Origin of the sequence: Marinobacter sp., from assembly GCF_041690455.1 — a bacterium.
Taxonomy (GTDB): Bacteria; Pseudomonadota; Gammaproteobacteria; order Pseudomonadales; family Oleiphilaceae; genus Marinobacter.
This window is the reverse complement of sequence record NZ_JAWLHI010000020.1, coordinates 1-57,185: the sequence shown is the minus strand read 5'-3', so window position 1 is coordinate 57,185 and position 57,185 is coordinate 1. Positions and strand designations below refer to the sequence as shown.

General features: G+C 62.0%; 42 protein-coding genes and 1 riboswitch. Of the genes, 19 read left to right on the top strand and 23 right to left on the bottom strand.

The window, feature by feature from the left end; translation table 11 throughout:
• Window positions 1-22 precede the first annotated feature (22 nt).
• Genes ACESMW_RS06815 through ACESMW_RS06800 form a run of 4 tightly spaced genes read right to left on the bottom strand, consistent with a single transcriptional unit; the run spans window position 23 to window position 7,410 of the window.
• The gene (locus ACESMW_RS06815; RefSeq protein WP_372986300.1) at window positions 23-2,302 is read right to left on the bottom strand and encodes an FtsX-like permease family protein; all 2,280 of its coding nucleotides are present in this window, start codon (window positions 2,300-2,302) and stop codon (window positions 23-25) included.
• Window positions 2,299-2,994 carry an ABC transporter ATP-binding protein gene (locus ACESMW_RS06810; RefSeq protein ID WP_372986299.1) on the bottom strand — a complete coding sequence of 232 codons (696 nt, stop codon included), beginning with the start codon at window positions 2,992-2,994 and terminating at the stop codon, window positions 2,299-2,301. The genes ACESMW_RS06815 and ACESMW_RS06810 overlap by 4 nt, the downstream gene beginning before the upstream one ends.
• 16 nt (window positions 2,995-3,010) lie before the next feature.
• Window positions 3,011-6,175, bottom strand: a complete 3,165-nt coding sequence (locus tag ACESMW_RS06805; protein WP_372986298.1) for an efflux RND transporter permease subunit — start codon at window positions 6,173-6,175, stop codon at window positions 3,011-3,013.
• Window positions 6,172-7,410, bottom strand: a complete 1,239-nt coding sequence (locus ACESMW_RS06800) for an efflux RND transporter periplasmic adaptor subunit (RefSeq protein ID WP_372986297.1) — start codon at window positions 7,408-7,410, stop codon at window positions 6,172-6,174. The genes ACESMW_RS06805 and ACESMW_RS06800 overlap by 4 nt, the downstream gene beginning before the upstream one ends.
• 133 nt (window positions 7,411-7,543) lie before the next feature.
• Here ACESMW_RS06800 and ACESMW_RS06795 point away from each other — a divergent pair, with 133 nt between their 5' ends.
• The gene (locus ACESMW_RS06795) at window positions 7,544-7,987 is read left to right on the top strand and encodes a potassium channel family protein (RefSeq protein ID WP_372986296.1); all 444 of its coding nucleotides are present in this window, start codon (window positions 7,544-7,546) and stop codon (window positions 7,985-7,987) included.
• A gap of 5 nt (window positions 7,988-7,992) precedes the next feature.
• Here ACESMW_RS06795 and ACESMW_RS06790 read toward each other — a convergent pair whose 3' ends face one another.
• The 3 genes from ACESMW_RS06790 to ACESMW_RS06780 form a co-directional block, all read right to left on the bottom strand.
• The gene (locus ACESMW_RS06790; RefSeq protein WP_372986295.1) at window positions 7,993-11,223 is read right to left on the bottom strand and encodes an efflux RND transporter permease subunit; all 3,231 of its coding nucleotides are present in this window, start codon (window positions 11,221-11,223) and stop codon (window positions 7,993-7,995) included.
• Entirely contained in the window at window positions 11,220-12,293 is a 1,074-nt protein-coding gene (locus ACESMW_RS06785; protein ID WP_372986294.1) for an efflux RND transporter periplasmic adaptor subunit, read from the bottom strand. Before ACESMW_RS06785 ends, ACESMW_RS06790 begins: the two co-directional genes overlap by 4 nt.
• Window positions 12,294-12,492: 199 nt before the next feature.
• Complete coding sequence (locus ACESMW_RS06780; RefSeq protein ID WP_372986293.1) at window positions 12,493-14,505, bottom strand: TonB-dependent receptor domain-containing protein; 2,013 nt, start codon at window positions 14,503-14,505, stop codon at window positions 12,493-12,495.
• A gap of 256 nt (window positions 14,506-14,761) precedes the next feature.
• Here ACESMW_RS06780 and gdhA point away from each other — a divergent pair, with 256 nt between their 5' ends.
• The 5 genes from gdhA (at window position 14,762) to ACESMW_RS06755 (ending at window position 22,860) form a co-directional block, all read left to right on the top strand.
• Window positions 14,762-16,111: an NADP-specific glutamate dehydrogenase gene (gene gdhA / locus ACESMW_RS06775; protein ID WP_372986292.1), complete on the top strand. Its 1,350-nt coding sequence runs from the start codon at window positions 14,762-14,764 to the stop codon at window positions 16,109-16,111.
• A gap of 7 nt (window positions 16,112-16,118) precedes the next feature.
• Window positions 16,119-18,695, top strand: a complete 2,577-nt coding sequence (locus ACESMW_RS06770; protein WP_372986291.1) for a PEP/pyruvate-binding domain-containing protein — start codon at window positions 16,119-16,121, stop codon at window positions 18,693-18,695.
• A gap of 63 nt (window positions 18,696-18,758) precedes the next feature.
• Complete coding sequence (locus ACESMW_RS06765) at window positions 18,759-20,036, top strand: sensor histidine kinase (RefSeq protein ID WP_372986305.1); 1,278 nt, start codon at window positions 18,759-18,761, stop codon at window positions 20,034-20,036.
• The gene (locus ACESMW_RS06760) at window positions 20,033-20,566 is read left to right on the top strand and encodes a response regulator transcription factor (RefSeq protein WP_372986290.1); all 534 of its coding nucleotides are present in this window, start codon (window positions 20,033-20,035) and stop codon (window positions 20,564-20,566) included. Before ACESMW_RS06765 ends, ACESMW_RS06760 begins: the two co-directional genes overlap by 4 nt.
• A gap of 176 nt (window positions 20,567-20,742) precedes the next feature.
• Window positions 20,743-22,860, top strand: coding sequence for a putative bifunctional diguanylate cyclase/phosphodiesterase (locus ACESMW_RS06755; protein ID WP_372986289.1), 2,118 nt, complete (start codon window positions 20,743-20,745; stop codon window positions 22,858-22,860).
• A gap of 2 nt (window positions 22,861-22,862) precedes the next feature.
• Here ACESMW_RS06755 and ACESMW_RS06750 read toward each other — a convergent pair whose 3' ends face one another.
• The 7 genes from ACESMW_RS06750 to ACESMW_RS06720 all read right to left on the bottom strand — a co-directional run bounded on the left by ACESMW_RS06750 (window position 22,863) and on the right by ACESMW_RS06720 (window position 30,631).
• The gene (locus ACESMW_RS06750; RefSeq protein ID WP_372986304.1) at window positions 22,863-23,525 is read right to left on the bottom strand and encodes an energy-coupling factor ABC transporter permease; all 663 of its coding nucleotides are present in this window, start codon (window positions 23,523-23,525) and stop codon (window positions 22,863-22,865) included.
• An 88-nt stretch (window positions 23,526-23,613) separates the two neighbouring features.
• Window positions 23,614-25,350 carry a SulP family inorganic anion transporter gene (locus ACESMW_RS06745; protein ID WP_372986288.1) on the bottom strand — a complete coding sequence of 579 codons (1,737 nt, stop codon included), beginning with the start codon at window positions 25,348-25,350 and terminating at the stop codon, window positions 23,614-23,616.
• A gap of 7 nt (window positions 25,351-25,357) precedes the next feature.
• On the bottom strand, window positions 25,358-26,224 hold the full coding sequence (locus tag ACESMW_RS06740; RefSeq protein ID WP_372986287.1) for an MBL fold metallo-hydrolase: 867 nt from the start codon (window positions 26,222-26,224) through the stop codon (window positions 25,358-25,360).
• Between the two features lie 140 nt (window positions 26,225-26,364).
• Window positions 26,365-26,976: a tetratricopeptide repeat protein gene (locus ACESMW_RS06735; RefSeq protein WP_372986303.1), complete on the bottom strand. Its 612-nt coding sequence runs from the start codon at window positions 26,974-26,976 to the stop codon at window positions 26,365-26,367.
• A gap of 5 nt (window positions 26,977-26,981) precedes the next feature.
• Window positions 26,982-27,764: an SDR family oxidoreductase gene (locus ACESMW_RS06730; protein WP_372986286.1), complete on the bottom strand. Its 783-nt coding sequence runs from the start codon at window positions 27,762-27,764 to the stop codon at window positions 26,982-26,984.
• Window positions 27,751-29,937: an AMP-binding protein gene (locus tag ACESMW_RS06725; protein WP_372986285.1), complete on the bottom strand. Its 2,187-nt coding sequence runs from the start codon at window positions 29,935-29,937 to the stop codon at window positions 27,751-27,753. The genes ACESMW_RS06730 and ACESMW_RS06725 overlap by 14 nt, the downstream gene beginning before the upstream one ends.
• The gene (locus ACESMW_RS06720) at window positions 29,921-30,631 is read right to left on the bottom strand and encodes a thermostable hemolysin (RefSeq protein WP_372986284.1); all 711 of its coding nucleotides are present in this window, start codon (window positions 30,629-30,631) and stop codon (window positions 29,921-29,923) included. Before ACESMW_RS06720 ends, ACESMW_RS06725 begins: the two co-directional genes overlap by 17 nt.
• Window positions 30,632-30,850: 219 nt before the next feature.
• Here ACESMW_RS06720 and ACESMW_RS06715 point away from each other — a divergent pair, with 219 nt between their 5' ends.
• The 8 genes from ACESMW_RS06715 to ACESMW_RS06680 all read left to right on the top strand — a co-directional run bounded on the left by ACESMW_RS06715 (window position 30,851) and on the right by ACESMW_RS06680 (window position 39,182).
• A complete protein-coding gene (locus ACESMW_RS06715; RefSeq protein WP_372986283.1) occupies window positions 30,851-31,264 on the top strand; it encodes a GtrA family protein in 414 nt (137 codons plus the stop codon).
• Complete coding sequence (locus ACESMW_RS06710; protein ID WP_372986282.1) at window positions 31,236-32,243, top strand: glycosyltransferase family 2 protein; 1,008 nt, start codon at window positions 31,236-31,238, stop codon at window positions 32,241-32,243. The genes ACESMW_RS06715 and ACESMW_RS06710 overlap by 29 nt, the downstream gene beginning before the upstream one ends.
• The gene (locus tag ACESMW_RS06705) at window positions 32,227-33,774 is read left to right on the top strand and encodes an ArnT family glycosyltransferase (RefSeq protein WP_372986281.1); all 1,548 of its coding nucleotides are present in this window, start codon (window positions 32,227-32,229) and stop codon (window positions 33,772-33,774) included. Before ACESMW_RS06710 ends, ACESMW_RS06705 begins: the two co-directional genes overlap by 17 nt.
• Window positions 33,775-33,796: 22 nt before the next feature.
• On the top strand, window positions 33,797-34,480 hold the full coding sequence (locus ACESMW_RS06700; protein WP_372986280.1) for a response regulator transcription factor: 684 nt from the start codon (window positions 33,797-33,799) through the stop codon (window positions 34,478-34,480).
• Window positions 34,477-35,889 (top strand): ATP-binding protein, encoded by a 1,413-nt coding sequence (locus ACESMW_RS06695; protein WP_372986279.1) that lies wholly within the window; start codon window positions 34,477-34,479, stop codon window positions 35,887-35,889. The genes ACESMW_RS06700 and ACESMW_RS06695 overlap by 4 nt, the downstream gene beginning before the upstream one ends.
• Before the next feature lie 97 nt (window positions 35,890-35,986).
• Window positions 35,987-36,754, top strand: a complete 768-nt coding sequence (locus ACESMW_RS06690; protein ID WP_372986278.1) for a glycosyltransferase family 2 protein — start codon at window positions 35,987-35,989, stop codon at window positions 36,752-36,754.
• Window position 36,755: 1 nt separating this feature from the next.
• Window positions 36,756-37,424, top strand: coding sequence for a TVP38/TMEM64 family protein (locus tag ACESMW_RS06685; RefSeq protein WP_372986277.1), 669 nt, complete (start codon window positions 36,756-36,758; stop codon window positions 37,422-37,424).
• Window positions 37,425-37,433: 9 nt separating this feature from the next.
• Window positions 37,434-39,182, top strand: coding sequence for an ArnT family glycosyltransferase (locus tag ACESMW_RS06680; protein ID WP_372986276.1), 1,749 nt, complete (start codon window positions 37,434-37,436; stop codon window positions 39,180-39,182).
• A 31-nt stretch (window positions 39,183-39,213) separates the two neighbouring features.
• On the opposite strand, the gene ACESMW_RS06675 is transcribed toward ACESMW_RS06680, so the two are convergent.
• The 6 genes from ACESMW_RS06675 to ACESMW_RS06650 form a co-directional block, all read right to left on the bottom strand.
• On the bottom strand, window positions 39,214-39,900 hold the full coding sequence (locus ACESMW_RS06675; protein ID WP_372986275.1) for a DNA-3-methyladenine glycosylase I: 687 nt from the start codon (window positions 39,898-39,900) through the stop codon (window positions 39,214-39,216).
• A 116-nt stretch (window positions 39,901-40,016) separates the two neighbouring features.
• Window positions 40,017-40,577, bottom strand: coding sequence for a YSC84-related protein (locus ACESMW_RS06670; RefSeq protein WP_372986274.1), 561 nt, complete (start codon window positions 40,575-40,577; stop codon window positions 40,017-40,019).
• A 177-nt stretch (window positions 40,578-40,754) separates the two neighbouring features.
• Window positions 40,755-41,522, bottom strand: coding sequence for an ABC transporter ATP-binding protein (locus ACESMW_RS06665; RefSeq protein ID WP_372986273.1), 768 nt, complete (start codon window positions 41,520-41,522; stop codon window positions 40,755-40,757).
• Window positions 41,522-42,463 carry a FecCD family ABC transporter permease gene (locus tag ACESMW_RS06660; protein WP_372986302.1) on the bottom strand — a complete coding sequence of 314 codons (942 nt, stop codon included), beginning with the start codon at window positions 42,461-42,463 and terminating at the stop codon, window positions 41,522-41,524. Before ACESMW_RS06660 ends, ACESMW_RS06665 begins: the two co-directional genes overlap by 1 nt.
• A gap of 19 nt (window positions 42,464-42,482) precedes the next feature.
• Window positions 42,483-43,349 carry a cobalamin-binding protein gene (locus ACESMW_RS06655; protein WP_372986301.1) on the bottom strand — a complete coding sequence of 289 codons (867 nt, stop codon included), beginning with the start codon at window positions 43,347-43,349 and terminating at the stop codon, window positions 42,483-42,485.
• Window positions 43,350-43,405: 56 nt separating this feature from the next.
• Window positions 43,406-45,253 carry a TonB-dependent receptor plug domain-containing protein gene (locus ACESMW_RS06650; protein ID WP_372986272.1) on the bottom strand — a complete coding sequence of 616 codons (1,848 nt, stop codon included), beginning with the start codon at window positions 45,251-45,253 and terminating at the stop codon, window positions 43,406-43,408.
• 129 nt (window positions 45,254-45,382) lie between these two features.
• Window positions 45,383-45,606: riboswitch (cobalamin riboswitch) on the bottom strand.
• 205 nt (window positions 45,607-45,811) lie between these two features.
• Here ACESMW_RS06650 and ACESMW_RS06645 point away from each other — a divergent pair.
• The 4 genes from ACESMW_RS06645 (at window position 45,812) to ACESMW_RS06630 (ending at window position 54,037) form a co-directional block, all read left to right on the top strand.
• Window positions 45,812-48,283 carry a hypothetical protein gene (locus tag ACESMW_RS06645; RefSeq protein ID WP_372986271.1) on the top strand — a complete coding sequence of 824 codons (2,472 nt, stop codon included), beginning with the start codon at window positions 45,812-45,814 and terminating at the stop codon, window positions 48,281-48,283.
• Between the two features lie 16 nt (window positions 48,284-48,299).
• Window positions 48,300-51,305, top strand: a complete 3,006-nt coding sequence (locus tag ACESMW_RS06640) for a parallel beta-helix domain-containing protein (protein WP_372986270.1) — start codon at window positions 48,300-48,302, stop codon at window positions 51,303-51,305.
• A gap of 136 nt (window positions 51,306-51,441) precedes the next feature.
• Window positions 51,442-53,319 (top strand): putative nucleotidyltransferase substrate binding domain-containing protein, encoded by a 1,878-nt coding sequence (locus ACESMW_RS06635; protein ID WP_372986269.1) that lies wholly within the window; start codon window positions 51,442-51,444, stop codon window positions 53,317-53,319.
• Window positions 53,309-54,037, top strand: a complete 729-nt coding sequence (locus ACESMW_RS06630) for a 3'-5' exonuclease (protein ID WP_372986268.1) — start codon at window positions 53,309-53,311, stop codon at window positions 54,035-54,037. Before ACESMW_RS06635 ends, ACESMW_RS06630 begins: the two co-directional genes overlap by 11 nt.
• An 8-nt stretch (window positions 54,038-54,045) precedes the next feature.
• Here ACESMW_RS06630 and msrB read toward each other — a convergent pair whose 3' ends face one another.
• On the bottom strand, window positions 54,046-55,218 hold the full coding sequence (msrB, locus tag ACESMW_RS06625) for a peptide-methionine (R)-S-oxide reductase MsrB (RefSeq protein ID WP_372986267.1): 1,173 nt from the start codon (window positions 55,216-55,218) through the stop codon (window positions 54,046-54,048).
• 52 nt (window positions 55,219-55,270) lie between these two features.
• On the bottom strand, window positions 55,271-56,251 hold the full coding sequence (locus ACESMW_RS06620) for an NAD(P)H-dependent flavin oxidoreductase (RefSeq protein ID WP_372986266.1): 981 nt from the start codon (window positions 56,249-56,251) through the stop codon (window positions 55,271-55,273).
• A gap of 55 nt (window positions 56,252-56,306) precedes the next feature.
• Here ACESMW_RS06620 and ACESMW_RS06615 point away from each other — a divergent pair, with 55 nt between their 5' ends.
• Window positions 56,307-56,888, top strand: coding sequence for a QsdR family transcriptional regulator (locus tag ACESMW_RS06615; protein ID WP_343813726.1), 582 nt, complete (start codon window positions 56,307-56,309; stop codon window positions 56,886-56,888).
• A gap of 67 nt (window positions 56,889-56,955) precedes the next feature.
• On the opposite strand, the gene ACESMW_RS06610 is transcribed toward ACESMW_RS06615, so the two are convergent.
• A partial coding sequence (locus ACESMW_RS06610) for an aldehyde dehydrogenase family protein (protein WP_372986265.1) occupies window positions 56,956-57,185 on the bottom strand: 230 nt, incomplete at its 5' end.

Here is a 57,185-nt window from a genome sequence, read left to right as displayed (position 1 = left end):
AGCAGAACCCGCATCGTCCGCCTCATCGCTCACCTCCTGCGAGGCTGCTGGCCGATACCGGCAAGGCCGCCCCGGCCCGCAGTTGCCGCCCCATGAGCAGGGCGATACCAAGGCCGATCAACAGGCTGAGCCCGATCAGCTCCACCCAGAAGCCGGGGTAGACCGCCATCGGTAGCGACCAGCCGAAGGCCAGGGGGTTGATCCGATGCACCAGTACCCAGGTGAGCCAGATGCCGAGCGGCAGTGCAAGCAACGCCACGCTGCCGGTCAGCCCGACGGATAGGCGGGTCAGCTGCGCCGCCACCTCGCGCCGGGACAGCCCCCAGGTGGCCAGCAGCCGGAAGTACCAGGCACGGCCGGTGAAGAATACCCAGCCCATGATCAGCAACGCCAGGGCGGCCAGGGCCAGGGTGAGAACCGTCATGGCGCGAGTCATCAGGAAGGTCTGGTCGAACACGCCTGTCGCCAGGGAACGGATTTCTTCGTTGTCGCGAACGGTCATGTCGGAAACCTGCCAGACCGCTTCGAGACCGCGGATCAGTTCCGCCCGGGGCAGGGTTCCGGGGGTGATGGAGACACTTTCGAAGTCCGGCCGGAACTGCTCCGGAAGCAAGCTACCGCTGATCAGTATCTCGCCGGCGGGCCGGCCGTAGTCGGCGTAGATCCCGGCAATCGGCAGGTTCAGCTGTTGGCCGGCCATCTCTAGTGCGATGCGGTCGCCCACACCGAGTTCCAGCCGTCGCGCCAGCTGTTCGTTCACCAGCACAGCTTCGCCGCGTGCCAGGGTGGCCCACGGAGCGTCCTCAAAAGCGAGCAATTCCCAACCAGTCACCAGGGAGGAAACCGGTGACAACGCAAACAGGTCCACCGGCGTTGGGGCACCTCCAGGGGCTGACACACTGCCACGGCCACGGGTCACCTGGTGCCAGGCGCCACTGGCCTGCAGTTCAGGCTGTGATGCCAGCCACCGGGCGGCAACATCCCCTGACTGCCCTTCGGGCACCGGAACATACAACTCCGCCTCCAGGCGCTGCCCGAGCCAGCGATCAAACGTGTCTTCAAAGGTGGTGACCAGGGCCTGGATCGCCAGCACCATGGCGAGGGTGAACTGCAGAGCGACAACCGGCAACGCCAGCTGCCGGGCCATGACCGCCAGCTCCCGGTAACGCCACCGGCTGAGCGGGTCAGCGCTGGCATCGGCGGCGCGGGCAGCCAACCGGTTGATCAGGGCCGGGGTGAGCAGGCCGGCACCGGCAAAGACGATGGCGACGGCCACGAACACCCAAAGCAGGGACGGGCTCAGCAACGCCAACACCAGGCCGGCGACCAGAAGCCCGCCGGCCAGCTTGCCCTTACCCCGGCTGGCGACAACACGATGGCCGCCAGGCACCAGGAAATCGGCCAGACAGGCCACCAATACCACGGCCATCATGGTAAACGCCGGCGCCAGCCACTGGCCGGGGGCTGCGTACAGGGGTGCGTCGAACAGACCCTCAAGGGAGCGCCCGAAGCCCTGTCCTAGCAGGCCCGCCAACCAGCTGCCAAGCCGCAGGCCCGGAAGAATACAAAGCGCGGACAGGACCAGAAGTTCTACCACCAGCCAGCGATCAATATGTGCCGGAGGTATCCCAAAACGGTGTAACAGGGCGAAGCTGTCCCGGCGCTGAACGATGCCCAGGCGATAGACCGAGCGCAGCAGCAAGGTGGTGATCAGCAGCACAAGGATTCCCAAGGCATCCAGGTTGAGCAGAAAACTCTCACCCAGCTCTCCGGTATCCGGGCCCCTGCTGAAGTCTGCAAGGCGGTAACCGGCAGGAAACGCGTCGGCTGTCACATCCCCTGAGGCAATCAGCGCCAGAGAAGGCGCGGGCTCGGAAGCCGGTAACTCGCGGGCCATGCGTGCGGCTTCACTGATGTCGACAAAGGGTTCTCCCTCAAGCCGGTTCTGTGAATTACCGAAGGCACCGCCCGCCCCCCCGAAACAGGCCGCTGCAAGGGGATCAACGCCAATGACCAGCCCCACATCGCCCTGCCGGGGCACTTCCAGCCAGGGCATGACGCAGAGACCCGCCCGGCGAAGAGTCACGAAATCACTGACGGTCATCCCGGCACCGTCCACCCGCACCACCTGCTCCCGCCCGGCAATCACTTGTTCACTCTGGGACAGGCTGGTGCGCGCCTGCTCGGTAAGCTGTCGCACCCCGGACCAGAGTGTGGTCGCCACCAGGATCATCAGGGCCAAGGCTACCAGCTGCAGGGGGTGGCGGCGGTAATGGCTGAACAGGGCGGCAAAGAGGGTCATGGTGCTCGACCGGCCGGGACCCCGTGCGCCAGGTCGAGGGTAACCTGGCACTGTTCGGCCAGCTCCGGATCGTGGGTGGCCAGAACAAGTGCGACACCGGTTTCCGCTTGCAGCCGGAACAGTTCTGCCGTGACGTCCTCGGCGGTGCGGCGGTCAAGGCTACCGGTGGGCTCATCCGCCAGGATCAGATCCGGGTTCATGGCAAAGACCATGGCCAGGGCCGCGCGCTGGCGCTGGCCACCGGAAACCTGATCCGGATACCGGTCGGCCAGTTCCCCGATGCCCAGGCGCTCCAGCCAGGTCTGGCACTGCTCCAGGGGTTGCTCTGCCAGGCGGGCCCGGAGCCGGACGTTGTCCAGCAACGACAAGGCGGGCATCAGATTGGCTTCCTGGAACATGACGCCAATCTGGCGGCGCCGGAGACGGGCCCAGCGTTTTTCCTGCAGGCGTGCGGCTCCCGCCTCCCGGTAATCAAAGCGTTCGCCCAGCAGGGTAATCACACCGTTGTCGGGCCGCTCCAGGCCACAGAACAGGTTCAGCAGGGTACTCTTCCCGGAGCCCGAGCGACCCATCAGCGCCAGGGATTGCCCCGCGGCCAGGGAAACAGACAGCCCTGAAAACACCGCGATCCGTTCGGCACCGCTGGCAAAGGTCTTGCTCAGATCCCTGGCTTCCAGTACCGGTTGGTTCATGCTCACTCCTGCGCAGTCATGACTGGGCCCCGAGGGGTTCGGCATGATCACCGTGGCGCTGGGCCCGACACTCGCGGAACTGCTCCAGCCAGGACAGCAGCGCCGGAATGACCAGCAGCACCAGCAGTGTCGAAAGCCCCAGGCCAAAGGCAATGGAGGTGGCCATGGGAATCAGGAACTGGGCCTGGAGCGAGGTCTCGAACAACAGGGGCAGCAGCCCCCCGATGGTGGTCAGGGAGGTCAGCAACACTGCCCGCACCCGCTGCACCGCCGCCTCGTTCAGGGCCTCCTGGATCTCCAGGCCCTTCTGCCGCTGCTGGTTGTAGAAGGAAACCAGGATGATGGCGTTGTTGACCACAATCCCGGACAGGCCAAACAAGCCAAACAGGGATAGGATGGTCAGCTGCAACCCCATGATCCAGTGGCCCAGCAGCGCACCGACCAGGGCGAAGGGGATGATCGCCATGACGATCAGTGGCAGGCTCCAGGACGCAAACACCCAGGCCAGCACCACATACATCAGGGCCAGCCCGATCAGCAGGCCGGTTTTCATGTCCGACATGGTTTCCCGCTGGTCCGCCGCACGCCCCTCGAAGCTGTAGCGCACCCCATAGCGCTTGGCAATATCCGGAAGCGCCTCGGCCTGCAGGCTGTCCAGAATCTGGTCGGTGGTGGCCACCCGCGTGTTCAGAGCGGAGGTGACTTCCACCGCCAATTTGCCATCGGCGTGGCGCAGGGCCTCGAAACCCTGACGATGATCCAGGTTCATCACCTGGGACAATGGCACGAAACGGCCATCGGGAATCCGGATGGTCATCCGGGCCAGGGTCGACAACCGTTCCCGCTGGTCCCGCGGCAACTGGACCCGGACTTCCACTTCATCGCGCCCGTCCTGGTAGATCTGGGCGATGCGACCGTCGAACGCCGCCCGCAGCTGCCGGCCCAGGTCGGCGGTGGTCAGGCCCAGGGCCTCACCGTAGGGGCTCACCTGGTAGATCAGCTGCTCCCGGCCCCAGGGCATGTCGTCTTCCACGTCAAGCACGCCAGGCAGGGTGGCCAGAGCCTGGGCCAGTTCGTCCGCAGCCCGCTTGAGGCCTTCGGCATCGTTACCGGTCAGCCGGATATTCACATCACGTCCGGGCGGGCCCGCCTGACGCTCGGAAATAGTCAGGTTATCGATACCTGCGGGCAGGGACAGCCGGCTGCGCCAGGCCTCGATGAACGCCGGATTACGCACCGAGCGCCGATCCGACGGCACCAGTTCCACCAGCATGGAACCCAGCTCGTTACCATTGCGGGAGGTGCCCTCGGCGCCCTGGGTTGCCCCCCGGGTGGTCACCGCATGCAGAATCAGGTCACCGCCAAAGGCCTCTTCGGTCTTATTCAGGGCCTGCTGCATCTGCTCCAGGAACCGGTCGACGGTGTGCTCGTCGGTACCGGCCACGAAACTGGCATTGGCGTAGAACACTGACGGTTCCGGGGTCGGGAAGAAGTTGAACCCGAGCCGGCCACCGGCCAGCAGGCCCACGGTGATAATGGCCAGGGCCAGGGCGCTGGCGACGGTCACGCCCCGGTACTTGAGACTGAGACGGGAAAACCGCCGGAAGCGGCCCTCACGGAACGCATCGAAGCGTTGTTCGAAGCCCTTGCGCAGGCGCGCCACCGGATTCGGCTTGCGGGTATCCGCTTCTGCGGAGCCGGTTTTCGTTCGGCGTGGAACGAAGGCATGGCGCAAGTGTGCCGGCAAGACGATAAAACATTCCACCAGCGAGGCCACCAGCACGCAGATCATCACCATCGGAATATCTCCGAGGATATTGCCGATCACGCCGCCCACCACCAGTAGCGGCATGAAGGCGGCCACCGTAGTCAGGGACGAGGCCAGAACCGGCCACACCATGCGTTTGGCCGCGCCTTCAGAGGCATAGATCGACGGCTCGCCCATGCGGGCATGGGCATCGGCATCCTCCCCCACCACGATGGCATCGTCGACAATAACCCCCAGCGCCATGATCAGTGCAAACAGGGAGATCATGTTGATGGAGCCACCGGCCAGCCAGAGCACCGCCAACGCCGCCAGGAACGCCGTGGGAATGCCCACCGCCACCCAGAAGGCCACCCGCCCCGGCAGGAACAGGTACAGCAGGCAGATCACCAGCACCAGACCACCGAGGCCATTTTCCACCAGCAGCGAGATGCGATCGTCCAGCAGCTGCCAGGTTTCATCGTAGACCTCGATCTTCACCGATGGCGGCAGTACCGGGCGGGTATCCGCCAGCCAGCCTTCCAGCAAGCTCGCCGCCGCCAGGGAGTTACCGTTTTCCGCTCGCTGGAGCTGGAGCTCCACTGCCGGCATGCCCTGGTTCTCCAGCGTTGTCTGGTTATCCCTGGACTCCTGCCGGATGATGGCGATGTCGCCCAGCCTCAGCTGGATCCGGTCGCCGCTGAGCACCGGAATGGTCTCGAAGGCCTGGGGACTGCGCCGCTGTTCCACGGAACGCAGTTCGCGGGTCGCGTCCTGCTGCGCCAGCAAACCGGCAGGCAGGTCCCGGGAGATTGCGGCAACCCGGTCGGCAATCTGATCCAGGGACAGGTTCAGGGATTCCAGGCGCTCCACCGGCACGTCGATGCTGATCTGCTGTTCCGGGAGGCCGCGGATGTTGACCCGGTCGATGCCCCGCTCCAGCAGCTCGTCCTCGTAACGGTACACCAGCTGGCGCAGCTCGCTTCGATCCATATCGCCATACACCAGCAGGCGCGCCACGGGTTCGTAGCGTTCCACCCGGGTAACCTGAGGCTCCTCGGCATCGGCGGGGAAGTTATTGAATTCATCCACCTGCTGGCGCACGTCATCCAGCGCCTGGATAGGATTGGTGCCCTCGTGGAATTCCAGCGTGATCGACGACACACTCTGGGCCGAGGTTGAGGTCATTTTCTTCAGACCATCGACGCTGCGCAGCCGTTGCTCCAGGGGATCGGTAATGCCCCGTTCCACATCCTCCGCCGACGCACCGCTCCAGACCACCCGCACACTGACCACGTCCAGGGCAAAGGTAGGAAAAAACTGGATGTTCATGCGGGTCAGCGCCAGGGCGCCGCCGAGCAACATCACCAGCATGACCAGGTTGCCCGCCACCCGGTGGTGGACAAAAAAGCCGATCAGCCCCTTCCTGCGCTTCATTGCCCCGGCTCCCCGGCCGGCTCAGCCACAGTCACTTTCAGGCCGGTAATGGCATTGGGCAGGTGGGTGGTGATCAGCCGGCTTTCGGGCCTCAGTCCGTCTCCGGCAATCAGCAGCTGACGCTTGCCATTGCTGCTGCGGGCTTCGCCAATGCGCTGCACCTCCACCCGTTGCATCCGGTTATCTTCGTCCATCAGGTAGACACTGCCCGCGCCATAGAGGGCACTGAAAGGCACCGCCACCGTATCTGGCCTGGGCGGCCGCTGCAGGATTACCGGCAGCAAGCCACCAGGCCTCAACCCGCCGGGCTCGCCAATTAACTCAAGGATTGCTTCGGTGCCGGCGGGGTCCGCCAGGCCGGCAAACCGGACCAGCCGGAACCGGTGGCCGGTTTCGGCCATCGCCACCAACCGCTCCCCCTTCGCCAGGGCGTCGAGCAGCTCCGCCCGGAACACTTCCGGTACCCGCGCCCGCAACTCCAGGCCCTCCGTCGGGTAAACCGATAACAGCCGCTCATTGCGGGCCACCTGATCGCCGGCGGAGACCTGGATGCCGGTGACCACGCCATCGAAGGGCGCGACCACCCGGGCTCGCTCGGCATCCCGTTGCACCGAGTCCAGATTGGCCCGGGCCTGCTCGAGTTTGGCCTCCAGGCTTTGCAGCCTTGCCGGATGCTCATCAAGGGCCCGCTGGCGGGTGCGAACGGTCAGCTCGGCACGGGCCAGGCCATCAGTGGCCGCTTCCAGGTTCTCGCGGGAAGCCAGGTTGCGTGTCACCAGGGACTCGATGCGCTCAAACTGCCGGCGGGCGTTTTCCAGAATCGCCTGTTCGCTTTCCAGGGCCCTGCGATCATTGCGAAAACGCACCTGCTCGGAACGGATCTGGGCTTCGAGATCCGCCACCTGTGCCCGCGCCTGGGCCAGTACCGGAGCGATATCGGCATCGGACAGGGCCAGCAGTAAATCCCCCTCCCGGACGTCCTGACCTTCGGCTACGGGTCGCTCCGCGACACGGCCGGCCAGGGTCGCAGTGATGTCCACTTGCTTCGGAGCCACGACCTCGCCATACAAGGGCAGTATCGGTGTGTGGGTACCAGGCTGCACCCTCTGCACATCCACCTGCCAGCTGCGCTCGGACGCACTCACTTCGGCCGGCTCCGGCCGGGTTGCTTTCAGGAAAACAAAACCGGCAACGCCGATGGCGAGAATGATCAGCGGCAAAAGACGTTTAAGCATCAGTGATTAGCCTGTCAGGTTGATCGCGGGGCGACGCGCGAAGGTATTGAATCTACTATACAATCTGAAGATGCTTTCAGATCCCCCCAGAATAGTGGGTGCGTCAATTTTTCGCATGGTGGAGCGACTGGTCATGGAATCCCACGTCAACCTGGTCCTGGTGACATTAATAAACGTGGCAATCGTGTGCCTGGTTGTCGTGCTGCACAACTCCGTGCTGGTCCGTCTGAGCGGACTACTCTCCAAAATGCGCCAGAGCCAACATTTCCGCCTGATTGTCGCGGTGCTGGGCTGCCTGACTGCCCACGCCCTGGAGGTCTGGTTCTTCGCCGTGCCCTACTACCTCATGCATCACGCCGATGGCTGGGGCGAACTGGTGGGCAACTTTAACGGCAGCCTTCTGGACTGCGTCTATTTCTCCTTCACTACCTTCACCACCTTGGGCTACGGTGACATCGAAGCCCTCGGTCCGTTGCGCTACCTGACCGGAATCGAGGGCCTGACAGGGCTGGTACTGATCACCTGGAGTGCCTCGTTCCTGTTCGTGGAAATGCAGCGCTACTGGCCCGCCCGTTAAGCACATCAAAGCCATTTGCAGCGGGCCAGGTTGTAGTACAGCAGCGGCACCACGATGACGGTAAACAGGGTCGACATGGCCAGGCCGAACACCAGCGAAATCGCCAGACCATTGAAGATCGGGTCGTTCAGGATGAAGTAAGCGCCCACCATGGCGGAAATCGCGGTCAGGGCAATGGGCTTGATGCGCACCGCGCCCGCGAGGATCACCGCCTCACCCAGATCAACCCCCTCATCCAGTAACTGGCGGATGAATACCACCAGCAGGATGGAGTTGCGCACGATAATCCCGGCCAGCGCAATCATGCCGATCATGCTGGTGGCGGTGAACTCCCGTCCCAGCAGCGTATGACCCGGCATGATGCCGATCAGGGTAAGCGGGATCGGCGCCATCACCACCAGGGGCAGGACGTAGGACCGGAACTGGGCCACCAGCAACACGAAGATCATGAACACGCCCACGCTGTAGGCAGCCCCCATGTCCCGGAAGGTTTCATAGGTGATCTGCCATTCGCCGTCCCATTTCAGTGTGCCTTTCTCCGGCAACGGGGGCTGGTTGATGAAAAACTGCTCCGGGGCATCCGGATCCTGTTTGAGCCGGTCCACCATGGCAAACATGCCGTACAGGGGTGAATCGATCTCCCCGGCCATGTCCGCAGTCACGTAGGTCACCGGCAGCAGGTCCTTGTGGTAGATGGCCCCCATCCAGTCCGCTTCCCGGACATCGGCAAAGCTTGACAGTGGCACCAGCTGACCACTGCGGCTGCGAACCTTCACCGACATCAGCGCCGAAGGCTGGGCCTTGTCGCCCTCACCCAGGATGATCCGGATCGGTACCGGGTATTTGGCATGATCATCGTGCAGGAAGCTGACCCCACGGCCACCCAGTGCCGTCTGCAAGGCACCGACGACCTGGGCCTGGGAAACGCCGAGCCGGGCCGCGCGGGCGCGGTCAACCACCACCTCCCATTGCCGCGTCGGCGCTTCCAGGGTGGTGTCAATGTCCACCAGACCTTTGACTTCGGTCATGCCCTCGGCCACCCGGGTCGCAAGCGCAGCCCGGCGCTCGTTATCCACCGCGTAGATCTCAGCCACCACTGGCGACAGCACCGGCGGCCCCGGAGGTACCTCGACAATCTTGACCTCGGCATCGTAGCGGTCGCCGATTTCCGTCAGCGGACCGCGCAGGGACTGGGCAATGGCATGGGATTGCCGCTCCCGGTTCTCTTCCCCCACCAGGTTGACCTGAATATCCCCGTGGTACGGGTCACCGCGCAGGTAATACTGCCGGACCAGACCGTTGAAATTGATCGGTGACGCGGTGCCAGCGTAGGTCTGCCAGTTGGCCACCTCGTCCACGGTTTCCAGGTAATGGCCCATCTCCATCAGCACCCGCTGGGTCTTCTCCATTGGTGTGCGTTCCGGCATGTCCACCACAATCTGCAGTTCGGACTTGTTGTCGAACGGCAGCATTTTCAGGATCACCGCCTGGAACACCGGCAGGGACGCGGCCCCGACCGTCAGCAACACCACACCCAGGGCCAGGAACCGGCGCCGCCAGGAATGATCGCCGAGGAACGGTGACAACAGGGTGCGGAAAATTTTCAGGCTCACAGGGCTGACGCCTTCCGCAGAATTTGAAGCCTCTGCCGCCTCGGCGGCCGCCTGGCCCTTCTTGTGCCGCAGCAGCCGGAACGCAAGCCAAGGTGCGACCACAAAGGCCACGATCTGGGAGATGACCATCCCGGCGGAGGCATTGATCGGAATCGGGCTCATGTAGGGCCCCATCAGACCACTGACAAAGGCCATGGGGATCAACGCCGCCATGATGGTCAGGCTGGCCATGATGGTGGGGGTGCCGACCTCGTCCACGGCCACCGGGATGATGTCCTTCACCGCCCTGCGGGAATTCTGGATGCGCCGGTTGATGTTCTCGGTAATGACGATGCCGTCATCCACCAGGATGCCGATGGAGAAGATCAGGGCAAACAGGGACACCCGGTTGAGGGTGAAGCCCCAGGCCCAGGAGAATACCAGGGTCAGCAGCAGGGTGATCAGAACCGCGATCCCGACAATCAACGCCTGGCGCCAACCCATGGCGGCCAGGACCAGAATCATAACCGCCACGGTGGCGGAGATCAGGTCAGTAATCAGCTTGCGTGCTTTTCGGGAGGCGGTCTCGCCATAATCCCGGGTGACGAGCACCTCCACACCCACTGGCAGGGCGCGGTTGCGAAGCAGTTCCAGCCGTTCCTGGATCGCGGTGGTGATATCGATGGCGTTTTCACCGGGCTTTTTTGCCACCGCCAGGGTAACCGCCGGAAAAATCTCTCCCGGTTCGCCGACAGACCCGGTCTGCTCGCCGGGTCCGAACCCGGTCATGACGCTCTGGTCCACCACGGTGCCGCCCCGGCGGACCTCGGCGACATCCTCGAGGTACACGGCAGCCCCATTGTGCATGCCCACCACGAGACGGCGGACGTCCTCCACCGTCTCCAGCAGGGTGCCGACCTGCACCGGAATCGACAGATTATTCCGGGTAACCCGGGCTTCCTGGCTGCTGGTATTGGCTGACTGCAGGGCGTTCTGAACGTCCGCTACAGTGAGCTGGAATCCCGCCAGCAGAGCCGGGTCAAACAGTACATCCACCCGATCGGGCACGCCACCGACGGTGTAGACATCCCGGGTACCGGGCACCCGTTTGAGAGCCACTTCCAGCATGTGCGCCAGCCGGGTGAGTTCCTCGCCGGCGTGCCGCCCGGTGGGATCAAACAGGGTCAGGGTCATCACCGGCACATCGTCGATGCCCTTGGGTTTGACCACCGGCTGGGTGGCGCCCAGGTTGGCCGGCAGCCAGTCCTGGTTCGAGTACACCTGGTTGTACAGCCGCACCAGGGCTTCCTGCCGGGGCACCCCCACCTCGAACTGGACGGTGATCACTGCCTGGCCCTGGCGGGAGACCGAATAGACATGCTCAACGCCCTGGATCTCGCTCATCACCTGTTCGGCGGGCGTGGCAATGGCGCTCTCTACCTCCCGGGCACTGGCACCGGGAAGGCCCACCATGATGTCCGCCATGGTGACGTCGATCTGGGGTTCTTCCTCCTTGGGCGTGATGATCACCGCCAGCACACCCAACACGATCGCCAGCATCGCCAGCAAAGGCGTCAGTTTGTTGTCCTGAAAAACCCGGGCAATGGCGCCGGAAGGTCCGACGCCCGGCAGTTCCTCGCTCACTGGCCTGCCTCCCCGCCAGAGTCCGCGGGACGGGACAGGCTCAGCCGGTCACTGCCCACCAGGACCTGTGGATTGCGCACAATACGCTCGCCTTCGCTCAATCCCGCCAGCACCTCCAGGCGCTCCCCGTCCGGGGTACCGACCCGCACCTGACGCAGACGGGGCCGGTCCCGCTCATCCAGCACGAACACCGCCCTCAGTTCACTGTGGCGGACCAGGCTGCTGGCCGGAATCCACAGCGATTCACGCTCGCCAACGGGCACGCTGACCTTGACCAGCATTCCCGGAAACAGCGAGCCATTGGGCTCGGTCAGGCGCATCCTCAAGCGGAACGTATGGGTCGCCGGATCGGCGTAGGGATAGAACGTCATCTCGCCGGTTTCCAGCAACCGGCCGTCCGAGAGTGCCACCGTGGCCCGTCGCTCGGAACGGGCCAGGTCCGCGTATTTCTGGGGCAGATCGACCACCACCCGCAACTGTTCCAGGGAAAGCCCGCTGAGCAGCGGCTGGCCCGGATTGACCGCCTCCCCGATTTCCACATGCCGTTCGGTCAGGATGCCCCCGTAGGGAGCCACGATGCGGGTATAGCTCAATTGTTCCTCGGCCTCCGCAACCGAAGCCTGAGCGCGTTCCAGCCGGGCCCGAGCCCCGGCCAGGTTGTTCCGGGCCTGATCGAATTCCTGGCGGGATACCAGGCCGCGTTCATGGACGGCCTCAATACGTTCGAACCGCTGCCGGGCATCGGCCAGTGCCGCGGTCGCTTCCTCGAGTCCGGCCCGGGCCTGGCTCAGTCGCGCCCGCTGTTCACTGTCCTCCAGCTGAACAATCAGGTCTCCCGCCGCCACTGAATCGTCCACATCGAAAGGAAGTTTCAGGACGGTGCCACTGGTCTGGGCAGAGACGGTGCTTTGCTGGACCGCCTCGATGACGCCATCCAGGTGAACCGTCTCCTCGATGGGCGCACGCTCGACCTCGACAATGTCCAGTTCCTCCTGCTGGGCCAGTGTCAAAGCAGGCATCAGCAGAGCGATGGCGGCCAGCCAGGGGTGAAAACGCGAACGGGTAACCATGGGCACCTGATTCCTTTGGGTTATTTGCTCATAACTACATGGTAACAATCGTTGCACCACAATCGTAGACAAGCATAGTCCATGGCCATCGGAGCGCTTTGATATGACACAAAAAAAGCCCCGCATGGAGGAGTTGGATCCATGCAGGGCCGAATGTCACCCGCCGGCTATGAGAAGCGGGTAACCGCCATACTGTGATTTACCAGCGCGCGGTCAGTGCCGCCCGGAAGGTCCGACCCGGCTCATTGACCCGGTAGGCTTCGCCGGTAAACAGGTCTTCGCGACTGACGTGGGGTGCCCAGGTCTTGTCGAACACGTTGTCCACCGCCCAGCTCAGGGTCAGGTAGTCCATCAGCGGGTGGCTGCCGTTCAGATTGAAAACGCCGTACCCCGGGGAAGTGCTCGGGTCGAGGCCTGACTCCTCATCAATCCGGTCCTGCCGGCGTGCCAGCATCCATTCCGCCTGGACGCTATGACCCATGTGGTGCCAGCCCAGGGTCTGGATGTACTGCACAGGCGGAATCTGCGGCAACGGCTGGTCGGTGTCATTATTGGTTCCCCGGACACTGGCCAGTTTTCCGGTGGCACTCCAGGTGCCGTTGCTCCAGCCCAGCTCGCCCTCGACACCCAGCAGACGGGCGTCGATATTCCGGTAGCGGATAACGTCCGGTGCCGGCTCGTAACGCAGCACGAAATCGTCCACTTCATCGACCCAGATCGCCGGGCGCCAGTGCCAACCGTCACTCTGCCCGGCCAGGCTCAGCTCCAGCTTGTGGTGTTTCTCGGTTTCGAGATCCGGGTTGCCGACCCAGGCGCTGCCCTTGGTGACATAACGCTCGTTGACACCGGGGGAGCGGACGCTGTGGGAAGCGGTCAGTTCCAGGGTGTTAAGCGGCGACACCCGCCATTCGCCAGTCATGAAACCGCTGACGTTGTCATCCGTGGCTTTGGTATCGGTTACGCCATAAACATTCTCGTAGATGGATGCCGGTGACATGGGCATCGCATCCGGGTTCATGGTGAATGTCTCATCAGCCCGATTGGCATCCATTTCCACCCGGTCATAGCGGATGCCCGCACCCAGGCGCATGTTGACCCGGATACGGTGGAAGGCTTCGGCAAACACCCCGACACGATCACGCTCCACATCCGGCCACAGGAACGAGGCCTCGTTGGTCAGATCCATACCGTTGTACATGGTGGCATCCCAGGTGTTGCTCTCGACATCCACACCGACAGCAATGTCCTTCGTGTAGTCGATGGTCTGGTCCAGCACCAGGCGGGCGCCCTGGGTCCGGGTTTCCGAAAGGGTCTGCATTTTCATGGGCATCCCCATCATCACCGGCGGCTCACGCAGACTGAAATTGTCCATCACGTGATCCACGTCCGCCTGCCAGGCCATCAGGTTCCAGCCACCGCTGGCCACCGGCGCACCCAGCTCCAGGCGATACATATCGGTATCGGTCTTCGGCGCATCCATGCCGGAGGCGTATTTCACATCTCGCTCTTCCTGGCGGCTGACCATGCCTTTCACATAGAAACCGTTGTCTGCTGTCCAGGCTCCGTCAACGCGGCCCTCGGTGTTTTCGAAGGCGCTCCGGACCTCGTTGCCATCGCCGTCCTCGTAATCATCGGCTTCCTCGTAACCCGCGGAAAGCCGAAGGTAATTGTCGCGATCGCCCACGGCAGCACTGCCATTGACCAGTTTGCCCTCGCCATTATCTGACCCGCCAATCGTGAGGTGGCCGGTCGTGCGGTTGCCATCGGCAAAGGTCGGCGCCGCCGTCGTGGCCACCACCTGGCCACCGGCAATGGGGCCCCAGCGCAGGGTTTGGTTGCTGGTACGGACTTCCAGCACCTGGGGTAACGCAGAGCTGAGCCGGCTGGTGGGCGGGTCCATCCGGTTGGGGCAGGCACCTTCCACCCGCATGCCGTCCAGCAGCACATCGACGCGCTCCTGGCCCTGGCCACGGATTACCGGGTCCAGACCGCGCCCGCCGAGACGGGAAAGCGATACCGAGGGCTCCGAGTCCAGCCGGGACACCGGCTCCGACGCCAGGGCCGCTTCCGACAACCGGGCCGCCTCGGCCGACCGGCCTTCGGTGACCCGGATCAACAACTGGTCATCGTCCTGTACCTGGGAAAAAGCGGGGGCAGTGGCACATCCGGCCAGAATCAGGCCGATAATGCGTGCCAGGGGTTTCTCGGTCATGCCTGGAGGTTCCTTACCATCACGGGAGTGGGAAAATCGGGTTAATTGCCGGTAATGATAAAGACAAACCTGGTCGCGGGCTTGGGACACAATGCCGCACCCCTTAAGGGGTATTCCGGATGGTTTTTATTGCACAAATTCCGGGCGCAGCTTGCCAGAAACTGCACTCCTGTGGTGCAATCTACGCCAATTTTCTTACCGAACGGCCACATTCCCGCGCCGTTTTCAATGAGCAACTTCCCTAACAGGTATCACCATGACGGTAAAACTCGACGAGAAACTGGAACCGATCTTCCAGGACGTACTGCACCGCAATCCGGGCGAAAGCGAATTCCATCAGGCCGTTCACGAAGTCCTGGAAACACTGGGCCCCGTCCTGGTGAAGTACCCGGAGTTCGCGGACAAGAAAATCATCCAGCGCATCTGTGAACCCGAGCGCCAGATCATCTTCCGGGTACCCTGGCAGGACGATAAGGGCGAGATCCACATCAACCGCGCCTTCCGGGTTGAGTTCAACAGCGCCCTTGGCCCCTACAAGGGCGGCATGCGTTTCCACCCGTCAGTGTACCTGGGCATCATCAAGTTCCTGGGCTTCGAACAGATCTTCAAGAACGCCCTGACCGGCCTCCCCATCGGCGGAGGCAAAGGCGGCAGTGACTTCGACCCCAAGGGCAAGTCCGACGACGAAATCATGCGTTTCTGCCAGAGCCTGATGACCGAACTGTACCGTCACCTGGGTGAATACACCGACGTTCCCGCCGGCGACATCGGCGTGGGCGGCCGTGAGATCGGCTACCTTTTCGGCCAGTACAAGCGCATCACCAACCGGTATGAGTCCGGCGTCTTCACCGGCAAGGGTCTGGACTGGGGCGGCAGCCGTGCCCGTACCGAAGCCACCGGTTACGGCACCGTGTTCTTTACCCAGGAAATGCTCAAGGCCCGTGGCGACTCCCTGGACGGCAAGACCGTCGTGGTATCCGGCTCCGGCAACGTCGCCATCTATGCCATCGAGAAAGCCCACGAACTGGGCGCCAAGGTGATTGCCTGCTCCGACTCCCAGGGCATCATCGTGGATGAAAAGGGCATCGACCTGCAGACCGTCAAGCGCATCAAGGAAGTGGAGCGTCGCCGCATCAGCGCCTACACTGAATTCCAAAAGGATGCCAAATACGTGGAAGACGGCAACATCTGGAGCGTTCCGTGCGACGTGGCCCTGCCCTGCGCCACTCAGAACGAGCTGAACGGCAAAGACGCCAAGGCCCTGGTTGAAAACGGCTGTATCGCCGTGGCGGAAGGCGCCAACATGCCGACCACGCCGGAAGGCATTGCCATCTTCCAGGAAGCGAAGCTGGCCTATGGCCCGGGCAAGGCCGCCAACGCCGGAGGTGTTGCCACCTCCGCACTGGAGATGCAGCAGAACGCCAGCCGTGATTCCTGGACCTTCGACTACACCCAGAAACGCCTTGAGGAGATCATGATCGATATCCACAAGAACTGTTTCGAGACCGCCGCCGAGTTCGGCGCGGAAGGCAACTACGTGCTGGGCGCCAACATCAACGGCTTCCTCCGTGTTGCCAGGGCGATGAACGCCATGGGTGTTATCTGATCCGGCCATGACCAGCAACGAGCCTCTCCAGCCGACCGACCGTGTTTCAACCGGCCTGGCCGGACTGGATGAGGTTCTGGATGGCCTTCGAATCGGCGATAACGTGGTCTGGCGGGTTTCCGACCTCGACGACTATCGCCGGTTCGTCCTCCCCTTTATCGATGCCGCGGCCGATGCTGGCCGGCAGATCATCTATCTGCGCTTCGGGGAACACGCTCCGATCGTGTCCGAGCACCCGGGCGTCCGGGTCATTCATATCAACGCCCTGGGTGGATTCGAAAGCTTCACCAGCCGGATCTGGCGGCTGATCGAAGAGCATGGTCGCGGCGCCTTCTACGTTTGCGACTGCCTGAGCGAATTGCTCAATGCCTGGGCCACCGATGCCATGGTAGGCAACTTCTTCCGGGTCGTCTGTCCGTTCCTGTTCGAGCTGGACACGGTCGCCTGGTTCGCCCTGCATCCGCAACGCCACTCCCGCATGACCCTGGACCGGATCCGGGAAACCACCCAGGTGATGATCGACGTGCACCGGGATGGTGCAGAAGTACAGATTCATCCTATCAAGGCCTGGCGCCGGCAGTCCCCCACCATGTTCCTGCCGCACCGGGAGCAGGACGGTCGTTTCGAGCCCATTACAGACAGTAGCGACGCGACCCGCGTCCAGGCGAGTCTGGAGCTCGAGTACCTGCATCGCCAGCCGCTGCTGGATTACTGGGACAAATTGTTCCAGGAAGCCGGTCGGGCCCTGGCCAACAACGAGCAGCACTGCATGGCCGACCTTCAGGACCAGGTACTGAAGGTGCTCATCAGTCGCGATCCCAAGATACTGGAGCTGGCCAGGCGGTACCTGAGTCTCGAGGACCTGCTGACGATCCGAAGCCGCATGGTGGGTAGTGGCTACATCGGCGGCAAGGCCACGGGCATGCTGATTGCCCGCAACATTCTCCTGCGGGAGGGCCCTGATAGCTGGAAAACCTGTCTGGAGCCCCACGACTCAAGCTACCTGGGTACCGACGCCTACTACGCCTTCCTGGTCCACAACGGCCTGTGGCCGTCGGTCATGCGCCAGCGCTCGGAGGCCGGCTACCTGACCGAGGCGCCGAAATTGCAGCAGAGCATCCGCAAGGGCAACTTTCCGAATGAAATCCGCTCGGAGCTGGAACGCCTGCTGGATCATTACGGCCAGTATCCGATCCTGGTGCGCTCCAGCAGTCTGCAGGAGGACGGCTTCGGCAATGCCTTCGCCGGCAAATACGACAGCGTATTCCTGGTCAACCAGGGCGGCCCGGAGCAGCGACTGGCGGCCCTGGAAGACGCCATCCGGCAGGTCTATGCCTCGTCGATGAGTGAGGATGCCCTGGTGTATCGCCGGCAACGGGGTCTGCATCAGCGGGAGGAGCCCATGGCGCTGTTGATCCAGCGGGTAAACGGCCGTTTTCACGGCCGCTATTACCTGCCGGACGCCGCCGGGGTGGGCGTCTCCCGCAATACCTTTGCCTGGGACAGCAGCATGGACCCGGAGGCGGGCATGGTCCGGCTGGTCATGGGGCTCGGTACCCGGGCGGTCGACCGGATCGAGGGCGACCACGCCTGTGTCATGGCCCTCGACCAGCCAGGCCGCCACCCGTTCCGGAACCAGGATGAAAGCTACCGGTTCTCCCAGCATCTGGTGGACCTGCTGGATCTGCAGGAAGGCACCCTCAGCACCTGCCCCCTGAGCCAACTCGCGCAGGACGTGCCGGCCCTGCCCCTGCAATACCTGGCGGAGGTGGACCGTCCTGCCAGCGAACGGGCCGAGCAACTCGGGCTGGCCGGACCGGTCTGGCGACTGACGTTCACGCCGCTGGTGAAACGGACCCGGTTCATCGAACGCCTGTCCCGGCTACTGAAAACTCTCGAGGCCGGCTACCGGCACCCGGTGGATGTGGAGTTCACCCTGCACCTGGACCGCCAGGGGGAACCGTCCTTCAACCTGGTGCAGTGCCGCCCCCTGGCCACCATCGGTGAAACCGGGCCGGTCACCCTCCCCGAAGAGCCTGAGCCTGGACGGGTGCTGTTCCGGACCGAAGGCCATTTCATGGGTGGCAACATCAACCTGACCCTGGACCGGGTGATCCGCATCGACGCCTCGGTCTACTCCCGACTGACCACCGGTCAGCGCTACGAGGTCGCCAGGCTGGTCGGAGAGACGGTGCGCCGGGGCAAGGGTCGCACCCTGCTCATCGGTCCCGGCCGCTGGGGCACCAGCAGTCCCGAGCTGGGGGTGCCAGTGCGTTTTGCCGACATCGCCGGGGTATCGGTGCTGGTGGAAGTATCGGAGAAAGCCGGGGACATGGTGCCGGATCTGTCCTATGGCTCCCACTTCTTCCAGGACCTGGTGGAAACCGGCACCGCGTACGTGGCCCTGTTCCCGGACGACAGACAGTGTCTTTACCAGCCTGAATTGCTGGGGCCGGCCCCCCCGGAGGTCGAACGCGAAGCCCGACCGGAGGATGCCATACTGGTCACCACCACGGACGATCCACCTCTGCATCTCCGCGCCGATGTGATCAGCCATAGCCTGATCTGCTACTTCGAGGATTGATCCGCGGCAAGCCCATTGAAAACAAATCTGCCGGAAGCCATGACTGTTGGTAGAATCCGAACCATGGAATGGCTCACTCACTCTCAAACCGGTATTCGCCAGGCGGCCCGCTACCTGCTCGGCATGCGGCTGGCCATCGTAACGATCCAGCTGGTCGCCCTCGCTGTTGCGGAATCGATGATTACCCTGGCGCACGAGGCCGAGGCACTTTTACTGTGCCTCGGTTACGCTGTGCTCGCCACCCTGGGCTGGCTCTGGTTCACCCGCCGACCACCGGCCTCCTCCCTGGCCGTGAGTGCCGGGCTGCTGGCAGATATAGTCCTGATCGGCAGCTGGCTGTTCCTGACCGGCGGCTATACCAACCCTCTGGTTTCCCTGCTATTGCTGCCCATTGCCGTGGCCATCATCCTGGTTCCCCTGGGCCAGAGTATCGCCATCACCGCCAGCGGTATCGCCGCCTACACGGCACTGGTGCTCTGGCACACCCCGATCGGCCACAGCCAGCACAATGACAACCTTGCCCAACTCCACCTGTTCGGCATGTGGGCGACCTTTGCCCTGACTGCGGCCATCCTGTTACTGGTGGTTGGCGCCCTGGCCCGTCGGCTTCGCAGCCAGCAGCTGCAACTGGCTCAATTCCGGGAAAACCGGCTCAGGGACGAACAGATCATCGCCCTTGGTCTGTCCGCCGCCGCCGTGGGCCACCGACTGGGGACACCGCTGAACACCATGACCCTGCTGCTGGACGAGATCCGCTCGGAAACCAGTCGAAGGGTTGCAGCACCCGACTCCGGCGCGCTGAAGGAAGACCTGGACACCATGGAACAGCAGATCCAACTCTGCAGCCAGCATCTCCAGCAGCTCACCCGCGCGGCGGTGGAGGCCCGATCCGCCCAGCAGGAGACACTGACGGTCGAAGACTGGCTGTTGCGCCTGCGGGAATCCGCCACCCTGCTCTGGCCCTCCGGCCCGATCCACTGGCAACAACCGTTCCCGAAAGTGCCTGTGGCCATGGACGCTACCCTCGACCAGGCGGTACTGAATCTGCTGGCCAATGCCCTGACCGCCAGCCCGGCCTGGGTCGGCGTGGCGGCCCGTACCGGTGCTCCGGGCCGGATCGAAATAGTCGTGGAGGATCACGGGGAGGGCCTGGAAGCTGCCTTTGAGGGCGCACCGGGGGAGGAGATCGTGGATTCAAGAAACGGGCTCGGTGTCGGCCTGTTCCTGTCCAATGCCACCATCCAGCGCCTGGGGGGTACCCTCAGGGCCCGGGCCGAGGAAAACGGCACCACCATGGTCATTGATTTGCCGGAAGCGGACTCGAACGGAGACAGCGCATGAGCCAACCCAACCTCTGGCTGATTGTGGATGATGACGCGGCTTTTCTGCAGATACTGCAACGCTCCCTGGCCCGCCAGGATATCGAAGCAGTGCCCGCCACCACCGGGGCCGAGGCATTGGCACTGATCGAAGCCAGGGATTTCGGACGTTGCGTGCTGGACCTCAACCTGGCCGGTGAGAGCGGCCTGCAGTTACTGCCAGAATTGCTGGCCCGCAGGCCGGACCTGGAGATACTGGTTCTGACCGGCTATGGCAGCATCGCCACCGCAGTCGAGGCCATGCGCCGGGGCGCCATCAATTACCTGTGCAAACCGGTGACCGTGCACCAGCTCGTCACCGGCTTCGAACCCCTGGACGCGCCGCCGGAGCTGCGTCCGGAGCCGCCTTCGGTGGAAGAAATGGAATGGGAGCACATCCAGCGGGTGCTCAACGAGCACGACGGCAATATTTCCGCCACCGCCCGCGCCTTGAACATGCACCGGCGCACCCTCCAGCGCAAACTGCAGAAACATTCCCGCTGGCGCAGCTGAACCGCAGGCGGGAATCGATAAAAAACTGACTTCCGTCAATTTCTGCCTGGTACCATTCCGTGCCAATCGGCCTGACTTCGGGTAGCATCTCCGCCTTTACACTGCATATTGCAGTAAGTGTCACACAGGGAGGCGTGCTCGTAATCCATCAGCCAGACCAGCAGAAGCGAACCTGAATGCCGAAATCGACGGATGTTGCAGAGCCCCCGACGGGTATTGACGCCGAACGCCTGGCCCTGGTGGCCGCTACCACCCCCAACCTGGTCCTGTTCCTGGACGAAGCCGGCACCATCGAGTGGGTGAACCCCAGCTTCGAGCAGCATACCGGCCACCTGCTGGCCGACATCCGGGGCAAGCACCCCCGAGATGTGCTCTATGGGCCGGACACCGATCCCGACACCATTGCCCGGATCAACCGGCACCTGCACCGGGGTGATACCTTTGCCGAGGACATCCTGCACTACACCCGCTCCGGCACTCCTTACTGGGTCCATAGCTACTGCGTGCCCATCGGCCGGGAACAGGGAACCGCCCCCGGCTACATCGTGATCCAGAACAACATTTCCGACCGCAAGCACAGCGAGCGCGGCCTGCGGATCGCTGCCAGTGTCTTTGACCGCAGCCACGAAGCCATCATCATCTCCGACCATAACAACCGCATCCTCGACGTCAATCCGGCGTTCTCCCGGATCACCGGCTATAACCGGGATGAAGTGCTGGGCCTGAATCCCGGAATCCTCAGCTCGGGCCGGCATTCGGCGGAGTACTACCAGTCCATGTGGCAATCCATCGAAAAGACGGACCACTGGCGGGGCGAGATCTGGAACCGGCGCAGGAGTGGCGAGGAGTTCATCGAACTGCTGTCCATCAGCCGGGTCCACCTGGACGAGCCCGGGCAGTATTACCATGTGGCGGCCTTCTCGGACATTACCACCCTGAAGAATCACGCCCGGGAACTGGACCGAGCCGCCAACTACGACGATCTCACCGGTCTGCCCAACCGCCAGTTGCTCGAGGAGCGCCTGCGTTCGGCCCGCAGCCATGCCGAACGCCATGGCCGGCGGCTGTCGGTGTGCTGCCTGGACCTGGACGGGTTCAAGGTCATCAACGATCGTCTTGGCCAGAGCGCCGGCGACCAGGTGCTACGCACCCTCGCCGAGCGGCTGACCCACACCCTGCGCAGCGGCGATACCGTGGCCCGGGTCGGCGGCGATGAATTCGTCCTGCTGCTCCAGAGCGACGACACCAACGCGGTTTACCACCGCATTCTGTCCGTCATCGGCGAGCCGGTAGCAGTCGGGGGCGAGCAGGTAACCCTGACCGCCAGCCTTGGCATCACCCGTTACCCTGAAGACCAGGCCGAGGCCGAAGGCCTGATCCGCCACGCCGACCAGGCCATGTATTCGGCCAAGGAGAGAGGCCGTAACCAGTTCCATTTCTTCGATCCGGATCTGGATCAGCACCGGCAGAAGCGGCGACAGCAGTTGATGGAATTGACCCGTGCCCTGGAGAACCAGGAATTCGAGCTGTTCTTCCAGCCCCAGGTCCGGATGTCGGATTATTCCCTGGCCGGCTTCGAGGCCCTGATCCGCTGGAATCGGCCCGAATCGGGACTGATCAGTCCTGGCGAGTTCCTGCCCTATGTGGAGAACAGCCACCTGGAAGTGCCCCTGGGCCAGTGGGTCCTGAAGGAAGCCATCCACCAGCTGAACACCTGGCAACAGGCGGGTGAGGACCTGACCGTCAGCATCAACATCACCGCCCGACATCTGCTGGACCGGAGTTTTGCCGACTACCTGGAAAGCTACCTGCACAGCCACCCGGAACTGGATCCCGCCCGGGTCACCCTGGAAGTGCTGGAGTCCACCGCGCTGGAGGATACCCAGCAGGCCAATCACGTACTGACACGGTGCCGCAGCCTCGGCTTGAAGGTGGCCCTGGATGACTTCGGCACCGGGTTCTCCTCCCTGAGCTATCTGCGAACCCTGCCCATCGACCTGATCAAGATCGACCAGAGTTTCGTTCGCAACATGATGGACAGCCCCAGTGACAAGGCCATCGTCGAAAGCGTGATCTTCCTGGCCCAGCGCTTCGAGCACCCGGTCCTGGCCGAAGGAGTGGAAACCGGAGACCAGGCCCGCACCCTCGCCCGGATGGGCTGCAACCAGATCCAGGGTTACGGGATTGCTCCGCCCATACCCGCCGGAAAGGTTCTGGAATGGGCCGGCGGTTGGCGCACCCGGAAACAGCAAGGGCTGGACCAGGGCCGGCTCGCCCAGGGCGACGGTATCTGAGGCTAGGGCCGGTAGCGGCGCTGATCCAGGGTCGTGAGCCGGTCCGGATGGAAGACCATCAGGCCGGTCACGAAGGTGCCATTGACGAAGCCTTCCGGCAGCATGATCAGGGGCAGGTAGCGAATGTACCCGTGGATCAGTTCTTCGAAGGTATAGACGCCGCTGGACCACAGCATCAGACACATCACCACGCCGGCCGCAGCCACTGCCAGCCCGGCCCCGAAGAATCCGCAGAAGAAGATATAGGCGAAAAAATTCCGGAAGTTCCGGCGGCGCTCCCACACCATGATCCCGTGACTCACCAGTGCCGGTACCATGACGGTCACCAGCCCGTTGGCCGCGAACATCATGACCGGTTCCCGCCCCGTGATGACAGTAATCACCAGCGCCAGAAGACCACTGAACACCGCCAGCGCCCAGCCCAGCATCAGGGTGATAACGGTCATGCCGAAGATATGGATGGCAAGGCCGGGCGAAATCCCTGCACGCAATTGCCACAGGAATCCCAGCGCCACAGCCGCACCGAAAAACGAATGCTGGAGAGCGTTATCCTTGCGCAGTGCCTGCCAGTCGACAGAGCGGGCTGCCTGCGCCAGGATCACCAGAAACAGTACGGCCGTTAACAGCCACTGTCCCGTTGATAACAGGTTTTCCGTCATCCCCATGGCACGCGCATCCCGGGTCATGAATTCAGGCAAGAGTCAGGAACAATGATAGCGGGTAAGCCCGCTCCGTTACCAAGACCGGCTTGATTCAGGCGGTCTGCGCCACCGGTTGCCGGTGGTTAGTGAGCGTGGTCCAGGCATCGAAGGTGCTCAGGAATACCTGACCACCCAGGTGGGCGAGAAATTCCGTATCCCTGAGCCGGTCCATCACCGGTCCCTTGACCTCGGACAGGTGCAGGCGCACGCCGGCGTCGTTCAGGCGCTCGTTGATGGCCTCAAGGCTCTCCAGGGCCGACGCGTCGATCAGATTGACCGCCGGACAAACCAGCACCAGATCCCGGAGTTCCGGCTCCCGCGTCACCAGATCCATGACCGTCTCCTCCAGGAACCGGGCATTGGCGAAATACAGGCTTTCGTCCACCCGCAGGAAGGTCACTTTCGGGCACAACTGCACATTGTGGCGCAGCACATTGCGGAAATGCTCGGTACCCGGCACGCGACCCACAACCGCACTGTGGGGCCGGCTGGTGCGGTACAGGAACAGACCGATGGACAGCGCCACCCCGGCGATGATGCCCGCCTCCACACTGTGCACCAGGGTCAGCAGGATGGTGGCCAGCATGGCACCGAAATCGGTGCGCGAGTACCGCCAGGTGCGGGACAGCGCCGGCAGGTCTATCAGGGTGGTCACCGCCACAATGATGGTTGCCGCCAGGGTTGCCTGGGGCAGCCAGGCAATGGCCGGGGTCAGGAACAGGGTCGCCAGGGCAATGCCGACGGCGGTGTAGGCGCCGGCGGCCGGAGTTTCCGCGCCGGCATCAAAGTTGACCACGGACCGGGAAAAACCGCCGGTCACCGGCATGCCACCGGAGAAGCCGGCACTGAGATTTGCCGTGCCCAGGCCGATGAGTTCCTGGTCCGGGTCAATCCGCTGGCGACGCTTGGCGGCCAGGGTCTGACCCACCGATACCGATTCGACAAAACCCACAATGCTGATCAGAAGGGCACTGACCGCCAGCTGCGACCACAGACCGGTGTCCAGGGAGGGCATGGTGAATTCCGGCAGCCCGGAAGGCACCTCCCCAACCAGGCGCACCCCTTTCTGGTCAAGCTGGAAGTACCAGGCAACCAGGGTAGTCACCAGCACCGAGAGAATCGGTGCGGTCTTGGTGAGGATATCCGCCAGCCTCGGTTTTACCCCGAGGTTCATCAACAGGGGCTTGAGATGCTTGCGGGCCAGCAACAGGAATACCAGGGCGCCGACGCCGATGACCAGGGTGTAGAAGTTGGTGGTTGTGAGGGAACTCAGCAGGGACTCGGCGATCTCCACCAGATTATGCCCGGAAGCCTGGATGCCGAAAATATGCTTGAACTGGCTGGCCGCAATGACAATACCGGAGGCGGTGATGAAGCCGGAAATCACCGGATGGCTCAGAAAGTTGGCCAGGAATCCGAGCCGCAGTATCCCCATCAGGGTCAGCATCAGGCCCGACATCACCGCCAGCAGCACCGCACCCGCGACATAGGCAGCGGTACCCGCCTCGGCAATGGGCGCCAGGGCCGCGGCGGTCATCAGCGACGCCACCGCCACCGGGCCCACCGACAGGGTCCGGCTGGTGCCGAACACCGCGTAAATCACCAGCGGCAGGATACTGGCATAAAGTCCCACCTGGGCCGGAAGCCCCGCCAGCAGCGCATAGGCCAGGGACTGGGGGATAAGCATGACGGTAACGATGACCGCGGCCACCAGATCACTGGTGGCCTGGTCACGACCGTACTGGGGTGCCCATTGCAGAATGGGCAGGTACCGCTGGATCCGATTCATGCGGTGCTCAGAACAGGTTGACCGGAACTTTCAGGTAGACCTGCCCGTTGTCTTCGGCCGGCGGCATGTGACCGGCGCGCATGTTGACCTGTACCGACGGCAGGATCAGCCGGGGCATGTCCAGGGTGGCGTCCCGCTCGGTGCGCATCCTGACGAAATCATCTTCACTGACACCTTCGTGGACGTGGATATTGGCCTCGCGCTCCTCGGCCACCGTGGTCTGGAACAGGAATTCGTCGCGACCCGGCGCGCCGTAGTCATGACACATGAACAACCGGGTTTCCGGGGGCAGCGACAGTACTTTCTGGATGGACCGGTACAGCGTGCGGGCATCACCGCCGGGGAAATCACAGCGGGCAGTGCCGAAATCCGGCATGAACAGGGTGTCGCCAACGAAAGCAGCATCACCGATCACGTAGGTCAGGCAGGCCGGGGTATGACCGGGAGTGTGCAGCACCCGGCCTTCCAGATTGCCGATGCGGAAGGTGTCGCCTTCACGGAACAGTTGATCGAACTGGCTGCCGTCACGGGCAAATTCGGTACCGGCGTTGAATGCCTTACCGAAGATCTCCTGGACATCGACGATCTTCTCGCCAATGCCGGTCTTGCCACCAAGTTTTTCGTGCAGGTAAGGGGCGGCAGACAGGTGATCGGCATGCACGTGGGTCTCTAGGATCCACTCCACCGTCAGGTCGTTGTCCCGGACATAGCGGATGATCTCGTCCGCGGAGCGGACGTCTGTGCGGCCGGCGGGATAATCGAAATCCAGGACGGAGTCCATGATTGCGCACGCCTGGCTGTCGGGATCACGCACCACGTAGCTGAACGTATTGGTCGGTTCGTCGAAGAAATGCTGGACGACGGGATTGCTCATGACACTCACCTCGAACATCGATCCTTTAAGTTTAATTCTAAGGATATATTAAAAGGTAATATTGAGTGAAATGCCAATTTCTTCTATCAGTATCCTCCCTGATATCCGGCCGGGACTGAGCCCGGCCTGTTCCGTGGGGTTCAGATCTGTTCGAGTTTGCTCCGGATCTCCTTCCGGCGACCAGCATCGGCCACAGGCCGGTTAGGTCGCTCGGGTGCGTTCAGAGCTTTGTTCAGGTACTCCCGGGCCCGCTCCGGCTGATCCTGCTCGATCAGAAAATCACCATAAAAATAATTGGGGTCGATCCCGTTCGGGTTCAACTCCAGGGCCTTGAGCAGGTATTTCCTGGCCTTGTCATCATCCCCGAACCCGAGGGGCCAGCCCGGCACCTGGTAGTACAGGCTGCCCAGGGAGGTATAGGCCGAGCCCTCCAGGGCTGCCGGATCAATTTCCAGCGCCTTTTCCAGAGATTTCCGGGCGTCCTTGACCAGACCCAGGGCGCCGAGGCCACCCTTGGCACCGGCATAGGTGCTCAACACAATGCCCTGCCAGATCAGGGGTTCGGCACGGTCGGGATAGGTATCGACCAGAACCTGCGCCTGGCCGGCCAGGTCCTCAAAGGCCTTTTCCTTCTGGTCTTCCGGCAGCTGATACTGGATTTCCGCCCATCGACCCTGGATACCGGCCAGGTCGGAATCAAGATTTCCCGCCCAGACCGGCGCGGCAATAATCGACGCAAGCAAAAGGATCATCCATTTCATGACAGTACTCCCGAATTCAGAAAACGCCGGATCACCGGCAGTTGCTTCAACATGGCCTTGTCGACGATCCGGGGCAGGATGCCATTGATCACCACAAACAGTTTTTCCGGCCAGCCCAGGAACCGCCGGCGATCGTCGTTTTCCATCGCCTTGAGGATTTCGGCCGCAACTGCCTCGGGGGCATCCATGGTATTGCCGAGCGCCCGGTTCAGTTCGTTGACCTGTTCCGGATTCATGTCGGTTGCCGTGGCCCGGGGGGCGACATACACCACCTGCACCGGCGTATCCGCCAATTCCCGGCGCAACGCCTCGGTGAAGCCACGCAGCCCGAACTTGCTGGCACAGTAGGCGGTATAGCCCGGAAAACCGATGCTGCCGAAGGTCGAGCCGACAAACACCAGGGCCCCGTAGCCACCCTTCTCGAACCGGGGGGCAAAATGCCGTGCCACCAGCATGGCCGAGCGCAGGTTCACGGTCAGCTGGGCATCCAGTTCACTGACGGCCATGGCTCCGAGAGCGGCAAAGCGGTTCTGGCCCGCGCAGTGAATAACCCCATCGATATCCGGATAGGCGTCGCTCAGGCGCTCCAGCTGTTGATCCAGATCCGGGGCGGCAAGATCCAGGTGCACCGCGGACACCCCTTCCCGGTGACCCAGCCTGTCCGGCTGCCGAGACGCCACGATGACCCGGGCACCGGTCCGGACCAGCGGGTCCACCAGCGCCTTGCCGATACCTCCGGTTCCTCCCAGCAGGAGGAACACCCGATCATGCAGCCTCATGGCGCGACTCCTTGCGACCGGAAGGCAGCGGAATGCTGTGCAGCATGTCACCATAGAGTCGATACACCATGCGGGCAGCTTCGATGATGGCCTGTTGGTCATCCGGATCGGTGATCTCGTTCATCAGGTTGCGGAAGAACTCGAAGTGCTCCTGATCCAGCGCACCGTGGGAATACAGGTAGCTGAATGCCGCATCGGGCAGACCCAGCTGTTTCTGGATGGCTTCACCCAGCGGCGTGGCCAGCTCGATGGAGGTACCTTCCAGCACCTGGACCATGCCGAAGAACGCCGCCGGGTTGCCGCGCTGAATCCGGTCGTACAGGTAGGCGACCATCAGTTCGATGGAGGTGTCGGGGGTGCCATTGCGAATCGCTTCCTTGTCCTCGCCACAGGCTTCCAGGTCATCGAGGATCCACTCGTGGTGGCCGTATTCCTCCTCGATGTATTCCACCAGGGCCTTGCGGACAAATTCCAGGCGCTCCGGCAGGCGGCCACCGCAGGCCATCATCAGCGGCACCGTGTGCTTGACGTGGTGGTAGGCCTGGGTCAGGAACCAGGTATAGCCGGTCAGATCGAAGCGGCCCTCGCGGATAGCGTCGATAACCGGCGCGCCCGTCACATGGGCACGTGCTTCAGCGGTTTCGGATTGCAGGCGATCGAAAAATGCCATGACAGTGTCTCCTGGCGTGTTTGATGAGGTTGAATGGGTCGTAGAAAGGTTCATAAAAATGGGAAAGGCACCGGCCAGCAGCGCGGGCAGGTCCGACTGGATCTTCTTGCGCACGGGCCGACCGTTGGCAGTGACGTGCCCCTCGGCATGGGTCAGGGGCTGACGGCGAATGTATACCGCCGCCAGCCGGGCATAGTCAGGAAGGCCGGCGTTGAGCCCGGCCAGTGCCGAGCGCAGCTGCTCCGGTGAGCGGCCATCGCGGATCACGATCAGGGCGCTTGGGTGAGGGTCCCCGTCTCCGAACACCACCGCCTGCTGGGCGCCCAGGGCCTGGATCAGTTCGCTCTCGAGCCACTCGGGGCTGATGTTGCGACCAAAGCTGGTGATGAGCAGGTTCTTGGCACGACCATTCACGGTGAGAAAACCCTCCGGATTCAGGGTGCCCAGGTCCCCGGTGTCCAGCCACCCATCCCCCTCCGGCTCGTCGCCCAGGTACCCCAGGTGGGTGTTGCCCCGGACCAGGATGTGGCGGACAGGATCCAGCCGGACCTCGACGTGAGACAAGGGTTTGCCAACGGTACCTTCGCATTCGTCGCCGGGAACATTCAGCGCGACCACGGAGCTGCACTCGGACAGACCGTAGCCCTCGTAGAGAGGCAACCCGGCAGCCCGGCCACGGGCCAGCAATTCCGGTGACACCCGGCCACCGCCCACCGCGAGGAAGCGGAAAGACCGGCTCTCGAGCTGCCCCTGTTCGGCGGCCGCCACCAGCGCCATAGCCAGTTCCGGCACCAGGATCAGTGACTGGGGAGCATTTCGGTTGATACCCGCCACCAGGCGTTCCAGATCCAGGCCACTGCTGCCGGTCATCCCCAGGGCCTGCAACGGTGCGACATTCACCGTGGCTCCCATCAGCAACGGCAGGTACACCCCGGCAATGTTCTCAAGCAGGGTCGCCAGTGGCAGGATGCACAAATGCTGCTGCAACGGCACATCCGCCAGCCGTTCTTTCAACGCGAGGGTTGTCGCCGCCATCTGCGCCCCGGACAGGCAGACACCCTTGGGGGTGCCGGTGCTGCCGGAGGTAAAGGTGATCTTGGCGGTCGCTTCCGGCATCCACGCCCCGTCGCCGGTTACCGGCAAATGCCGGAGCCAGACGCCATGGCCGATATGTTCACCAAAAGCCTCCTGTTCGCCGGAGAGAAGGCAGTCCAGACCGGCCTGTTCGATCAGATGCGCAGCCTGGGCTTTCGAGAAGAAAACCGGCACCGGCACGCACACCACGTCGGCCAGCAGGCAGGCCAGGTCAGCCAGGATCCAGGCCGGAGAGTTATCGCCGCACAGACCGACACGCCTGACGCCCAACTGGCTCAACTGGCCAGCCAGCGCCTGTGCAGACTGCATCATCTGGGCATGACTGAAGGCTGCCTCTGGTCCCTGCAGGGCAACGCGCGATGGATCGACAGCCGCCTGTCGCCGGAGCAATTCAGGCAGTACAGCCATAGGAGCCTCCCAACGTTGAGTCGCCATCGGCAACATGCCGGTCTACCGTCCGAATAAGCCGCAGCAACCCGGCATCCCGAAGCGCTGATACGCCATCTGCAACTTTGATCGCCATCACCACCGGATGATGGTCGTAGTACCGGCCCCAACCGGCTCCCCGATCGGGCAGCCGGGCCGGATCCGCATCTGCCAGCACTTCGGTGGCAATGCCCAACCGGTGAAAGCTGTTGCGCAACTGATCAGTGCCGGTGCAAACCACCCAGTCGTATCCGGCGCTATCAAGCCAGACCGACAGGGAAGCAAACAGGAAACGGCTGACTCCTGCCTCAACACCGGCCAGATGGGCGATCTCGGCGATCTTGTGACGGGCGACACCCGGAACCGGCATCACCGATTCAACCGGAACCGACAGGTAATCCTCGAGAAAAAGGCGCTCCAGAGCCGCATTGCGTACTCCAACTGCAGCCAGCAGGGTACCCTGCGCCGTGGATAGGGCCAGCAGGGCCGGAATGCGCAGGGCAGGTTCGGCGCCGTAGGCGTGCAGAAACCGCCGGCGGATAAATCCGGCCACGGTATCAGCCATAGCAGTTTCCGGAAGGATTTCACTCAACCAGCGACCGGCACAACGGATGACCGGAACCACCTCCCCCGAATCCGGGGGACAACAGGTGGACATCATCAGCGGGTCTGTCATAGGCGCTCTCCAACAATATGGCCCCGGGGCCTTTCAATCACGACTGCCAGGGTAGAAAGGGAGCCTTAAATCAGCCTTAAGGCTCCGCGGCAGAAACCTTAAGACCGCCTTAAGGTTTCCCGGGCATGCCGGTTAAGGCTCGCTTAAGAATGGCCGCGTAGAGTGCCGTGCCATTCGCCGGACACCTCCGGACAAACTCGGGTGCTGAAGTGAGGCTGTATGAAACTCCCGGATTTGAGGACAAACCAACTGGGCGCGCTGCCCCGTTTCATGATGGCCGGCGGAATGGCTACCCTGCTCCATTGGCTGATCATGATGGTGCTGGTTCGCGCTGGCGTTAACGCTGTCGCTGCGACCGCCATAGGTGCCAGCGCGGGGCTGATCGCGAACTATATCGGCCAACACCGGTTTACCTTCTGTTCCCCTCTGCCGCACCGGGTGACCTTTCCCCGCTATCTCGCCGGAGCCGGTATCGGGTGGACCCTGAACCTTCTCAGTTTTGCCTTGCTGCGGATGGCCGGTGCCAACGTAGCGTTTGCCCAGATTACGGCTACCGGTGTGGTGGCACTTGCCAACTATCTCTTCGCCGAGAGATTTGTATTCCATGAAGAACCGACAAGGGACGCCCAGTAACCAGATGCTCAGTATCGTCATACCTGTTCACAACGAGTCCGATGTCATCCCGACCCTGCTCAGTCGTCTGGACCGGGTCACTCGACAACTCGACGTTCCTGTGGAACTGCTGTTCGTGGACGACGGCAGCCATGACAATTCCGTCGCTCTGCTGTTGCGGGCCCGGCAACGCCAGCCGGACATCCGGGTGGTCCAGCTGTCACGCAATTTTGGCAAGGAAGCCGCTGTGACTGCGGGGCTGGAGCATGCCCGCGGAGATGCCGTGGTACTGATGGACGCCGATCTCCAGGACCCGCCCGAACTGATCCCCCGGATGGTCGCCGAATGGCGAAGGGGCGCGGATGTCGTACTGATGAAGCGCCGTTCGCGGGCGGGGGAGAGCTGGCTGAAACGCACCACAGCCAGCCTGTTCTATCGGCTGATCAACCGCATCAGCGACGCTTCAATACCGGTCGACACCGGCGATTTCCGGCTGATGAGCCGACGCACTGTCGATGCCCTGAACCGGTTACCCGAACGCAACCGCTACCTGAAAGGGATGTTTGCCTGGGTCGGCATGCCCACTGTCACCCTGGAGTTCGACCGCGACCCCCGGGCAGCAGGCAAGACCAAGTGGAACTACCTGAAACTGATGCACCTGGCGATGGAGGGCATCACCTCGTTTTCCACCCGGCCGCTGCGCCTTGCCCTGCTTCTCGGTCTGCTGGCCGCCGGGGCCGGCGGCCTTTTCGGAACCTGGGAAGTACTCAGGGCACTGATTTTCGGCATATCCACGCCGGGTTACGCGTCAATGATTGCCATGATCACGTTCCTGTCGGGGGTTCAGCTGCTCTGTGTAGGGCTGCTGGGTGAGTATGTCGGGCGCATCTACATGGAAACCAAACAACGCCCGGTTTTCATTGTCGCCGAAGACAGTGAGGACGACGCCCAATCGATTCTGCCTCAACTGCGAGTTGCCGGTAATGACCAAACACATTAACACCCTGCTCTGGCTGCTGGTCTCCGTTCTGGCCATTCGCCTTGGTCTGGCCGCAATCCTGCCGCTGGCCGACACCACAGAACCCCGTTACGCCGAGATTGCCCGCATCATGGCCGAAACCGGCGACTGGATTACACCCTGGTTCGATTACGGAGTTCCCTTCTGGGGCAAGCCACCCCTGTCGTTCTGGACCCAGGCATTATCTTTCAAGGTATTCGGTGTCTCCGAATTCACCGGGCGTTTGCCGTCCTGGCTGGCTAACTGCGTCATTGTCTTCCTGATCTACACAATGCGCCGGTACCTGCATCCGGAGCGGACCAGTGACGCTGCCCGGGCGTCCGGTCTCTGGGCGGCGCTTATTTATGCCACCACAGCCCTGGGTTTTCTGACCGCAGGCACAGTGATGACTGACTCCTTCCTTGCACTCGGTTCCACGCTGGTGCTGACCAGCCTGGTGATCCGGCTTCAGGGCGGCCCCATGATCTGGGGCTGGACGTTCTTCATTGGTCTCGCCATCGGCCTGTTGGCCAAGGGCCCCCTGATTCTGGTTCTGACCGGCCTGCCGGTGTTCCTGTGGGTTGTCATTGCCCGTCGCTGGCAGCGCCTCTGGGAATGTCTGCCCTGGCTTCGGGGCTCGGCGCTGACACTGGCCATTGCTGTTCCATGGTATGTGCTGGCAGAACTGAAGACGCCCGGATTTTTCGACTACTTTATCGTGGGCGAACACATCAAACGCTTCCTGGTAAGCAGCTGGCAGGGAGATCTTTATGGCAACGCCCACGAGTTCCCCCGCGGTACAATCTGGTTGCACCTGGTTTTGGCCAGCTCCCCCTGGGGCCTGATTGCTATCGCGGCATTCGCGATCAAGTGCTGGCGTAGCCAGGAAACAAAAGACCAATGGCATTCCGGTGAACGGGGTATCGGCGGACTGATACTGGCATCGGCCCTGAGCCCCGCCATTTTTTTCACCCTGTCCGGCAACATTCTCTGGACCTATGTCCTGCCAGGCTTGCCGTTCCTTGCAGTGTTGGCAGCAAGCCTGGTGCCACAGCGGATTGGCAGCCCGGTGGGACGTCCCGTCCTGGCTGCCATTCTCCTGATTCCGTTACTCGGGACACTGGCCGGGGGCTGGCTCTCACTCAATCCGGAAACGCTTAAAACTGAGCGTGACCTGGTAGCGCGGGTTAACGAGCTTCCTGGAATGACCCCGGATGACCTGCTCTATCTCGACAAGGCCCCGTTCTCCGCCCGCTTCTATACCCAGGGCAGGGTCCGGGCCGTAGAGGCGGACACGATCAGCCGTCAACTGGCTCAGGGAACCCTGTCCCAGCCCGCGCTGCTGGCAGTGGAAAAAGGCAACAAGACAATGCTGCATAAGCTGCAAGGTGTGTTTGATCAGGTGGACCAGAACCGTCGTTACCAGGTGTTCCTGCTTGAATCATCCACCGGGAGTCCAGAGCACATTGAAAGTCGGGAAAGCAAAAAAGCGGGTATCGATTACACTGCAACGAAAGGCCATCCGCTGACCTGAAAACCAACCGGATTTCTGCTACATGCGAATACTGCTGATTGAAGACGACCACCTGCTGGCCAATACCATGCTGGACATGCTTCGCGATGGCCAGAACACCGTTGACTGGCTGGATGATGGCCAACAGGCCCTCAATGCGCTACTGAACGAGGACTTTGACCTGGCCATCCTCGACCTGACCCTGCCGCGAGTCGATGGCCTGGATATCGTGCGCAACATCCGTAACCGGGGCATCGAGACACCCGTGATCATTCTCACGGCGCGAACAGACCTGGATGAGAAATTGCAGGGACTGAACTCCGGCGCGGACGATTACCTCACCAAACCGTTCGCCATGGCAGAGCTCAAAGCCCGGATCCGCGCGGTCACCCGCCGCGGCAGCGGCGTCAGAACTGCCGGTCTCAAGGTTGGCCGGCTGACGCTGGATACCGATTCCGGCCAACTCGAGGTCGGTAATGACACCGTTACCCTGCCCCGGAGCGAATTCCAGATTCTGCATTACCTGATGCGCCATCCCGATCAGGTCGCAACACGGCGGCGACTGGAGGAGCAACTCTACGGCTGGGAGCATGGTGCCGAGAGTAATGCGCTGGAGGTGCACGTTCACCACCTCCGTCGCCGGGTCGGGAAGAAAACAATCCGTACCGTACGGGGCGTAGGGTACCTTCTGGACAGTGAAGCCGCTGCGCATGAGGCTACCGAATGAGCCTGACGCGTAAACTCACGATCCTCGTCACCAGCACCGTCTTTTTCATCACCCTGATCGCAGCCGGCTGGGGCTTCTACGTCAGTGATCATCAACTGGAGGAGTTGTTTGACGCGGAACTGGCCCAGAGCACCCGCATCGTGCAGGGTCTGGTAGAGCACCTGTCGACGACACAGTCAGTTGATCAGCTGTCCCACACGCTCTCCAAAACCCTGGAGCTTCCCGAGAGCGCCTACCGAGGTGATGAGGAAGAGGACGAAATACTTCCTGGTGGTGCGGGGCACAAGTACGAACGGAAAATCGCTTTCGAAGTCTGGTCACCCGAAAAGGAGCCCATCCTCGATACCCTGCGCGCCAACGATTCCCAAGGTCTTGAGCCAGGGTTCGCATGGCAGGAGATGACAGGTTATCAGTGGCGCACATTCACCCTGCAAGATCCGGCCACCGGTTTCTGGATTCGCACCGCCCAAAGGGAGGATGTCAGGGACGAGCTGAGTCAGGAGATCGCACTGGGTAATGTACTGCCATTTCTGGTGGTACTGCCGTTACTGGCCATGGCGGTGATTGTTTCCATCCAGGTCGGCTTCCAGCCCCTGAGAAAGCTGGAGAAGCCAGTTCGTAATATGGCGCCGGAGAACATTCACCCGCTGGATGATCGGCAGGCACCAAAGGAAGTGGCCGGGCTGGTACAGGCGGTAAACGGCTTGCTGCGACGGCTCAACCAGGCCCTGGAACGAGAACGCCGGTTTTCGGCCGATGCCGCCCATGAACTGCGCACGCCACTCACGGCTCTCAGACTGAACCTGGAGAAAGCCTGTGAGGACAACCCGGAGCAGTATCGGGACCTGATCCGGTCGGTGGATCGCATGGTTCACCTGGTGGAGCAGATGCTGCTGCTGAACCGCGTTGATTCCGGGGCTGATTTTTCACCCGAGTACCATAACCTGTCTGCCATCCTGGAGCAGAGCATTGCCGATGTGGCACCCCTGGCCCTGAAAAAGGATATCGAGCCGGTGCTGCAGGACGACGCCAGCCAGGCCCTGGTCTGTTGCCACAGCGCCCTCATCAATACCCTGATGCGATCCCTGTTGGCCAACGCCATCCAGTACAGTCCAGAGCACACTGTCGTGGAAACCCGACTTGCCCCCTCCGGCGACGGCTACCACATCACCGTGTGCGATCAGGGTCCGGGTATTCCACCGGAAGAACGGGAACGGGCCCTGAGTCGCTTTGTCCGCCTGGACCAACGACTCGGGGGAGGGGCCGGACTGGGGCTGGCCATCGCCCGGCGAATTGCCGAACTCCACGGTGGACAACTCACCCTGAACGGGCGGCCGGACGGACAATCGGGACTGTGCGTCAGCATCTGGCTCCCCGCCCGCCCCACCCTTCGCAACAGGGCGTCTTAAGGTTGGTTTAAGCTTCCTGGCAGATAATCCCGCTCTGAAATAACAGGGTTGGATAGACGGCCCTGTTGCTGCTCTGTCTGCCGAGGGAAAACTCTGTATGGGTCAGGAAAGAACACTGTCACTGGTCATTCCCGCCAAGGATGAACAAGACAATATAGCCGCACTGATCACTGAAATTTTCCGGGTCATGCGCGACTACCCGGATTTTGAAGTGGTGCTGGTGGATGATGGCAGCAGCGATCAGACTCTGAATATCGCGCTGAAGAACGCACGGTCGGTTGGCGGTCGACTCGTTATGGTTCGTCACGATCAAAGCGTTGGTCAGAGCGGCGCACTGGCCACCGGCATCCGCCGGGCCAGGGGCACGCTCATCGCCACCATGGACGGCGATGGTCAGAACGATCCCGCCGATATTCCAGCGTTGCTTCAGAAGGTGAATACCATACAGAACCCCGACTTCTGCATCGCAGGCTACCGGAAAAACCGCAAGGATACCGCCTGGAAACGCTTCCAGTCGCGACTGGCCAACCGCGTTCGCGATGCCCTGCTGCATGATGGCGTGCCGGACACCGGGTGCGGTCTCAAACTGTTCCCGCGGGAGACCTTCCTCCGGCTGCCCTGGTTTGACCACGGCCACCGATTCATACCAGCACTGGTGAGAGGAATCGGTGGAGAGATCGCGGTCGTAGAGGTCCATCATCGCCCCCGCACGGCCGGCACCTCGAAATACAATGCCTGGAATCGGGCCTGGGCAGGCATTCTCGATCTGCTGGGAGTGATGTGGCTTCTGCACCGAACCAGGGTGCCCGCCATTTCGCAGGTTGCTGATGCTGATACGGTCGCTTCCACCGCGGAGAGCCTCTGATATGCCCAACCAGGCGCGATGGCTGTTTTTTGCCGCGCTTGCACTGGTCAGTTATCTGGCGATCCATTACGGCTGGCTGGACTTCCTGGCCAACGAGAACCAGGTCGCCAGTTATCTCCACAGCCATGGAATAACCGGCTTCCTGGTCGTCACCCTGGCTGGTGCAGCATTTACCGGAATCGGGGCGCCCCGCCAGCTGCTGGCATTTGTGCTCGGCTTTGCCATGGGCGGCATCAACGGCACCATTCTATCGTCCCTGGCAACCGCGATTGGTGCGGCTGGCTGTTTCTTCACTGCCCGATGGCTGCTGCGCGAATCCCTGACACGCCGTTTTGGACATCGCATGCGTCAGTTTGACCACCTATTCCGCGACCAGACCCTCATGAAAGTACTGATGGTCCGGTTGTTGCCGGTGGGGAGCAACCTGGTAACCAACCTTGTTGCCGGTTGTTCCGGTATCCGCTTTGCGCCCTTTCTGGTTGGCAGCACCCTTGGCTACATCCCGCAAATGCTCGTGTTCGCCCTGGCCGGTGCCGGCATTGGCAGTGCCGACCAATACCAGCTGTTACTGAGTGTCGTGCTGTTCATCCTTGCCTCGTTGATTGGCGCACTCCTCTACCATAACCACAGGGCACGCACCCTCGCCAATTCCGTTTCCGATCAGTCCTGAGAGCGCACCATGCCCGCATCACCGTTTGTCCGCCACCTTCCGGCATACCTGTTCGACCTGTCCCGAAACCGGCTTCTGCTTTTGCTGCTGGGCTTCGCGGCAGTCATGATTTTCACCGGCATCGGTCTCCGCTCGCCCTGGCCCGCCGACGAACCCCGCTTCGCCGAGGTTGCCCGGGAGATGGTGGCTTCGGGCCAGTGGCTCATCCCCATGCGCGGTGGCGAGTTCTACCCGGACAAGCCACCGGTTTTCATGTGGAGCATTGCCCTGTTCTACTGGCTCACCGGCAACCTGAAAGTCGCCTTTCTCTTGCCCAACGCGCTATGCAGCCTGCTCACCCTGGGGCTGGTCTTTGATATCGGCACCCGCCTCTGGAACCAACGTACCGGCGCGGTCGCTGTCATGCTGGTGTTACTTGCGCCCCAGTTCCTGCTCCAGGCCCAGAAGGCGCAAATCGATGCCATGGTCGCCTGCTGGATAATGGTGGCCTGCTATGGCCTGCTCCGGCACTTTTTCACCGGTCCGTCCTGGGGCTGGTATTTTACTGCCTGGGCCTTCATGGGCCTGGGGATTATCACCAAGGGCGTCGGATTCCTGCCAGCACTGATGCTTATCCCTGTCGCGGCCATGAAATTCCGTGACCGGAACCTGTTTGCCGACACGCTGACCTGGCGCAGCGCGCTCGGGCCAGCCGCCATGCTCGCGGTTGTTGCCGCCTGGCTGGTTCCGATGGTGTTGTACGTCAATGCGCTGGGCACCGACGAAGCGCTGGCTTACCGCAACAACATCCTGTTCAAGCAGACCGGAGAGCGCTACGCCGATTCCTGGGGGCATCTCCAGCCCTGGTATTACTACCTCACCAGCGCGATTCCGTCGCTGTGGTTTCCACTGCCCTTATTGTTGCTGGCGCTGTGGCGGCCCCTGACCGACAGCTTCCGCCACCGTCCTGCAATTCCGGTGCTACTGGTCTGGATTGCGCTGGTGATTGTGTTCTTCAGCCTGAGCCCGGGCAAACGGAGCGTGTATCTGCTACCGGCCCTGCCCATGCTCGCACTGAGTCTGGCGCCTCTGCTGAGCACGCAACGGCCCGCTGGCTGGTTCCCACCGTTACTGACCGGTGTACACTTGATTCTGGCGCTGGCCATGATCACGGTTGGTGCGCTGGCCTGGAACGACCACCCACGGCTGGTGGAAAAGGTCAGCGACTACAGCCGCGACCCGGCGCGTCTGCACGAAGCCGGCACGCTGGTATTTACCATCGGGCTGGTCTGGCTGGTCAGCCTGTTCGGATTCTGGCGCTCCCGGGCGTTGGGGCGCCTTTTCGTGGCGATGATGGTCACCTGGCTGCTGCTGAGTACCTGGGGCTACCGGATCCTTGAGCCCCTGCGCACTCCACGCAATATCCTGGCTGCTGCCGAACAGCAACTTCCCGCTGACGCCCAACTCGGCATGATCGACTTCCGGGAACAGTTCATCCTGTTCTCCAAACTGGATTTCGTGCATTTCAGCTTCTTCAGCGGGCTGCGCGAAGAAGAGCGCAATGCCTGGAAATGGATGAGCGAGGGCGACAACCGTTACATACTGACCGCCGACAACCTGGACCTGGAGTGCTTTACGCTGGAAGGCAGCAGAGAGTTGGGCGTTGCCCACCGTGAACGCTGGCTGCTGCTCGGACCGGATCAGATGGCGCCGGATTGCAGCTCGCCAGCGAAGGTCCGCCAGTTCACAACGGAAAGTCCCGGACTCTGGATGGACTGACAGAAAACGGCAAGGTACCTTTCAGGCAAGCTCAGTTGTCTACTGTGAAGGACACGATTCGGGACAGGTGACTCACCGGCAGACCGGTCTCCCGGTGCCACTGATTGAACGCCTCTTGTACCTGGGTCAAGCCTTTCTTGCTGCCTGGTGAGGCATCCAGGATGCCAGCCCGAGTCAGTGCCGTGACCACGTCCCGGGACAGTATGAAACCGTCCCAGCCAACCCGTCGGAGAAAGTACTGGGCAGTATTACCACCCAGACGGGCACCGTTGCGCTTGAGCCACATGAGCAGACCGACCTGATCGTCATGGGGCCACTGGGCCAGGAAGTTGCCGAAGCTGCCGTGATCCCGCGCGGCGTCCATGATCATCCGGGCGTTTTCCGGCACGGTCCGGATTTTCTGCATGTTGCGCACGATGCGCTCATCGGCCGCCAGTTCCTCCAGCACTTCGGGCGGCACCTGCTGCCAGTAGGCCGGCACAAAGCCGTGAAACGCCGCTTCAAAGTCCGGCCATTTGTTCTCGATGACCCGCCAGACAAAGCCGGCCTTGAACACGCACCGGGTCACTTCGGACAGGTAACGATCGTCTCCGGTTGCCTCTAGCACTCCAGGCTCCGGCAGTTTTGGCAACAATGCTTGCAGGGCCTGTTCACCACACTTGCGCATCAGTGCCTGGTCATGGAACTCCGAGAATGATGGAATCTTTACAGTACTCATGGTTAGGACGACAATCGTTACATCCTTGCCGCAGACAATCCGGACCTGGAAAGCAGTTCATCACCGCCCCCGGGGCCTGGCTTGACGGAACAAACCACTACCTGGGGGCGAATGATTCATCGCTGGATGCGGGAAATCTTCGTACCCTCAATGCTGACTCCAGCCATTAACCCCTGCTGACTGAAGATAAAAGCATAGGCATCGTCCTTGAGGGACGACGTAGACAGGTTCTTTGCCACGCCTTCATCAACGAGAACAACGGTGGGTCCGACACCAACTTCCCAGCCCTTGGATGTTTCAAGGTAGCTGACAGCCTCATCGGTCATCAGAAACATGACATAGGCGTAGGATTGGGCACCTGCCTGAAATCCGAAGGTCCCGGCCACCGAGTTGTAGTAGTCAACCACCTCCGAGTCTTTCATCAGAACCCCCTCACCATAGCTGCCGCCGAAGACCAGGCCAGCTTTGACAATATTGGGGAAAACAAGGATTGCCTTGGCTTCCCCGGAAAGCGTCTTGGCGAGAGCGTTTGTGCTATTAAGCTTCTCCAGTGCCTGCTGGGCGTCCCGGTGTAAATCTTCAGCCGTTGCCGCGACTGCATGATTTCCAGCGGCCATGAAGACGATGACGATCATCGCCAGTATAAATCCAGAAAGATTGCGTAAATTACCATTCATGATATGTCCCCTTCCCTGTCCCTGGCATGGGTATCCTTACCATGCACCTTACTCTATGAATATAGGCCCAACGGACAGAATCACAACGTTCCCGGTGCCTTTTTTGTGAAGATTGGACCAGCAATGGTAGCCAAGGGAATCCGCGACACTCAGGAGGCCTCTTCGAAGGCCGAAAAATCATCTGGCAGGCACAAAAATCGGCGTGCCATCAACCTCGACGGTTACCAGCTTCTGGCCATAGAGTTGTTCCAGCGCCGCTGGAACCAGCATGTTTTCGGAAGGCCCCCAACACGCTTCGCCATCGGGATACAGCAGCAACAAGTGATCGCACCAGCGGGCGGCCAGATTGACATCGTGCAGGCACATGAACACCGCCCGGCCCGCTTCGGCCTGCCCGGAAAGCAGGCGCATCACCGCCACCTGATGATGCAGATCCAGGTGGTTACTCGGTTCGTCCAGCAGCCAGATGTCCGGTGCCTGGGTCATCAGGGTCGCGATGGCCACGCGCTGGCGTTCACCGCCGGACAGGGTGCTGACCAGCCGGTCCCGGAGGTGTCCGACATCCAGCGCCTGCAGCGCCCGCTCGGCAATCGCGATATCCTCGCCGGTTTCCATCTGCCAGGACGACAACCAGGGATGGCGGCCGATCAGGGCGGTTTCCAGCACGGTCGCCGGGAAGCCATCCTGCCGGTCCTGGAACACCAGGCCCAACTGCTGCGACACCGACTTTCGTTTCAAGGAAGCCAGAGCCCGGCCATCCAGCAAGACCTCACCACTGTGGGGCGACCGCAGTCCCGCCAGTGTATGCAGCAACGTCGTCTTGCCCACGCCGTTGGGACCCAGCACGCCCCAGACCTGGCCGGGCCGGACCTCCAGATTCAGGGGAGATCCCGGGGCGCGCCCCGGGATATCAATGATGAGGTTGTCCGTGGTCAGCGTGGTCATTACCGACTCCGGTACAGCAGGTACAGGAAGGTGGGGACGCCGATCAGGGCGGTGATCACCCCCACCGGTAACTGCTCCGGGGCAATCACCACCCGGGCCAGGGTATCCGCCAGCACCAACAACGTGCCGCCCGCCAGGGCACAGGCCGGCAATATCATCCGCTGGTCATTACCCAGCGCCAGCCGGAGCATGTGCGGCACCACCAGTCCGACAAAGCCGACCGCTCCAGCCATGGTCACGGCGGTGGCGGTGAGCAGGCTGGCAACCAGATAGATGAGCCACTCCAGCGACCGGACCGATACCCCCAGGGCCGCAGCCTGCAATGATCCACGGGCCAGAACGTTAAGGCTTCGGCCCAAGGGAAACACCAACAGGCAGACCAGAATCAGCACCGCCAGGCCGGGCCAGGGTTGGCCGGCATGGGACAGATCCCCCATCAGCCAGTACAACATACCCGGCAACCGGCTGGCCGGTGACATGGCCAGAATCAGGGTAATCATCGCTCCCCAGCCGGCGGCCACCACCACGCCGGTGAGCAGTAGCCGTGATGGCGTCCAGCTGCCGCTGCCGTGGGCCAGGCCAAACACCAGCAGGGTTGCCAGCATGGCGCCGGCAAACGCCGAGCCGGAAATGAGGAATCCGGCCGCTCCGGCCAGCATGGCCAGCAACGCGCCCACGGCGGCGCCACCGGAGAGCCCGAGTACGTAGGGATCGGCCAGGGGGTTACGGAGCAACACCTGCATCAGGGCACCGGCCACCGCCAACAGGCCGCCGGTGGCAAAGGCGCTGAGGGTCCGTGGCAGCCTGAGATCCAGAATCAGCGTCCGGTGCAGCTCACTGCCGCCACCGGCCAGCACGGACAGGGTATCCCCCGGGCCAAGATCGGCACTGCCGACGCTCACCGACACCAATATGGCAGCCAGCCCCACCAGCGCCAGCATGACCAGCGGCCGGAAAATATCAGAGACGGGCACGGGCCTGCTCCAGGATGTCACACAACTCCCGGGCGCCTTCCAGCATGCGGAAGGTGGGACGTTGCAGAAGCGATGGGGATACAAGGGAGAGATTACCGCGGGCTACGGCAGTCACGGATGGATAGTTCTGCCAGCGTGCCAGCCAGTCGTGATCGGAGTCACCGCGCCCGGCGGTGACAATTACCTCCGGGTCGGCGGCCAGCACCGTTTCCACGGAAATCCGGGGCACCAGCCTGGGCAGATCGGCAAACACATTGGTGCCGCCGCACAGCGTAATGGCCTTGCTGATCAGCTCGTCGCCGTTGATCGTCATGAGCGGCTGGCCCCAGACCTGGTAGAACACCCGCACCGGGGCCGAATCCCGATACTTCGCCCGCAACGCGGAAATTCCTGTCCGGAAATCCGCCGCTGCGCGTTCGGCAACAGGCATGTGGCCGGTCAGCCGGCCCAGAATTTCCACGGCCCGGGCGATGTCCTCGAATTTCCTGGGAGCGAGCCAGAACACAGGTACACCCAGATCGGCGAGCCGGTCCAGCTGGGCGCGGGAATTGCCGTCAGTCCAGGCCACCACCAGATCCGGCTCCAGGCCGACGATGGTTTCGAGATCGAGGCGATTGCTATCGCCCACCTGCGGCAACTCCGCCGCCGGCGGGGGGTAATCGCTCCAGGCACTGACGGCGACCACAGAGTCGCCGGCGCCGGCGGAGAACAGCAGTTCCGTGGCGCCCGGCGAGAGGGAAGCGACCCGGTCGGCCGGCTCAGGCAGGCAAACGTTACGATCGAGGGCATCGGTTGCACACAGATCGGCTGCGGAAACCGACGCGGTCAGCGCCAGTCCCAGAACAGCTACCACTGTAATCAATAACCGGATTGCTCTCATGACCAGGTCACGCTGCCTCCCTCAGGCCGTTATTGGCGGAAATCATAGCGTACCGAGGCCATGTAGGTCCGGCCAGCCGCCAGGTACTCGAAGGGCTCGAAGGTTGTACTGTCGTAGCCAAGGCTGGTGGCATACTGACGGTCAAACACGTTAGCCACCTTCAGGCCTGCGGACCACCCCGGCAGGAATTCCCAGGCCGCCCGGACATCCATGGTGCCGTAACCGGCCAGCAAGGTCGTGTTGCCCGCATCGTTGTAGCGATCGCTTTCGGCGATGACGCTGGCCCCCACCGACCACGCATCAAACAGCCGGTCGACGTCGAGCCGCACATTTTTCTCGGCCCGTCGGGGCAGCCGCTTGCCGGTTTCCCGGTTCTCGGCATCGGCGTAAGTGATTGCCGCGTTGATATCCCAGTCCGTAGTCTGGATTCCGGAAGACAGTTCGATACCACGGATTCTGGCGGTTTCCACGTTCTCCATGGTGCCGTCGTAGGTAACCGGATCGGACACATAGGTGATCAGGTCCTCCACGTCATTCTGGTAAACCGCCACATCCCAGAACCAGGAGTCATACCGCCCGGAAAAACCGACTTCCACCATCTCACCTTTCTCCGGATCCAGGTCCGGGTTACCGAAGTAACTTCCAAAGTCCGAAGGCACTTCCAGGTACAGATCATTGAACGTCGGCGCCCTGAACGATGTGGCGTAGCTCAGGCGCAGGCGATGGGAACGATCGAACTGGTGGCCCAGGGCGATACCGCCGGTTTCTTCCTTGCCGTAGGCTTCGTTGTCATCCAGCCGCAGGCTGAACATCAGATCGGTGGCATCGAAATTGAGGCGGGCCTGGCCGAAAACGGCGGCATTGGTGCGGCTGTCCTCGGCAAACTGGCTAGTACCGTCCACCTCGTCGACCATGAACTCCGAACCGAGCACCAGTTCGTGAACCCCTGCCGTCAGGGTGTTTTCCCAGCGGGCTGAACGGGACACGGTGTCGAAGACACTCGGGTAAGTGCCAAAGGTTTCCTGCTCGTCACGGGCTTCCGAAAACTGGATGCGCGTGCGCCAGTAATCGCTGGCCACCGCTTCCAGATAGAGCCCGGCGGCCCGGATCATGAAGTCGGTGTCGCCATCCTCGAATTCGGTATTGCCCTGAGACTGGAACATGGTGACACCCACACCGCCGCCCTGCTCGAAATCATGGCTGACTTTCGTCAGTCCGGCGGCATTGCGGAAGCCCCGGTCCTCGCCACCTTCCCGCAGTTCAGTGCCGTCGGTATCCGAGTACAGACCGCCGGCCAGAATGGAGGAATTACCCTCCCGGCCGGCGACACCAACCGACGTTCCCAGGGTATCGTGGGACCCGCCGGATACCTCGGCCCAGCCCTGTCGGCCCGCCCCGGGCTTCAGGGTAAAGGCCTGGATGACACCACCAACGGCGTCAGCGCCATAAAGGGAACTCTTGGCACCACGCACCACCTCGACCTTACCCATCAACTCCGGTGGCAGGAACTGCCAGGGGGGAATCCCGGCGGTTGCAGAACGCAGACGGATACCGTCGAGCAACAGGACGGTCCCGGAGCTTCCGGCGCCACGCAGAAAGACACTGGTGGTCTTGCCATAGCTGCCATCGGACACCACGTTCACCCCCGGCTGTGCCTGGAGCAGGTCGCGAAACTCGGCAGGTTGCTGTCGCTCGATATCGTCCTGCTCGATCACGGTCACTGACGACAGGCTCTCACCAACGGTATCCGGGCCCAGGGTGGCAGTCACCACAATCGGATCCAGGGCCTCATCTTCCGAGGACTGGGCAGCAACCGCCAGTGGCAATGCAGCGATGGACACACCGGCCATTACGGCAGGAAAAGGAAACTTCAACATAGGGCTTTCTCCGCAAACCGCGCGCACCCGCACGGGAATCAGGTTTCGGTTGCGGAAAAGACAGGGGGCAGTCGGAGACGGATTGGGACTGGAGCTACCGGAATTCGCCCACCCAAGCCGCCCTCCGCAACTCCGGGTGTTTTTCCAGGCCGGTCTCCGGGCTTGCAGGTGGAACCCTGGCGGTTCCCGGACAATCACCTTCCCATGCCAAAAGCACAGTGGCGCATTTGATTGCCGTTTTCCTGCTTACCGTTGCGGGGGCAGCATCGGAATTGCCCTGGCGGACCAGGCTCACCGATTTCCCGTTTCACCCGTCGCGCTTTGCGACGGGCACCTGAAAAAAGTGCGGCAAGGCTAGCAACCCTCCGCAAAGTGGTCAACGAAATCCGTCAATTATCCGACAGCTCAAAAAATGGCCTGATGTGATGTCTGTCACACCTTTCCCAACATGCTACAACCTCTCACGTTTGGTTCGAGGCACCGGGTGCCGATAACCACTACGAACAATAACAACGAGTTGCCGGCCCGCCCGGCACCAGAATGGAATGAGAGGTCCACATGCATAACAAAAAATGGCCCGCCGCAATGGCATGGACGCTCGCCGGCGCCCTGTTGATCAGCGGTTGTGGCGGCTCCGACGACGGCCCCACCGCCAACTCCGGCCCGGAATCCGGGACAGCTCCGGAAAATTCTGCCGTTGCCCCCGATACGGACACCTTCGCGAAGACCGCCACGATCGACCGGTACAGCGTCGCCAATGGCTGCTACACCCTGGAGGCCGAAGGACGCTACCTGCGTGCCGATCCACAATCCAGCCAGTATTCGGTCACCCCGGATTCGGCTCTGGCCACCAGTTTCCGGCTTCGGCCCACGCGCCTGGGCACCTACCTGTTGATGTCCGACTTCCAGCGCACTACCGGGGACGTGGGCAGTTTCGAACTGCTTGGCATCAGCGATCCGGCCGGGGAGTTCCTCGACGACACCGGCACCTTCATTGGCGAGATCAGCTACCTGGTCGCCGGCCTCGGGGACACCACCAACCTGATCCTGGATCCGGTAGCGCCCCTGGGGGATGCCCTGCGTGCCATTGGCGAAAGCCTCGAGTTCACCGGTGACCAGATCGGTGATACCACCGTCAATCCGGCCCTGGCGATCGTCGATGCCCCCAGTGACCTGGCAGTCTGGCAACTGCAGCGTCCGGGGCCGGAACCGGCGTTTACCCTGGCCTCCGATGTCACCGGGCTGATGCTGACAACCACCAAAGACGGCCTGGCCCTAGCCTCGCCCTCCATGATTGATGAATCCGGCCTCTTTACCCTGCGGGAAATACAGGGTTGCAAGGACTACCCGGAAGCGGAACTGAACGCCGAGATCCTTGATGAAAAAGGACCGGCTACTTACCTGAAGGAGGTGGACCGGTTCCGCACTGTTCAGGGCATCGACAAGAACGACGTGTTCGGCTTCGTCGACACCCATTCCCACATTTCCGCCTATGAATTTATCGGTGGACGGGTCAACTATGGTGCGCCCTTCCATCGCTTTGGCGTTACCCATGCGCTCCATGACTGCGAAGCGGTCCATGGCCCCTGGGGCGCAACCGGTTTTGTGGAGCTCGCCACCAGCGGCATCGGGCTGCACGACACCCAGGGCTGGCCCACCTTCAATGACTGGCCCCGATATAACTCGCTGCAACACCACCAGAGCTATTACCGCTGGCTGGAAAGAGCCCACCTGGCGGGCATGAAGATCCTGGTGAACCACCTGGTACATAACGAGATCCTCTGCCGCATCAATCCCCAGAAGCAGAATGACTGCGACCCCATGGAATCGATCCTGCTGCAGATCCAGCGCATGTACGAGATGCAGGATTACATCGATGCCCAGCACGGAGGACCGGGCGAAGGCTGGTTCCGGATCGTCACCAGCCCCGGACAGGCCCGCGCGGTCATCGGAGACGGCAAGCTGGCCGTGGTGCTCGGCATCGAAATGTCCAAGGTGTTCAAGTGCGGAGAATTCCTCGGGGTAGCCGAATGCACCCGCGATGAAATCGTCGAGCGGCTGGATCAGCTTTACCAGCTGGGTGTGCGTAACATCTTCCCGGTTCACAAGTTCGACAACGCCTTCGGCGGTCACCTGCCCGACCTCTCCACCGGCATCGGTATCGGCCCGATTCTCTATGCCGGCAACCTGCTGGAAACCGGCCACCCCGTTGAGTTCGAGCAGTGCCCGGAGAACGTCGAATACACCGGCGGAGAGCCGGATCAGAACGCCACGCTCCAGCCCTTTGGTCTGATCGACCAGCTGCTTTACCAGATGGATTACCTGGGCGAGCGTTTCCCGGAAACTCCCGAGGAAATGGCCGAACTGGACCCGCGTCGGGGCACTGACCATCTCTGCAACCGCCGTGGCCTGAGCGACCTGGGCGACTTCCTGATCAAGGAACTGGTGCGTCGCAAGATGATGATCGAGACCGATCACATCAGCCGCAAGGCGGCGGCCCGGATCCTGGAAATCACCCGACCGCTGGACTACCCCGTGATCAACAGCCACGGCGGCTGGGGCGGCACCGAAGCACTCCGTGACCGTATTGCTTCCCAAGGTGGGGTAACCGCCTCCTTCGGCGGAACCCGGGAAGACTGGGTGCGCAAGCTGACCCGGGATGGCAACCGGCCCCGGAGCAACGACCTGAAAGTCGGCCCCTTCGGCGGCGCCGGCTTTGCCTCGGATGTAAACGGCATTGCCCAGCTGGCCGCCAACCCGGGCACCGCTGAGGACGAAGCCACGCTCTATCCGTTTACCTCTGTCGATGGGCGGGTCCGGTTCGATATCCAGCGCACCGGAGACCGGGCGTTCAGCCTCTACGACGGGCGCGGTGTGGCCCATTACGGCCTGTACCCGGACCAGATCGAAGACATGATCCGCAACAGCGACGCCGATCCCGAGCAGATCGACGACGCCATCAACCAGCTTTTCACCTCCGCCGAAGCCTACCTGCGGATGTGGGAACGGATCGAAAGCGCCCCGCTTTAAGGACAGGAGCAAAGCCATGAATTTCACAAAAACCCGGAATCGTCTGCAACGCGGGCACCTTGGTCTGACTCTGGCAATGGCTGCCACATTCCTGCTCACCGGATGTTTCGGTGGCGGTGGTTCCTCGGAGTCCGCGCCAGCCAGCGACACCGCCGGCGACAACAGCAACGTCGCCGGCAACCAGGCCGAACGCTTCAGTGAGGGGCGCACCTTCCTGGTGGAACCGGGACCGGAAGCCACCAATGAGATGATCAGTGCCATGATCCAGTTGCGCCCGGGAGACACTTTGGAATTCGGCTGCGGCTTTTTCGAGCTGAATCATGGCCTGCTGATCCAGGCCACCGAAGATGTACTCATCAAGGGCTGCGGCAAGGATGAAACCGTGCTGTCCTTCCGAAACAGCGACAACGTCACCGGCCTGGAAGCCCTCAACGTTCGCGGCATCACCGTGCGCGACCTGACCATTGCCGACTCCCCCGGCGATGCCTTCAAGCTCAAGGGCGTGAAATGGGGCACGCTGCTGAACGTGCGGGCGATCTGGTCCGGCGGCGGCGAGCCGATCACCGCCAGCAACTTCACTGATCGGCTGCATGTGCAGTGCACCACCCCTCCCCTGAACGAGGGCGATCCGACCCCGGATTACATTCCCAGCTCCGCCAGCGGCCGTTACGGCATCTATCCGGTGGAATCGGAAAACATCCTGGTGGACAACTCCGAATCCGTGGGCGCTTCGGATGCAGGCATCTACGTGGGCCAGACCAATACCGCGATCATCCGTAACAGTCGCGCGGTGTACAACGTCATGGGCTTCGAGATCGAGAACGTCCAGGGCGGCGAGTACGACAGCAACCTGGCCGAGTGCAACACGGGCGGTTTCCTGATCTATGACCTGGAGAACATCACCCAGTACGGCGATACCTCGGTGATGCTCAACAGCGTGGCCAGCAACAACAATACCTACAACTTCGCCCATAGTGGGCTGGTGTCCGCCGTCCCCCGGGGCACCGGCTTCATCACCCTGGGTTACGACAACATCGAGGTCTTTGACAACACCTTCGAGGACCACAGCACCGCGGCGGTGATCTACACCAGCTACGAGCTGATCGACGGCAAAGGCAAGACCTCGGACAAGAAGCTGGATCCCTATACCGAAGGCCTGCATATTCACAACAACGTGATGCGCAACTCCGGCTACGACCTGCCTCCGCCCAACTTCGAAAAAGTGCTCCTCGAAGGTCAGGTGGAGACCGTGCTGCCCACCCTGATCGGCCTGAAAAACGTCACCAATCCAGGCAAGGGCGCCCACATTGTCTGGGACGGCTTGCTGGACGAGCTGGACGCGGACTGCCCCTACCCAGTGGACGCCAACGGCAAGCCGGTGCCCGCTGATGAAAACGGCAAGCCGATCCACACCAACGAACACCCGAACCCGTCCTGCCATTACAACGCCTATAAGTTCAACGACCAGGGTGAGCGTAAGCTCCCCCAGTGGGGCTCCTGTTTCCATAACAACGACCTGTCTGCCGACAGCCAGGCCTACATGAACTTCCATGGCACCGAGGGACTGGAACTGGTTCTGGCAGCCGCCGAGCAGGACACCAGCATCCTGACCCTGGAAGGCCTGCAATCAGTACTGGAGGGCCTGGACGGTGTGGTGGCCGACACCGACAAGTCGGTCCACGACTGCCAGGCCCGTTTCGGGAAAGTCCTGCCCCCATTGCCCCGCGTGGAAATCCCGCCGTTTGAACCCAGCGGCACCATCGATCCTGCTCCCAGCGAAGAGTACATCAACCGGCTGTGCAGCAAACGCGTGAAGCCGGGCAGCATCAACCGGGAGGCCCTGGCAGTCAATTGTCCGACCCTGGACCAGTACAATCTGTTCGCCGATCCCCAGGATCCGCGCAGCATGCCCAATGACGGTGGCGTTCCGTTCGTGCTCAACAGCAAGCTGTTTTCCGACTACGCCACCAAGTACCGGATCGCGTTCGTGCCGCCAGGCACCAGGGCGGTCTACGTGAACGGCCAGGACGGCGGTAACGTGAACGGCACCATCCACTTCCCCACCGGTACGGTGATTGCCAAGACCTTTGCCTTTACCGATGAAAGCCAGGGGACCGAGGAACTGGTGGAAACCCGCCTGCTGATCAAGCGGGTGAGCGAAAGCGGCAAGGCGTTCTGGGATGGTCCCACCTACATCTGGGAAAAGGACAGCGAGGGCAATCCCGTGGCAAGACTCGCCCTCGGGGGCGGTACCCGGGCAGTGAGCTGGCATTACCAGGATCCGACCACAGGCCAGCTGTTGACGGGAAGCACCGACGCCTACGCCATTCCCAACGCCAACCAGTGCATTACCTGCCACAGCAACGATGACGTGGAATCCGGCAGCGCGCCCATAGGCCCGAAACCCCGCAACCTCAACCGCGCCTATGCCCCGGAATCTGCCTTCATGGGCACCCGGGGGCAGGGTGGGTTTCCCCGGGTCAACCAGCTCAAGTACTGGCAGGATCAGGGTATCCTGACCAATGTGCCGGAACTTCAGATTGACGGGCGGGGCGTGGCCACCAACATCGAGCGCCTGCCTCACTGGAACCTGCCCGGTGACAGCGGTGAAACCGCCGGCTCCGACGCCGATGTTGAAGCCCGTCTGCGGGCATATCTTGAAGTGAACTGCCAGCATTGCCATAACGATCGGGGCGCCGCATCCAATACCGGCTATTACCTGGATCACTACCGGGCGGTGGATGCGGGTTACGGTATCTGCAAGAAACCGACGGCCACCGGCGGTGGCTCCTGCGGTCGCCAGCATATCGTGGTACCCGGGGATGCCGACAGTTCGATTGTTGCCTGCCGGCTGGCGGACGACAGCGATCCCCAGCGGCGCATGCCACCCATTGCCCGCAGCGTGACCCATACCGAAGGAGTGGAACTCCTGAACTACTGGATCAACACTGTTGTGGACACTGACTATGAAAACGGCGATGCCTGTGGCAACCAGAGCATCTTCCAGTCTCTGGGCCAATAACCTCGCCCTACCCACCAACGATGGCGGCCTTCGGGCCGTCATCGCCTCCTCGCCGTGGCCAGCTCTCCCTCCGGTTGCTATAGTCCTTGATTAACAACAACTTTCAGACTTCACTCAAAACGCATCAGGGAGCAATATGCAGGCGGAACTCATTGATATCCGGAACCATATGGCCCAGTTCCCCCCGTTCGATGAAATGCCCGAGGAGCTGATGGATCATGTGGTCGGTGGCGTTGAAGTGGAGTATTTCCGGGCCGGCACGGAGATCCTGGAATTCGGCCAGGACAACTCCTGGCTCTACTATATTCGCAGTGGCGCCGTGGAGATCTACCGGCGCTCCGGTGAACTTTACAATCGGATCGGAGAGGGCGACATCTTTGGCCAGTTCGGGCTGCTGATGAACAAGACCGTGCGTTTTCCCGCCAGGGCGCTCGAAGATACCCTCATCTACCGGATCCCGGAAGCCACCTTCCAGTACCTGTTTGAAAACGATGACGGTTTTGCCGACTTTGTCGAGACCGAGGACCGGAGTCGCCTGCGCTCGGCGCTGTCCCGGCGGGAGAAGTCCAACGACCTGATGACCTCCAAGGTCACCCGGCTGATTGCCCGCACTCCGGTCTCGGCGCCTTGCACGGTTCGACTGCAGGAGGCGGCCCGGATCATGACCGATCAGGGCGTTTCAGCACTGCTACTGATGGATGAAAGCGGCGACCATCCCAGGCTCAAGGGCATCATTACCGACCGGGACCTGCGGACCCGCGCCGTTACCGAAGCGCTGCCTTCGGAAACCCCGATCAGCGACATCATGTCCGAGGGCCTGATCACCATTCGCGCCAGCTCGTATATTTTCGAAGCCATGCTCATGATGCTGCACAACAACGTGCATCACCTTCCGGTCATGGATAGAGACGAGGTACGGGGTGTGATCGCCCTGTCTGACATCGTGAAATACGAGAGCCAGAGCAGCCTGTACCTGGTCAGCAACATCTATCACCAGAATGACGTCAAAGGCCTGAAGAAGATCAGCCGCGATGTACCGGATACCTTTGTGCGCATGGTGAACGAGGACGCCAACTCCCACATGATCGGCAGTGCCATGGCGGGCATTGGACGAAGCTTCACCCAGCGGCTGCTGGAGCTGGGCGAGGAAAAACTGGGACCACCCCCGATTCCCTACTGCTTCATGGCGCTGGGTTCCATGGCCAGGGACGAGCAGCTGGTGGTGACCGACCAGGACAATGCCATGATCCTGGACGACAGTTTCGTACCCGAAGAGCACGACGAGTATTTCCTGGCGCTGGCGAAGTTTGTCAGCGACGGCCTGGCGGAGTGCGGCTACACGTACTGTACCGGCGAAATCATGGCCACCAACCCGAAATGGCGCCAGCCGTTGCGGGTGTGGAAGGGCTATTTCACCGACTGGATCGAGAACCCCAAGGCCGAGGCGCTGCTGAACAGCAACATCTTCTTTGACCTGGACGGCATCCACGGCAACATCGGGTTTGCCGAGGAGCTGAAGGCGTTAGTGGCGGAGAAGGCCAGCCACAGTCAGCGCTTCCTCACCCTGATGGCGCGCAACGCCCTGAACCGAACGCCACCACTGGGCTTTTTCCGTACCTTCGTGCTGGAGGAGGATGGCCAGCACCGCAAAACCTTCAACCTGAAACGGCGTGGCACCGCCCCCCTGTCTGACCTGATCCGGATCCATGCCCTGGCCTGCGGCTCCCGGGCCCAGAACTCCTTCGAGCGCCTCAAGGCCATTGGCCAGACCAAGTTGCTGCTGGAAGATGATCTCGGCAACCTGCGGGATGCCCTGGAGTTCATCTCCATCGTTCGTATCCGGCATCAGGCCCTGGCCATCGAGGATGACCGGAAGCCCGACAATAACGTGCGCCCCGAGGACCTGTCACCGTTCGAACGCAGCCACCTGAAGGACGCCTTCCAGGTGGTCAGCAACGCCCAGAAGTTCCTGCGTTTCCGCTACAACGCCCAGGTAGGTCGCAATGCCCAGTAATCCGGAAGGCCAGTCGAACACCCCGAAACCCACCTGGCCCGAGCAATACCGGGAGCTCGCCCAACAGGCAAAGTCGCCATTGCTCAAGGCCTTCTACGAAGCCGGCTGCGTCGATCCGGACATGCCGATGTCGGACGTTCCCCTGGTGGCGCTGGATTTCGAGACCACGGGACTTGATCCGAACGAGCACTCCATCGTCAGTGTCGGGCTGGTGCCCTTCACCCTGGGCGGGATCCAGCTGGGTCGTTGCTGGCACCAGGTGGTGCGCCCGCAACTGCCCCTGCACCAGACCTCTATCGAAGTGCATGGCATCACCCACTCCGACATCGACAAGGCGCCGGACCTCAACGAGGTATTGGACAAGCTGTTCAGCTACCTGAATGGCCGCATCCCGGTGGTCCATTACCGGGACATCGAGCGACCGTTCCTCAACGTGGCGCTGCAGTGGCGGCTGGGCGAAGGCATCCGCTTCCCGGTCATCGACACCATGGCCATCGAAGCCCACCTGCACCCTGACCGGCGGCCAAACCGCTGGCAACGGTTACTGGGCAAAAAACCGGTGTCAATTCGTCTGGCCGACAGCCGTCAGCGCTATGGGCTGCCCCATTACGCCTCCCACAATGCGCTGATTGACGCCATTGGCACCGCAGAGCTGCTACAGGCCCAGATTCATCACCATTTCGGTCCGAATACTCCGGTCAAGGACCTGTGGCTCTGACCGCACCATCAGGAGTTACCGCCGGTGACTTCGTCGATATAGTCCCTGTAGCCCTCAGCCTCCATCTGCTCCAGGGGAATGAACCGAAGCGCCGCTGAGTTCATGCAATAACGCAGTCCGGTGGGAGCCGGTCCGTCATTGAAGACGTGCCCCAGGTGCGAGTCGGCATACCGGCTACGGATCTCGGTGCGGGTCATCCACAGTGTCCTGTCCTCCCTTTCCACCACCGCATCCTCATGAATGGGCCTGGTGAAACTGGGCCAGCCAGTACCCGATTTGTACTTGTCCCGGGATGAGAACAACGGCTCACCTGACACAACATCGACGTACAGACCGGCCTGTTTATTATCCCAGTAGGAGTTGTTATAAGCCCTTTCGGTTCCGTCTTCCTGGGTGACCTCGTACTGGATATCAGTGAGGCGCTTTTTCAGGGTTTCCTGATCGGGCTTCACAAAGGCTTGCGGGTCAAAGCCTTTGCCCTTGGCATCCGACTCCATGGCCGCGGGCCGGAACTTCGAGAAGTCCAGCTCATAGTCCTCGCCATAGACCTTCTCGATGAACTGATAGCGGCCGGAGTTGAAGGTGTAGAATTTGTAGCGCAGCGGATTCTTCTTGTAATAGTCCTGGTGGTACTTCTCAGCTGGATAGAAGGTATCCAACGCCACGATTTCAATCACCACCGGCTTGTCATAGATTCCGGAAGCCTCCAGTTCCTGCCTGGCGGCCTCGGCCAGACGCTTCTGCTCGTCATTGTGGTAGAAGATCGCCGGCCGGTACTGCTTGCCCCGATCGACAAACTGGCCATTGGCGTCGGTGGGATCCATCATCCGCCAAAGGCCCTGCAACAGCCCCTCGTAGGTCATTTCATCCGGGTCGTAGTAAACCTGCACCGCCTCGGTGTGGCCTGTTCTGCCAGAAGAGACCTGCTCATAGGTGGGATTCTCGACACTGCCCCCGGCATAGCCAGAGACGGCCTCGACCACCCCCGGCACCTTTTCGTAACCCGCTTCCACGCACCAGAAGCAGCCGCCTGCGAAGGTGGCGACCGCCAGGCTCGGGTCGTCCGGGGCGAACTCGGCATCCCTGCTATCGTGCTTGTCTGCGACAGTGAGTGATGTGTACGCCACGCCTGCCACCATCAGGGACAGCGCGAGAGCAAAGCCTGAAAGTCCGCGTTTCATCGTATTTCTCCTGCAATTGATGCTGCCTATCCGGTATAAAGGGTAGACAGCATCAATCGCCCAGAAATCCCGCCAGTCGCTCACTCACAATGGCATGGGCCTCGCTCATGATCCGGTCGATCAGTTCGTCGCAGCTGGGCACGTCGTGGATCAGTCCGGCCACCATGCCGCAGCTCCAGGCGGCCTCATCCATGCGGCCTTCATGGAGCACCAGTTTGCCCTTGGCGCCGGTCACCAGGTGCCGGATGTCATCGATGGTGGTATCGCCGCCCTTCTCTGCCTCGATGCGGATGATTTCATCCACGGCGCGGTTTCGCAGGACCCGTTCGGTATTCCGGAGTGGCCGCATGATCAGCCGGGTCTGCAGTTCGTCCGAGTCGACAATGGTCTGTTTCACCCGGTCATGGATCGGGGCTTCCCGGGTGGCCAGGAAGCGGGTACCCATGTTCATACCCTCGGCGCCCAGCGCCATGGCGGCCACCAGGCTGCGTCCATCGGCCATGCCACCGGAGGCCACGAACGGAATGGTCAATTCCTCGGCGGCCCGGGGCAGCAGGATGAAATTGGGAATGTCATCCTCACCCGGGTGCCCGGCGCATTCAAACCCGTCGACGCTGACCGCGTCACAGCCGATTCGCTCGGCCTTCAGGGCATGGCGCACCGAGGTGCACTTGTGAATCACTTTGATACCGGCGCTTTTCAGCTGGTCCATGTACTTTTCCGGGCTGCGGCCGGCGGTTTCCACGATCTTTACACCGCCGTCGATGATCGCCTGGATATACTCCGGATAGGGCGGTTCCTTGAACGAGGGCAGAAACGTGAGATTGACGCCAAAAGGCTTGTCGGTCATCTCCCGGCAACGGGCAATCTCCCGCGCCAGATCCTCGGGCGTCGGCTGGGTCAGCGCCGTCAGGATGCCCAGGCCACCGGCATTGGATACCGCCGCTGCCAGCTCGGCATACCCAACCCAGTGCATGCCGCCCTGGATGATGGGATGTTCAATACCAAACAGTTCAGTGATTCTGGTCTTCATAGCAGCGTTCTCTTTTTGTCGTTAGAATGAAATCGAATTTGGATAAGAGGTTCCAGTGACAGCCAGAACAACAACCAAAGCGACACCGGCCGACGCATTCAAGCGGGCCCGGCGCATGTGGCTCAAGGGCGAGCGTATCCACCTGGCATCCCTGTCGGACGAACTCAACATCGGCCGGGCCACCCTGTTCCGGTGGGTGGGCAACAAGGATCTGTTGATCGGTGAAGTGCTGTGGTCCCTGTACGAACCGCTGCGCCTGGAAGCTCTCGCCACAACCCCGGGCGAGGGAGTCGATTACATTGTCGGTGTCTACCGGAAAATCAATTCCACGATCCTGCACTTCGAGCCGTTGAGGCGGTTCATCAACCAGGACCCGGAATATGCGCTGAGAATCCTGACTTCGTCCCAGTCCACCCTGCACGCCCGGACCGTGGAAGCGAACACCCGTACCCTCAAGGACCAGGTCGCCCAGGGCAAGATCAATCCGCCCATGAGCGTGGATAGCCTGTCCTACTTCATGGTCCGCCTCGCGGAATCCTGCCTCTACAGCGATATCATCGGCGGGCGCGAACCCCGGGATGAGGAGCTGGAGGATGCCTGTACGGCGGTAAGGATTCTGCTGGGGGGCAAGGCCTAGGAAGGGGTCAGATGAACACTTTCATCTGACCCCTTGTTCAATCCCCAGGTTCCGCGTCCACTCCGCCTCAGAGCTGCAGCGACCGCGCCTCCAGGAACTCCTCCAGACCCCACTTGCCGAACTCCCGGCCGAGGCCGGAATGGCCGAAGCCACCGAACGGCGCCAGGGCGTTGAAGGCACCACCATTGACCGTCACCTGACCGGTGCGCAGCTTGCCGGCCACGCGCTTGGCGCGATCCTGGTCGGCGGACCAGACGGCGCCGGACAGACCATAGGGAGTGCCATTGGCAATACGGA

Bases quoted from the DNA above. Each gene is read 5' to 3' on its own strand.
- ACESMW_RS06695 (WP_372986279.1), top strand. From the start codon at position 34,477: ATGAGCCTGACGCGTAAACTCACGATCCTCGTCACCAGCACCGTCTTT.
- ACESMW_RS06680 (WP_372986276.1), top strand. From the start codon at position 37,434: ATGCCCGCATCACCGTTTGTCCGCCACCTTCCGGCATACCTGTTCGAC.
- ACESMW_RS06780 (WP_372986293.1), bottom strand. From the start codon at position 14,505: ATGACCGAGAAACCCCTGGCACGCATTATCGGCCTGATTCTGGCCGGA.
- ACESMW_RS06670 (WP_372986274.1), bottom strand. From the start codon at position 40,577: ATGAATGGTAATTTACGCAATCTTTCTGGATTTATACTGGCGATGATC.
- ACESMW_RS06720 (WP_372986284.1), bottom strand. From the start codon at position 30,631: ATGACAGACCCGCTGATGATGTCCACCTGTTGTCCCCCGGATTCGGGG.
- ACESMW_RS06700 (WP_372986280.1), top strand. From the start codon at position 33,797: ATGCGAATACTGCTGATTGAAGACGACCACCTGCTGGCCAATACCATG.
- gdhA (WP_372986292.1), top strand. From the start codon at position 14,762: ATGACGGTAAAACTCGACGAGAAACTGGAACCGATCTTCCAGGACGTA.
- ACESMW_RS06735 (WP_372986303.1), bottom strand. From the start codon at position 26,976: ATGATCCTTTTGCTTGCGTCGATTATTGCCGCGCCGGTCTGGGCGGGA.
- ACESMW_RS06630 (WP_372986268.1), top strand. From the start codon at position 53,309: ATGCCCAGTAATCCGGAAGGCCAGTCGAACACCCCGAAACCCACCTGG.
- ACESMW_RS06645 (WP_372986271.1), top strand. From the start codon at position 45,812: ATGCATAACAAAAAATGGCCCGCCGCAATGGCATGGACGCTCGCCGGC.
- ACESMW_RS06745 (WP_372986288.1), bottom strand. From the start codon at position 25,350: ATGAATCGGATCCAGCGGTACCTGCCCATTCTGCAATGGGCACCCCAG.
- ACESMW_RS06765 (WP_372986305.1), top strand. From the start codon at position 18,759: ATGGAATGGCTCACTCACTCTCAAACCGGTATTCGCCAGGCGGCCCGC.
- ACESMW_RS06635 (WP_372986269.1), top strand. From the start codon at position 51,442: ATGCAGGCGGAACTCATTGATATCCGGAACCATATGGCCCAGTTCCCC.
- ACESMW_RS06710 (WP_372986282.1), top strand. From the start codon at position 31,236: ATGAAGAACCGACAAGGGACGCCCAGTAACCAGATGCTCAGTATCGTC.
- ACESMW_RS06705 (WP_372986281.1), top strand. From the start codon at position 32,227: ATGACCAAACACATTAACACCCTGCTCTGGCTGCTGGTCTCCGTTCTG.
- ACESMW_RS06740 (WP_372986287.1), bottom strand. From the start codon at position 26,224: ATGAGCAATCCCGTCGTCCAGCATTTCTTCGACGAACCGACCAATACG.
- ACESMW_RS06770 (WP_372986291.1), top strand. From the start codon at position 16,119: ATGACCAGCAACGAGCCTCTCCAGCCGACCGACCGTGTTTCAACCGGC.
- ACESMW_RS06805 (WP_372986298.1), bottom strand. From the start codon at position 6,175: ATGAAGCGCAGGAAGGGGCTGATCGGCTTTTTTGTCCACCACCGGGTG.
- ACESMW_RS06675 (WP_372986275.1), bottom strand. From the start codon at position 39,900: ATGAGTACTGTAAAGATTCCATCATTCTCGGAGTTCCATGACCAGGCA.
- ACESMW_RS06800 (WP_372986297.1), bottom strand. From the start codon at position 7,410: ATGCTTAAACGTCTTTTGCCGCTGATCATTCTCGCCATCGGCGTTGCC.
- ACESMW_RS06725 (WP_372986285.1), bottom strand. From the start codon at position 29,937: ATGGCTGTACTGCCTGAATTGCTCCGGCGACAGGCGGCTGTCGATCCA.
- ACESMW_RS06685 (WP_372986277.1), top strand. From the start codon at position 36,756: ATGCCCAACCAGGCGCGATGGCTGTTTTTTGCCGCGCTTGCACTGGTC.
- ACESMW_RS06640 (WP_372986270.1), top strand. From the start codon at position 48,300: ATGAATTTCACAAAAACCCGGAATCGTCTGCAACGCGGGCACCTTGGT.
- ACESMW_RS06660 (WP_372986302.1), bottom strand. From the start codon at position 42,463: ATGCTGGCGCTGGTGGGGCTGGCTGCCATATTGGTGTCGGTGAGCGTC.
- ACESMW_RS06810 (WP_372986299.1), bottom strand. From the start codon at position 2,994: ATGAACCAACCGGTACTGGAAGCCAGGGATCTGAGCAAGACCTTTGCC.
- ACESMW_RS06750 (WP_372986304.1), bottom strand. From the start codon at position 23,525: ATGGGGATGACGGAAAACCTGTTATCAACGGGACAGTGGCTGTTAACG.
- ACESMW_RS06730 (WP_372986286.1), bottom strand. From the start codon at position 27,764: ATGAGGCTGCATGATCGGGTGTTCCTCCTGCTGGGAGGAACCGGAGGT.
- ACESMW_RS06815 (WP_372986300.1), bottom strand. From the start codon at position 2,302: ATGACCCTCTTTGCCGCCCTGTTCAGCCATTACCGCCGCCACCCCCTG.
- ACESMW_RS06650 (WP_372986272.1), bottom strand. From the start codon at position 45,253: ATGTTGAAGTTTCCTTTTCCTGCCGTAATGGCCGGTGTGTCCATCGCT.
- ACESMW_RS06715 (WP_372986283.1), top strand. From the start codon at position 30,851: ATGAAACTCCCGGATTTGAGGACAAACCAACTGGGCGCGCTGCCCCGT.
- ACESMW_RS06665 (WP_372986273.1), bottom strand. From the start codon at position 41,522: ATGACCACGCTGACCACGGACAACCTCATCATTGATATCCCGGGGCGC.
- ACESMW_RS06785 (WP_372986294.1), bottom strand. From the start codon at position 12,293: ATGGTTACCCGTTCGCGTTTTCACCCCTGGCTGGCCGCCATCGCTCTG.
- ACESMW_RS06760 (WP_372986290.1), top strand. From the start codon at position 20,033: ATGAGCCAACCCAACCTCTGGCTGATTGTGGATGATGACGCGGCTTTT.
- ACESMW_RS06795 (WP_372986296.1), top strand. From the start codon at position 7,544: ATGGAATCCCACGTCAACCTGGTCCTGGTGACATTAATAAACGTGGCA.
- msrB (WP_372986267.1), bottom strand. From the start codon at position 55,218: ATGAAACGCGGACTTTCAGGCTTTGCTCTCGCGCTGTCCCTGATGGTG.
- ACESMW_RS06620 (WP_372986266.1), bottom strand. From the start codon at position 56,251: ATGAAGACCAGAATCACTGAACTGTTTGGTATTGAACATCCCATCATC.
- ACESMW_RS06690 (WP_372986278.1), top strand. From the start codon at position 35,987: ATGGGTCAGGAAAGAACACTGTCACTGGTCATTCCCGCCAAGGATGAA.
- ACESMW_RS06755 (WP_372986289.1), top strand. From the start codon at position 20,743: ATGCCGAAATCGACGGATGTTGCAGAGCCCCCGACGGGTATTGACGCC.